General features: G+C 72.0%; 39 protein-coding genes, 1 other RNA gene and 1 pseudogene (1 of these 41 running past the window's edge). 25 read left to right on the top strand and 16 right to left on the bottom strand.

Going from position 1 to position 57,671, the window contains the following annotated elements; translation table 11 throughout:
- Positions 1-142, bottom strand: partial view of a DJ-1/PfpI family protein gene (locus ACGFW6_RS42075; protein WP_393522142.1) — the 5' portion only. It extends 425 nt beyond the left edge of the window; only the first 142 of its 567 coding nucleotides appear in the window; it begins with the start codon at positions 140-142; its stop codon lies off the left edge, out of view.
- A gap of 919 nt (positions 143-1,061) precedes the next feature.
- On the opposite strand from ACGFW6_RS42075, the gene ACGFW6_RS42070 reads away from it, so the two are divergent.
- Positions 1,062-5,993, top strand: coding sequence for an NAD-glutamate dehydrogenase (locus ACGFW6_RS42070; RefSeq protein ID WP_393522140.1), 4,932 nt, complete (start codon positions 1,062-1,064; stop codon positions 5,991-5,993).
- Positions 5,994-6,079: 86 nt separating this feature from the next.
- Here ACGFW6_RS42070 and ACGFW6_RS42065 read toward each other — a convergent pair whose 3' ends face one another.
- Positions 6,080-6,913, bottom strand: a complete 834-nt coding sequence (locus tag ACGFW6_RS42065) for an ABC transporter ATP-binding protein (RefSeq protein ID WP_393522138.1) — start codon at positions 6,911-6,913, stop codon at positions 6,080-6,082.
- A complete protein-coding gene (locus ACGFW6_RS42060; protein WP_393522136.1) occupies positions 6,906-7,826 on the bottom strand; it encodes an ABC transporter permease in 921 nt (306 codons plus the stop codon). Before ACGFW6_RS42060 ends, ACGFW6_RS42065 begins: the two co-directional genes overlap by 8 nt.
- Before the next feature lie 196 nt (positions 7,827-8,022).
- Here ACGFW6_RS42060 and ACGFW6_RS42055 point away from each other — a divergent pair, with 196 nt between their 5' ends.
- On the top strand, positions 8,023-8,661 hold the full coding sequence (locus ACGFW6_RS42055; protein ID WP_393522134.1) for a TetR/AcrR family transcriptional regulator: 639 nt from the start codon (positions 8,023-8,025) through the stop codon (positions 8,659-8,661).
- A 187-nt stretch (positions 8,662-8,848) separates the two neighbouring features.
- Here the strand turns inward: ACGFW6_RS42055 and galE are convergent, their stop codons facing one another.
- Together galE and ACGFW6_RS42045 are read right to left on the bottom strand one after the other, a co-directional pair.
- The gene (gene galE / locus ACGFW6_RS42050) at positions 8,849-9,829 is read right to left on the bottom strand and encodes a UDP-glucose 4-epimerase GalE (protein ID WP_393522132.1); all 981 of its coding nucleotides are present in this window, start codon (positions 9,827-9,829) and stop codon (positions 8,849-8,851) included.
- A gap of 17 nt (positions 9,830-9,846) precedes the next feature.
- Complete coding sequence (locus ACGFW6_RS42045) at positions 9,847-11,616, bottom strand: glycosyltransferase family 2 protein (RefSeq protein ID WP_393522130.1); 1,770 nt, start codon at positions 11,614-11,616, stop codon at positions 9,847-9,849.
- A gap of 226 nt (positions 11,617-11,842) precedes the next feature.
- Between ACGFW6_RS42045 and ACGFW6_RS42040 the strand changes: the two genes are divergently transcribed.
- Positions 11,843-12,364 carry a hypothetical protein gene (locus ACGFW6_RS42040; RefSeq protein WP_393522128.1) on the top strand — a complete coding sequence of 174 codons (522 nt, stop codon included), beginning with the start codon at positions 11,843-11,845 and terminating at the stop codon, positions 12,362-12,364.
- Here the strand turns inward: ACGFW6_RS42040 and ACGFW6_RS42035 are convergent.
- Positions 12,309-12,785, bottom strand: a complete 477-nt coding sequence (locus tag ACGFW6_RS42035; protein ID WP_393522126.1) for a MarR family winged helix-turn-helix transcriptional regulator — start codon at positions 12,783-12,785, stop codon at positions 12,309-12,311. The two genes, ACGFW6_RS42040 and ACGFW6_RS42035, sit on opposite strands and share 56 nt — an antisense overlap.
- 121 nt (positions 12,786-12,906) lie before the next feature.
- On the opposite strand from ACGFW6_RS42035, the gene ACGFW6_RS42030 reads away from it, so the two are divergent.
- Complete coding sequence (locus ACGFW6_RS42030; protein ID WP_380858530.1) at positions 12,907-13,320, top strand: organic hydroperoxide resistance protein; 414 nt, start codon at positions 12,907-12,909, stop codon at positions 13,318-13,320.
- Positions 13,321-13,347: 27 nt separating this feature from the next.
- Here the strand turns inward: ACGFW6_RS42030 and ACGFW6_RS42025 are convergent, their stop codons facing one another.
- From ACGFW6_RS42025 to ACGFW6_RS41990, 8 genes are all read right to left on the bottom strand, one after another.
- Entirely contained in the window at positions 13,348-14,943 is a 1,596-nt protein-coding gene (locus ACGFW6_RS42025) for a hypothetical protein (protein WP_393522123.1), read from the bottom strand.
- A gap of 71 nt (positions 14,944-15,014) precedes the next feature.
- Positions 15,015-17,255, bottom strand: a complete 2,241-nt coding sequence (locus ACGFW6_RS42020) for a CDP-glycerol glycerophosphotransferase family protein (RefSeq protein WP_393522121.1) — start codon at positions 17,253-17,255, stop codon at positions 15,015-15,017.
- 1 nt (position 17,256) lies between these two features.
- Positions 17,257-19,458 carry a bifunctional glycosyltransferase family 2 protein/CDP-glycerol:glycerophosphate glycerophosphotransferase gene (locus ACGFW6_RS42015; RefSeq protein WP_393522119.1) on the bottom strand — a complete coding sequence of 734 codons (2,202 nt, stop codon included), beginning with the start codon at positions 19,456-19,458 and terminating at the stop codon, positions 17,257-17,259.
- 240 nt (positions 19,459-19,698) lie between these two features.
- A complete protein-coding gene (locus ACGFW6_RS42010; RefSeq protein WP_393522117.1) occupies positions 19,699-21,963 on the bottom strand; it encodes a CDP-glycerol glycerophosphotransferase family protein in 2,265 nt (754 codons plus the stop codon).
- Between the two features lie 166 nt (positions 21,964-22,129).
- Positions 22,130-23,044: a carbohydrate ABC transporter permease gene (locus ACGFW6_RS42005; protein ID WP_393522115.1), complete on the bottom strand. Its 915-nt coding sequence runs from the start codon at positions 23,042-23,044 to the stop codon at positions 22,130-22,132.
- On the bottom strand, positions 23,041-24,387 hold the full coding sequence (locus ACGFW6_RS42000; RefSeq protein WP_393522113.1) for an ABC transporter permease subunit: 1,347 nt from the start codon (positions 24,385-24,387) through the stop codon (positions 23,041-23,043). The genes ACGFW6_RS42005 and ACGFW6_RS42000 overlap by 4 nt, the downstream gene beginning before the upstream one ends.
- A 4-nt stretch (positions 24,388-24,391) precedes the next feature.
- Complete coding sequence (locus ACGFW6_RS41995; RefSeq protein ID WP_393522111.1) at positions 24,392-25,771, bottom strand: ABC transporter substrate-binding protein; 1,380 nt, start codon at positions 25,769-25,771, stop codon at positions 24,392-24,394.
- 275 nt (positions 25,772-26,046) lie between these two features.
- Positions 26,047-29,880 carry an FHA domain-containing protein gene (locus ACGFW6_RS41990; protein WP_393522109.1) on the bottom strand — a complete coding sequence of 1,278 codons (3,834 nt, stop codon included), beginning with the start codon at positions 29,878-29,880 and terminating at the stop codon, positions 26,047-26,049.
- A gap of 514 nt (positions 29,881-30,394) precedes the next feature.
- Between ACGFW6_RS41990 and ACGFW6_RS41985 the strand changes: the two genes are divergently transcribed.
- From ACGFW6_RS41985 to ACGFW6_RS41970, 4 genes are all read left to right on the top strand, one after another.
- Positions 30,395-32,089: a serine/threonine-protein kinase gene (locus tag ACGFW6_RS41985; RefSeq protein ID WP_393522107.1), complete on the top strand. Its 1,695-nt coding sequence runs from the start codon at positions 30,395-30,397 to the stop codon at positions 32,087-32,089.
- Between the two features lie 191 nt (positions 32,090-32,280).
- Positions 32,281-33,522, top strand: coding sequence for a serine/threonine-protein kinase (locus ACGFW6_RS41980; protein ID WP_393522105.1), 1,242 nt, complete (start codon positions 32,281-32,283; stop codon positions 33,520-33,522).
- A 170-nt stretch (positions 33,523-33,692) separates the two neighbouring features.
- Positions 33,693-34,796 carry a peptide chain release factor 2 gene (gene prfB / locus ACGFW6_RS41975; RefSeq protein WP_030952750.1) on the top strand — a complete coding sequence of 368 codons (1,104 nt, stop codon included), beginning with the start codon at positions 33,693-33,695 and terminating at the stop codon, positions 34,794-34,796.
- Between the two features lie 294 nt (positions 34,797-35,090).
- A complete protein-coding gene (locus ACGFW6_RS41970) occupies positions 35,091-35,717 on the top strand; it encodes an LPXTG cell wall anchor domain-containing protein (protein WP_393522103.1) in 627 nt (208 codons plus the stop codon).
- 106 nt (positions 35,718-35,823) lie between these two features.
- Here the strand turns inward: ACGFW6_RS41970 and ACGFW6_RS41965 are convergent, their stop codons facing one another.
- The gene (locus ACGFW6_RS41965) at positions 35,824-36,015 is read right to left on the bottom strand and encodes a hypothetical protein (RefSeq protein ID WP_393522101.1); all 192 of its coding nucleotides are present in this window, start codon (positions 36,013-36,015) and stop codon (positions 35,824-35,826) included.
- Positions 36,016-36,319: 304 nt separating this feature from the next.
- On the opposite strand from ACGFW6_RS41965, the gene ftsE reads away from it, so the two are divergent.
- The 10 genes and pseudogenes from ftsE to ACGFW6_RS41915 all read left to right on the top strand — a co-directional run bounded on the left by ftsE (position 36,320) and on the right by ACGFW6_RS41915 (position 46,201).
- Complete coding sequence (gene ftsE / locus ACGFW6_RS41960; protein WP_030952755.1) at positions 36,320-37,009, top strand: cell division ATP-binding protein FtsE; 690 nt, start codon at positions 36,320-36,322, stop codon at positions 37,007-37,009.
- A 36-nt stretch (positions 37,010-37,045) separates the two neighbouring features.
- Entirely contained in the window at positions 37,046-37,963 is a 918-nt protein-coding gene (ftsX, locus tag ACGFW6_RS41955) for a permease-like cell division protein FtsX (RefSeq protein ID WP_393522099.1), read from the top strand.
- Positions 37,964-38,031: 68 nt separating this feature from the next.
- Complete coding sequence (locus ACGFW6_RS41950) at positions 38,032-39,198, top strand: S41 family peptidase (RefSeq protein ID WP_393522097.1); 1,167 nt, start codon at positions 38,032-38,034, stop codon at positions 39,196-39,198.
- Positions 39,199-39,257: 59 nt separating this feature from the next.
- Entirely contained in the window at positions 39,258-39,800 is a 543-nt protein-coding gene (gene smpB / locus ACGFW6_RS41945; protein WP_393522182.1) for an SsrA-binding protein SmpB, read from the top strand.
- Between the two features lie 111 nt (positions 39,801-39,911).
- Positions 39,912-40,280, top strand: a transfer-messenger RNA (tmRNA) gene (gene ssrA / locus ACGFW6_RS41940).
- A gap of 170 nt (positions 40,281-40,450) precedes the next feature.
- On the top strand, positions 40,451-41,467 hold the full coding sequence (locus ACGFW6_RS41935; protein WP_393522095.1) for a DUF4232 domain-containing protein: 1,017 nt from the start codon (positions 40,451-40,453) through the stop codon (positions 41,465-41,467).
- Positions 41,464-42,021, top strand: a complete 558-nt coding sequence (locus tag ACGFW6_RS41930; RefSeq protein ID WP_393522093.1) for a hypothetical protein — start codon at positions 41,464-41,466, stop codon at positions 42,019-42,021. The genes ACGFW6_RS41935 and ACGFW6_RS41930 overlap by 4 nt, the downstream gene beginning before the upstream one ends.
- A 77-nt stretch (positions 42,022-42,098) precedes the next feature.
- Positions 42,099-43,082 (top strand): alpha/beta hydrolase family esterase, encoded by a 984-nt coding sequence (locus ACGFW6_RS41925; protein WP_393522091.1) that lies wholly within the window; start codon positions 42,099-42,101, stop codon positions 43,080-43,082.
- Positions 43,083-43,131: 49 nt separating this feature from the next.
- Positions 43,132-44,728: pseudogene (gene dacB, locus ACGFW6_RS41920) on the top strand (D-alanyl-D-alanine carboxypeptidase/D-alanyl-D-alanine-endopeptidase).
- Between the two features lie 99 nt (positions 44,729-44,827).
- Positions 44,828-46,201, top strand: a complete 1,374-nt coding sequence (locus tag ACGFW6_RS41915) for a cytochrome P450 (RefSeq protein ID WP_393522089.1) — start codon at positions 44,828-44,830, stop codon at positions 46,199-46,201.
- A 134-nt stretch (positions 46,202-46,335) separates the two neighbouring features.
- Here ACGFW6_RS41915 and ACGFW6_RS41910 read toward each other — a convergent pair whose 3' ends face one another.
- A complete protein-coding gene (locus ACGFW6_RS41910) occupies positions 46,336-47,634 on the bottom strand; it encodes an MFS transporter (RefSeq protein ID WP_393522087.1) in 1,299 nt (432 codons plus the stop codon).
- An 82-nt stretch (positions 47,635-47,716) separates the two neighbouring features.
- Here ACGFW6_RS41910 and ACGFW6_RS41905 point away from each other — a divergent pair, with 82 nt between their 5' ends.
- From ACGFW6_RS41905 to ACGFW6_RS41875, 7 genes are all read left to right on the top strand, one after another.
- Complete coding sequence (locus tag ACGFW6_RS41905) at positions 47,717-48,688, top strand: LysR family transcriptional regulator (RefSeq protein WP_393522085.1); 972 nt, start codon at positions 47,717-47,719, stop codon at positions 48,686-48,688.
- A gap of 502 nt (positions 48,689-49,190) precedes the next feature.
- On the top strand, positions 49,191-50,171 hold the full coding sequence (locus ACGFW6_RS41900; RefSeq protein WP_393522083.1) for a hypothetical protein: 981 nt from the start codon (positions 49,191-49,193) through the stop codon (positions 50,169-50,171).
- On the top strand, positions 50,171-52,375 hold the full coding sequence (locus ACGFW6_RS41895; RefSeq protein ID WP_393522081.1) for a glycosyltransferase: 2,205 nt from the start codon (positions 50,171-50,173) through the stop codon (positions 52,373-52,375). Before ACGFW6_RS41900 ends, ACGFW6_RS41895 begins: the two co-directional genes overlap by 1 nt.
- The gene (locus tag ACGFW6_RS41890) at positions 52,372-53,688 is read left to right on the top strand and encodes an acyltransferase (protein ID WP_393522079.1); all 1,317 of its coding nucleotides are present in this window, start codon (positions 52,372-52,374) and stop codon (positions 53,686-53,688) included. The genes ACGFW6_RS41895 and ACGFW6_RS41890 overlap by 4 nt, the downstream gene beginning before the upstream one ends.
- 121 nt (positions 53,689-53,809) lie before the next feature.
- Positions 53,810-54,760, top strand: a complete 951-nt coding sequence (locus ACGFW6_RS41885; RefSeq protein WP_393522077.1) for a hypothetical protein — start codon at positions 53,810-53,812, stop codon at positions 54,758-54,760.
- 187 nt (positions 54,761-54,947) lie between these two features.
- A complete protein-coding gene (locus tag ACGFW6_RS41880) occupies positions 54,948-56,330 on the top strand; it encodes a nitrate/nitrite transporter (RefSeq protein WP_393522075.1) in 1,383 nt (460 codons plus the stop codon).
- Positions 56,331-56,484: 154 nt separating this feature from the next.
- Positions 56,485-57,636 (top strand): uroporphyrinogen-III synthase, encoded by a 1,152-nt coding sequence (locus tag ACGFW6_RS41875; protein WP_393522073.1) that lies wholly within the window; start codon positions 56,485-56,487, stop codon positions 57,634-57,636.
- Positions 57,637-57,671: the final 35 nt, after the last annotated feature.

Genomic DNA, 57,671 nt, shown 5'->3' with positions numbered 1-57,671 from the left:
CGTGGACGACGAACTGGAGCTTCTTGCGGGTGGGGGCGGCGATATGGACGTCGTAGCCCTCCTCGCGGAGGCGCTGGTAGGGGTACAGGACCTCCAGGGACTCCGCGGCGTCGCCGGTGACGATGAGGATCTTCGCTGTCATGTCGGGTGCGCTCCTCTTCTCGGCCGTCCTGCTTCTTGGGCAACGTGCCTCGGGGCAGCGGGCTTGCCAAGGGCTCGCGCGGCGCGGATTGCCGGTCCGCCGGGCGCGCGGTACGGATCGCGGGTCTGCCCACACCACGCGTCGCCGTGCCACCAGCCGGGCCGTGCCGTCAGCCGCCCGTGCCACCAGCCGGGCCGTCCCGCCACCTCGCGGCCCCGCCACCTCGCGCCCCGCTGCGCAACCGCGCCGACTCAGCCCGGCCGCACCGCACCGCACCGCACCGCCCGCCGCAGCCGCACCGGCGCCGGTCGTCCGACGGAGCAGGACCCGACCTCACCGTCTCCGAGTGACGTCTGTTTTCGGACACCGCTCCAGCCCGGATGGCGTGATTCCGGCCCGGTTCCCGGTCCGGGGCGCCGTCCCGGCCCTCCATCTCAGGCTCCCCCTTGCTGTCCGGCCCCGCCAGTTACGCCCACCCCGCCCCGTTTGCCCCTGTGCAGAACGTCAAAGTTCTCCCCATGGTTTTGTACACATACGGCTCATGACGGAGGCCCTGTAAGGAGCGATAGCCTTAGTGGCGTGATCAGCGCGATAGCTCGCGGGGGCACTGTTGCCCCTGCCCTGCGCCCGGTGAGCACGGATGACATCCGTGACCGGGCGGCAGTCGCTGGTCCTCGCGGGCGGGAGGGAGCCGTAGGGGCTCCCGGCAGGCCATGTACACCCCGGGTCAGGGCGTCGCAAAAAACAGCGTCACACCTCGGGTGCAGCTCAAGATTGGCTCATATACCCCCGCTCATCTCACCTTGCGGCATAGCGTCGAAGCAGACCGGACACCCCGCGTCGAGGCGTTACACCGGAGGGGAAGAGACCGTACTTCCTTCAACGTCACGCAACGGCGCGCGACAGGAGCCAGAGGACAATGCAGACCAAGCTGGACGAAGCCAAGGCCGAGCTGCTCGAGAGGGCCGCCCGGGTAGCTGAGAACAGCCCGGTCGGGGGGTACCTACCGACTGGGAACACGGACGCGAGCAGCTCCGGCACCCCGGACCACGACACCGTGCTCGCGTTCCTCCAGCGCTACTACCTGCACACCGCCCCCGAGGACCTCACCGACCGCGACCCGGTCGACATCTTCGGAGCCGCTTTCTCGCACTACCGGCTGGCCGAGAACCGCCCCCAGGGCACGGCCAACGTGCGGGTGCACACGCCCACCGTCGAAGAGAACGGCTGGATGTGCAGCCATTCCGTCGTCGAGGTCGTCACCGACGACATGCCCTTTCTCGTCGACTCCGTCACCAACGAGCTGACGCGGCAGGGGCGGGGGATCCATGTGGTCATCCACCCCCAGGTCTTCGTCCGCCGCGACGTCACCGGCAAGCTCATCGAGGTGCTCACCACGCCGCCCACCGGCGAGCTGCCGCACGACACCCACACCGAGTCCTGGATCCACGTAGAGATCGACCGGGAGACCGACCGCGGCGACCTGAAGCAGATCACCGCGGACCTGCTGCGCGTCCTGTCCGACGTCCGTGAGGCCGTCGAGGACTGGAGCAAGATGCGGGATTTGGCCCTGCGGATGGCCGACGAGCTGCCGCGGGAGCCCCACTCCGACCTCCGTGAGCAGGAGTTCGAGGAGGCCCGCGAGCTGCTGCGCTGGCTGGCCGACGACCACTTCACCTTCCTCGGCTTCCGCGAGTACGAACTGCGCGAGGACGACTCGCTGGCCGCCGTGCCGGGCACCGGCCTCGGCATCCTGCGCTCCGACCCGCACCACTCCGAGACCGACAGCCACCCGGTCAGCCCGTCCTTCGAGCGGCTGCCCGCCGACGCCCGCGCCAAGGCCCGCGAGCACAAGCTCCTCATCCTCACCAAGGCCAACAGCCGCGCCACCGTGCACCGGCCGTCGTACCTCGACTACGTCGGGGTGAAGAAGTTCAACGAGAAGGGCGAGGTCGTCGGCGAGCGCCGCTTCCTGGGCCTGTTCTCCTCGGCCGCCTACACCGAGTCCGTCCGCCGCGTCCCCGTGATCCGGCGCAAGGTGGACGAGGTGCTCCAGGTCGCCGGGTTCTCGCCCCACAGCCACGACGGCCGCGACCTGCTCCAGATCCTGGAGACGTACCCGCGCGACGAGCTCTTCCAGACCCCGGTCCCCGAGCTCCAGCGCATCGCGACCTCCGTCCTGTACCTGCAGGAGCGCCGCCGGCTGCGGCTGTACCTGCGCCAGGACGAGTACGGCCGCTACTACTCGGCCCTCGTCTACCTGCCCCGCGACCGCTACACCACCGGGGTGCGGCTGCGGATCATCGACATCCTGAAGGAGGAGCTCGACGGCACCAGCGTCGACTTCACCGCCTGGAACACCGAGTCGATCCTCTCCCGGCTGCACTTCGTCGTCCGGGTCCCGCAGGGCACCGAGCTGCCGCAGCTGTCCGACGCGGACAAGGAGCGCATCGAGGCCCGCCTGGTCGAGGCCGCCCGCTCCTGGGCCGACGGCTTCACCGACGCGCTCAACGCCGAACTCGGCGAGGAGCGCGCCGCCGAGCTGACGCGCCGCTACGCCAACGCCTTCCCCGAGGGCTACAAGGCCGACCACTCCCCGCGCGCGGCGGTCTCCGACCTCGTCCACATCGAGCAGCTCACCGAGGAGAACAACTTCTCGCTGAGCCTGTACGAGCCGGTCGGCGCCGCCCCCGAGGAGCGTCGCTTCAAGATCTACCGCAAGGGCGCGGCCGTCTCCCTGTCCGCCGTCCTGCCCGTCCTCAGCCGACTCGGCGTCGAGGTCGTCGACGAGCGGCCCTACGAGCTGCGCTGCTCCGACCGCAGTGTCGCCTGGATCTACGACTTCGGTCTGCGCATGGCCCCGCAGGCCGGCGGCGAGTACCTCGGCGACGACGCGCGCGAGCGGTTCTCGGAGGCGTTCGCCGCCACCTGGACCGGCAAGGCCGAGAACGACGGCTTCAACGCCCTCGTGCTGGGCGCCGGGCTCACCTGGCGGCAGGCGATGGTGCTGCGGGCGTACGCGAAGTACCTGCGTCAGGCCGGCTCCACCTTCAGCCAGGACTACATGGAGGACACCCTCCGCAACAACGTCCACACCACCCGGCTGCTCGTCTCCCTGTTCGAGGCGCGGATGTCGCCGGACCGCCAGCGCGCGGGCCACGAGATCGTCGACGCGCTGCTCGAAGAGGTCGACGCGGCGCTCGACCAGGTCGCGAGCCTCGACGAGGACCGGATCCTGCGGTCCTTCCTCACGGTGATCAAGGCGACGCTGCGGACGAACTTCTTCCAGGAGGCGGCGGGCGGACACCCGCACGACTACGTCTCCATGAAGTTCGACCCGCAGGCCATCCCCGACCTGCCGGCGCCCCGCCCGGCGTTCGAGATCTGGGTCTACTCGCCCCGCGTCGAGGGCGTGCACCTGCGCTTCGGCAAGGTCGCGCGCGGGGGCTTGCGCTGGTCCGACCGGCGTGAGGACTTCCGTACCGAGATCCTCGGCCTGGTCAAGGCGCAGATGGTGAAGAACACCGTCATCGTGCCGGTCGGCGCCAAGGGCGGCTTCGTCGCCAAGCAGCTGCCGGACCCGAGCGTGGACCGGGACGCGTGGCTCGCGGAGGGTGTGGCGTCGTACAAGACGTTCATCTCGGCGCTGCTCGACATCACCGACAACATGGTGGCCGGCGACGTCGTGCCGCCCGCCGACGTCGTCCGGCACGACGAGGACGACACCTACCTCGTCGTCGCCGCCGACAAGGGCACCGCGACCTTCTCCGACATCGCCAACGGGGTCGCCGAGCAGTACAACTTCTGGCTCGGTGACGCGTTCGCCTCCGGCGGCTCGGCCGGCTACGACCACAAGGGCATGGGCATCACCGCCCGTGGCGCCTGGGAGTCCGTCAAGCGGCACTTCCGGGAGCTGGGGGTGGACACCCAGAGCGAGGACTTCACGGTCGTCGGCATCGGCGACATGTCCGGTGACGTGTTCGGCAACGGCATGCTGCTCAGTGAGCACATCCGCCTGGTCGCCGCCTTCGACCACCGGCACATCTTCATCGACCCGAACCCGGACGCGGCCACCTCCTACGCCGAGCGCCGCCGTGTCTTCGAGCTGCCCCGCTCCAGCTGGGAGGACTACAACACCGAGCTGCTGTCGGCCGGCGGCGGGATCTTCCCGCGCAGCGCCAAGGCCATCCCCATCAACGCGCACATCCGCGAGGCGCTGGGCATCGAGGGCAAGGTCGCCAAGATGACCCCGGCCGACCTGATGAAGGCCATCCTGCAGTCGCCGGTGGACCTGCTGTGGAACGGCGGCATCGGTACGTACGTCAAGGCGAGCACCGAGACGCACGCCGACGTCGGCGACAAGGCCAACGACGCCATCCGCGTCGACGGCGCCGACCTGCGGGTCAAGGTCGTCGGCGAGGGCGGCAACCTGGGCCTGACCCAGCTCGGCCGGATCGAGTTCGCCCGGCACGGCGGCAAGATCAACACCGACGCCATCGACAACAGCGCCGGCGTGGACACCTCCGACCACGAGGTGAACATCAAGATCCTGCTCAACGGTCTGGTCTCCGACGGCGACATGACCCTCAAGCAGCGCAACAAGCTGCTCGCCGAGATGACCGACGAGGTCGGCCACCTCGTCCTGCGCAACAACTACGCGCAGAACACGGCGATCGCCAACGCCCTCGCCCAGTCCAGCGCCATGCTCCACGCCCAGCAGCGCTTCATGAAGCACCTGGTGCGCGAGGGGCACCTGGACCGGGCGCTGGAGTTCCTGCCCACCGACCGCCAGATCCGCGAACGTCTGGGCTCCGACCACGGCCTGACCGGCCCGGAGACGGCCGTCCTGATGGCGTACACGAAGATCACGGTCGCCGAGGAACTGCTGCACACCACGCTGCCGGACGACCCGTACCTGAGCACGCTGCTGCACGCGTACTTCCCGACCAAGCTGCGCGAGCAGTTCCCCGAGTACCTCGTCAGCCACCCGCTGCGCCGTGAGATCACCACGACCGTGCTGGTCAACGACACGGTCAACACGGGCGGTACGACGTATCTGCACCGGCTGCGCGAGGAGACCGGGGCCTCGCTGGAGGAGATCGTCCGGGCGCAGACCGTGGCCCGCGCGATCTTCCGCTCGGCGGAGGTGTGGGACGCGGTCGAGGCGCTCGACAACAAGGCGGAGGCCGCGGTCCAGACCCGGATCCGGCTGCACTCGCGCCGCCTCGTCGAGCGCGGTACGCGCTGGCTGCTCAACAACCGGCAGCAGCCGCTCCAGCTCGCCGAGACGGTCGACTTCTTCGCCGACCGGGTCGAGCAGGTGTGGTCGCAGCTGCCGAAGCTGCTGCGCGGCGCGGACCTGGAGTGGTACCAGCAGATCTACGACGAGCTGACCGCCGCCGGTGTCCCGGCCGAACTCGCCACGCGGGTCGCCGGGTTCTCGTCCGCCTTCCCGACGCTCGACATCGTCTCGGTGGCCGACCGCATGGGCAAGGACCCGATGGATGTCGCCGAGGTCTACTACGACCTCGCCGACCGGCTGAGCATCACCCAGCTGATGGACCGCATCATCGAGCTGCCCCGCTCGGACCGCTGGCAGTCCATGGCCCGCGCCTCCATCCGCGAGGACCTTTACGCCGCCCACGCGGCTCTGACCTCGGACGTCCTGGCGGCCGGCAACGGCACCGCGACCCCGGAGCAGCGCTTCACCGTGTGGGAGAAGAAGAACGGCGCGATCCTCGGCCGGGCCCGCACGACCCTGGAGGAGATCCGCGGGTCGGACGAGTTCGACCTGGCCAACCTGTCGGTGGCGATGCGGACGATGAGGACGCTGCTGCGGACGCACACCTGAGCGGTGTGACGCCGTAAGGCGTACGCGCGTGAGGGCGCCCCGGGCTGTCACAGCCCGGGGCGCCCTCATGTGTGGGGGAACGTCGTCTACGAGGGGACCGGCGCGGGCTTGGGCTTGGGCTTCGGCTTGGCCGCTTTGTCGCCGGTGAACGCCTCGTACTCCTTCAGCACGTCGTCCGTCGGCCCGTCCATGCGCAGCTCGCCGCGCTCCAGCCACAGGACACGGTCGCAGGTGTCCCGGATCGACTTGTTGTTGTGGCTGACCAGGAACACCGTGCCCGCGTGCTTGCGCAGCTCGCGGATCCGGGCCTCGGAGCGCTTCTGGAAGGAGCGGTCGCCGGTCGCCAGGGCCTCGTCGATGAGCAGGACGTCGTGGTCCTTGGCGGCGGCGATGGAGAAGCGCAGCCGGGCCGCCATGCCGGAGGAGTACGTGCGCATGGGCAGGGTGATGAAGTCGCCCTTCTCGTTGATGCCGGAGAAGTCGACGATCTCCTGGTAGCGCTGCTTGACCTGGTCACGGGACATGCCCATCGCGAGGCCGCCGAGGTGGACGTTGCGCTCGCCGGTGAGGTCGTTCATCAGGGCCGCGTTCACGCCGAGCAGGGAGGGCTGTCCGTCGGTGTAGATCTGGCCGTTCTCCACCGGCAGCAGACCCGCGACCGCCTTGAGCAGCGTCGACTTGCCGGAGCCGTTGGTGCCGATGAGGCCGATGGCCTCACCCCGGTACGCCACGAAGGAGACGTTCTTGACCGCGTGCACCTTGCGCACGCCCGCCGCCTTCTCGGCCTGCCCCCGGCGCAGGATGCGGTTGAGGGCGGCGGTGGCGGAACCGCGGCCGGCGCCGGTGCCGTTGACGCGGTAGACGATGTCGACGCCGTCGGCGATGACGGTGGGGATGGTGTCGCTCGGGTTCTCAGCCACGGCCGTACGTCTCCTCAGCCTTCCAGAAGTAGATGAAGCCACCGACGCCCGCCAGCAGGGCCCAGCCCGTCGCGATGGCCCACACGTGCGGCGGGAGCTGACTCGCGTGGAAGCTGTCGATGAGCGCGAAGCGCATCAGGTCGATGTAGACGGCGGCAGGGTTGACCTGAAGGAGCTCCGGCACCCAGGACGGCAGTCCCTTGTGGCTGCTGGTGACGTGGCTGATGCTGAACATCACGCCGGACGCGTACATCCAGGTGCGCAGCACGAACGGCATCAGCTGCGCGATGTCCGGGGTCCTGGCGCCCATGCGGGCCATGACCATCGCGACGCCCGCGTTGAAGGTGAACTGCAGGAACAGCGCCGGGAGCACCAGCACCCAGGACGCGGCGACCGGGATGCCGAAGCAGAGCAGGATGACGAACAGCGCGGCCATCGAGAACAGCAGTTGCTGGAGCTGTTGCAGGGCGAAGGAGATCGGCAGCGCGGCCCGCGGGAAGTGCAGGGCGCGCACCAGGCCCAGGTTCCCCGAGATCGCGCGGGTGCCCGCCATGATCGAGCTCTGCGTGAACGTCCAGACGAACACCCCGGTCACCAGGAACGGGATGTAGTCCTGCACGCCGTGGCTGGTGCCCAGGAGCATGCCGAAGATGAAGTAGTACACCGCCGCGTTCAGCAACGGCGTCATCACCTGCCAGACCTGGCCGAGCTTCGCCTGGCTGTACTGGGCGGTGAGCTTGGCGGTGGCGAAGGCGCCGATGAAGTGGCGGCGCGCCCACAGCTGGCGGATGTACTCGGGCAGGGAGGGGCGGGCACCGCTGACGGCGAGACCGTGCCGGGCGGCGAGGTCCGCGAGGCCGGGCCCCGCCGGGGCGGGTGTCGTCGGGGGCGGTGTGTCGAGGACCTGGCTCACATCCGCTGCTTTCGCTCGGGGGGAGGGGTGCGGCGACGTTCTCTTACGTGACTCTTCACGTTTTCTTACGTCGGGACGGGACCGTATCGTCGCAACGCGAGCGTAGGGCGAAGGAGCGTCGGAACGCAACCGTTTCGTCGTGGCGTGAGCGAGGTTACGGCAACGTGGGGACGGGACCGTATCGTCGTAACGCCCTATGCTGTTCGGCATGACGACCAACGCCGACCAGCCCCAGACGCCCCCGCGCCGCCGGGCCCCCGCCGGGGCGGCCGTCCTGCGGGAGGACGTGACGGAGGCCATCCGGGCGGCCGTCTTCGAGGAACTGGCGGCCGTCGGCTACGCGCGGATGTCGATCGAGGGCATCGCGCGCCGGGCGGGCGTCGGCAAGACGGCGGTCTACCGGCGCTGGCGTTCCAAGCTGCACCTGGTGCTGGACGTGGTCTCGGCCGTGGCCGTGATGGGCCTGCCCGTCCCGGACGCCGGCTCCCTGGAGGGCGATCTGCGGCTGCTGTACGAGGTGACCGCGCGCGCCCTGCGTCACCCCCTGGCCTCGCAGATCCTCCCGGACCTCCAGGCCGAGGCGGCCCGCAGCCCCGAGATCGCCGAGGCCGTGCAGAAGGCGCTGCGGGACGGGCAGGCGAGCGTGGCCAGCGGCATCGTGATGGCCGCGGAGAAGCGCGGCGAGGTGCGTCCCGGCATCGACGAGGAACTGGCCCTCGATCTGATCTCGGGCCCGCTGTACTGGCGTTCCGTCGTGATCCGCGGCCCCAAGGTGCCCAAGGGCTACCTGGACGCCCTGTCCCGTGCCACCGCGCAGGCGCTCAAGGCGCTCTGAGTCATCCGCGCGCGGGGGAGCGGCGTCACCGGACCCCGGTCGTCACCGAACGCGCCGTCCACCGGCACCTCGGCACCGTGTTCCCGAACCGGGCCCGCTCCGGCGCGGCAGGGGCGTCGCCGGGTGCTCGCGGGGCCGGCCTACCGGAACGCCTCGTGGCGCGGGCCCGCGCATCGGCGGGGCGGTGTCAGTCGCGGGCCGCGTCCGGGTGCTGCCGCACCCACCCCGCCCACGCCGACGCGATCATCTCCTGGACGTCGTGCTTGGCCTTCCAGCCCAGCTCGGTGGCGATGCGGTCGGCGGAGGCGACGACGCGAGCCGGGTCGCCGGGGCGGCGCGGGGTCACGGTCGGCGGGCGGTCGTAGCCGGTGACCGCGTTGATCCGGTCGATCATCTCGCGCACCGAAACGCCCTCGCCCCGGCCGATGTTGAGCGTGAGGTCGTGGCCCGGCGAGTCCTGCAGGGCGCGGGCGGCGGCGACATGGGCCTCCGCCAGGTCGACCACGTGGATGTAGTCGCGGATGCAGGTGCCGTCCGGCGTCGGGTAGTCGTCGCCGAAGATGCGCGGGGGCGCGTTCTCCGTCAGCTTCTCGAAGACCATGGGGACGAGGTTGAAGACGCCGGTGTCGGCGAGCTCGGGGGCGGCGGCGCCGGCCACGTTGAAGTAGCGGAGCGACGCCGTGGAGAGGCCCGTCGCGCGGCCGGTCGCCCGCACCAGCCACTCGCCCGCCAGCTTGGTCTCGCCGTACGGCGACATCGGGACGCACGGCGTCTCCTCCGTCACCAGGTCGACGTCCGGCATGCCGTACACCGCGGCCGAGGAGGAGAAGACGAAGGACCGCACGTCGGCCGCCGTCACGGCCTCCAGGAGAACCCGCAGGCCCTCGACGTTCTCCCGGTAGTAGTGCAGCGGCAGATCGACGGACTCGCCGACCTGCTTCTTCGCCGCGAGATGGACGACACCGGTGATGCGGTGGGCCGCGATGGCGCGGGCGACGCGCTCCCGGTCCAGCGTCGAGCCGACGACCAGCGGCACGCTGTCGGGCACGCGGTCGGCGATGCCGGTGGACAGGTCGTCGTAGACGACGGCGCGCTCGCCCGCCTCGGTCATCGCCCGTACGACGTGCGCTCCGATGTAACCGGCGCCGCCGGTGATCAGCCAGGACATGTGCGTGCGTCCCCTCGTCAGTGGGCCTGTGGTCGTGAGTGACAGTGAAGCAGGCGGCGGAGCCCGCCACGGACAACTGACATGACTCCCCCCAGAACGGGGGCCACGCGCAGGGCCAGTGTCCCGGAGTGTGCGGTGCAGGGCCGCACGAGTACGACGGCGTGCCGGGCGCGCACCACGGCGCACCGGCGCGACGGTACGGCGTCCGTGCGCAGCCGCGCCGTGACCTCGCGGTACGCGCCGCCCCGGAAACGCACCCGCAGCCACAGATCCCACGCGGACGCCGCGCCGGCGGGCCTCCGGCCGACCGCGAACGCGGCCCACCGCACCGGCACCTCCGCCGACCAGAGGCCGCCCCCGCCCTCGCCCCGGTCGGCCTCCGCGGCGAGCCCCACGGTCGTGCGCGGTCCCGCCGTCCGCCCCGTCGCCCGGCACCGCCACTCCACCTCCAGCGCCTCCGGCCCGGCCTGCGCCACCCTGCCGTACAGCTCGTGCAGACGCAGCCGCAGGAGGGCGCCGCGCGCGCGTGGCCGCAGTTCGGCGTCGACAGCCAGCGGGAGGAAGCGGACGGGGCGGGTCAGCAGGGGTTCGAGGGTGATCCGGGGAAGGTCGGCCGACCAGACGGGGGTGCCGTCGGGGGAGTGGGCGTAGGGAGGGAGCAGACGGGCCGGGCGGGAGGCCAGATCCCGGATGCGGGGCAGGTCGCGGGGCTCCGGGGAGGCCAGGACGACACGGCCGACGAGGCAGCCGGGCGCGGTGGGGCGGTACTCCCAGTCGGACGCGTCGTACTCCGCGAGATACGCCCGCGTGAGCGTCCACCACGTGCGCCGGTGGTGCGCGTCGTGCACCTCCAGCTCGCGGGCGTACATCCGCAGCTCGTGGTCGAGGAACCTGGCCCGCGCCTCGCGTGCGAGCTCCTTGCACCCGGCGCTCAGCAGGATCTCGTACGCCGCCCGGCTCGCTTCCGTGCGCGCCCGCCAGTCGGCGATGCCGGTCCGCTCCAGCGAGGTGGGAGGCCCGTCGGCCGAGCGGTGTACGTGCCGGACGTGCACGCGGTTCGGGACGAGGGCCACGCGCGGGCCGGCGGCCAGCACGCGCGCGCTGAAGACGAGGTTCTCGTGGGCGATCCGCCCTTCGGGGAAGCGGATGCCGTTCTCCCGCAGGAACGCGGTGCGGTAGAGCTTGTTGGCGCACAGCGTGTCGTGCACCAGACGCGGGCGCTGCGCAGGGCGCTCGTACACGGCGCGCGCGGCGTACAGCCCGGCCTCCCAGGGAACCTCGCGTCCCTCGGACACCTCGCGTCCCTCGGACACCTCGCGTCCCGCATGTCCCTCAAGCACTTCGCGCTCTGCACGCCCCCTACGCCCCGCGTGCCCCTCGGGCAGCTCCCGCCGCACACCCAGCCCGCCCGCCACCTCCGCGCCCGCGTCCCTCGCCGCCCTGAGCAGCGCGTCGACCGCGCCCGGCGGCAGCACTCCGTCGCTGTCGAGGAACATCACGTACGGCGAGGTCACCCGGTCGAGGCCGGTGTTGCGCGGGCTGCCGCGGCCGCCGCTGTGGACCCGGCGCCGGACCACCCGCACCCGGGGTTCGGTCGCGGCGAGCCGGGTGAGCAGTTCCGCGCTGCCGTCCGTCGAGCGGTCGTCGACGGCGACGACCTCGCCGACGACGGGCCCCTGGGCCAGCGCCGAGCGGACCGCCGACGTCACGTGCGGTGCGTCGTCGTGGCCGATGACCACGACGCCGACCTGCGGTGCGGGCGTGGTGTGCGGGGCGTGAGGGTCCATGGGGCCGCGTTCCGGATCGTAGGAAGGGTGGGGTGCCGCCCGCGGGGCCGGACGGGCGGCCCGAGCCGGAAGACGGCGGCGCCCGGGCCCCGGTTCACTCGCGTGCGACGGAGGTTCGGGCCGGAAGGGGTGCGTCATCGGGATCGTAGGCCGGGCGAATGCCGTATCCGTGGAGATACGCCGTCAACGCCAAAGAATCGTCGGCTCATCGCACAAAATGTGGCGCGTGGTGAACGCGGAACAGGAGCCGGAAGGGAGCGGCCGCCCGCGTGGCGCGGCCCCCGTCGTCGCCGTGTGTGTGCCCGTCGCCGTCATGTTCGGCCTCGGGGTGTGGGGGCGACCCGGTGCTGTACCTGCCCTCCATCGGGCGGCGCTCGCCTGTCCGAAGGGGTTCCGGCAGGCGTGGGACGTCGCGCGCGGGCAGCCCGGGCCGCGCTCGGGGACGCTGTACGGCCGTGAGCTCGGGGCCGAGGAGCTGCGGCGCGGGCTCGACTCGGTCGACCGGGTCCGGGTCGTCGCCGAGCTGTACGCGCTGAACTCGTCCTGCTACCCGCGCAATCCGACGGAGCGTCTCGAGCTCGACGTCGTGGGGGAGCGGTTCCGGCCCCTGTCCCCGCGGCGGCCCGAGGTCCCGCTACGGCTCTACGTCCGCCGCTCGGAGGTGGCGACGGCACCGGCCGGGGTCACACGGGTCACGCGTCCTGCCGCCGCGCCTCCTCCAGCGCGGCCGCGTCCAGGGCCTCGGTGAGCTGGTCCAGGCGCTCCCGGAGCTCGCCGATCGCGTCCGCGTCGAAGCCCGTCGCCGCGGCGATCCGGCGCGGCACCTGCAACGCCCGCTCGCGCAGCGCGACGCCCTCGTCGGTGAGCCGTACCTCCACCGAGCGCTCGTCACGGGCGCTGCGCTCCCGGCGCACCAGACCCGCCGCCTCCAGCCGCTTGAGCAGCGGCGACAGGGTGCCGGAGTCCAGGCGCAGATGCTCGCCCAGCGTCTTCACGGGCAGGTCGCCGTGCTCCCACAGCACCAGCATCACCAGGTACTGCGGGTACGTGAGCCCCAGGTCCTTCAGGACCACGCGGTAGACGCCGCCGAAGGCGCGTGAGGCGGCGTTCAGGGAGAAGCAGATCTGCTGGTCGAGGCGGAGCCAGTCCGCCGTGGGCGTGGTCGTCATGACTCCAGGGTAGCTCCTGCCCGTCATTCAGTTGTGTGCAATTGAATTGTGTGCTCTACTTGTCGTCGTCCGGAGGCCGCCAACGGAGCCGCCGGACCACGAATCGAGAGGGATGGTTCCCATGGACGCGCTCTACACCGCTGTCGCCACCGCCACCCACGGCCGTGACGGTCGCGCCGTCTCCAACGACGGCAGGATCGACCTCAAGCTGGCCCCGCCGGTGGAGCTGGGCGGCAACGGAGAGGGCACGAACCCGGAGCAGCTGTTCGCCGCCGGTTACGCCGCCTGCTTCGGCAGCGCGCTCGGCCTCGTCGGCCGTCAGGCCAAGGTCGACGTCACCGACGCCGCCGTCACCGCCGAGGTCGGCATAGGCAAGCAGGGCGAGGGCTTCGGCCTGAAGGTGACGCTGCGCGTGGAACTGCCCGACACCCTGGACGAGGAGACCGGCCGCAAGCTGGTCGAGCAGGCCCACCAGGTCTGCCCCTACTCCAACGCCACCCGCGGCAACATCGACGTCGACCTCGTCATCGAGTAGGACCCCGCCGGCCCGGCGCCGCCCAGGTCAGCCGATCCGCGCCAGCACCTCCCCCGTCTCCCGGCTCCACGCCACCACCACCGCCTCCCGAGGCACCCGCTTCCACCGCGTCAGCAGCAGCCAGCGCGCGTGATAGCGCCGGGCGACGGTGACGCGCTCGGCACGGGTCGAGGCGGGGGAGAGGTACGCACGCACATCGGCGAGCCGGCGCTCCTGGTCCCGCTCGTCCAGGGCGGGATCGGGCCAGATCGGCGCGGCGAGGTCGGGCCCGTACCCGGGGATCGACCGCGGGGCGTAGTGCCCGTCGGAGATCACCACCTCGCCCTTGCCGACATGCCGGGCCACCCACGCGTACGACGGCCAGCGCGACGGCTGCTCCAGGCCCACCGGGTCCAGCGCCCGCGGCACCACCGCTCCGCCCTGCACCGTCAGGAACCCGACGCAGGCCCCGGCCACCGCCGCCCCGCCCAGCACCCGGCGCGCCCTGCCCCAGGGCCCGGGCACCGCCAGCTCCACCGCCAGCGCGAACTGGAGCGGTACCAAGGTCAGCCCGAGGACCCTGCCGTAGGTGTAGTGGCCGGTGACCCAGCCGTACGCCACGAGCAGGCAGTCGAGCGCGAACAGCAGCACCAGCGGATCGCGCCGGGACGCCCGCCACCGCAGCCACAGCGCCGGCAGCCCGACCAGCGCCAGCCAGAACTGCCCCGTCAGCTGCTCGTACAGCCGCCGGTGCACGAAGTCCACGCTGTGGTCCGAGGCCAGCGCGAACACGTCGAAGTACGGCCAGGACCAGGCGAGGAGGACCGCCGTCCCCGTCAGGACACCCCATCGCACGCACACGGCGGCCCCCCACCCCCGCTGCCACCCGGCGACGAACGCCACCGCGCCCAGCACCGCGGCCGCCGCGGTGATCGGATGGACCAGCAGGATCAGCCCGTACAGCACGCCGAGCCCGGCGTACCCGGCGAACCCCGGCAGCCCGCTCGGCCCGACATAGCGCACCGGCCTCCGCCCCCGCCCCCGGGCCCGCGCGCCCGTCCAGGCCCAGGCCCAGAAGGTGAGCCCGATGGCGAACGCCGACGGGTAGCCGAGGTTGCCGGTCATCGACATCAGGCTGAGGTACCCGCTCCACCAGGCCCGCTCGGTCCCCCACAGCAGCGTCATCGCGCCCAGCGCGAGCACCGGCGCCCACGGCCGCGGCGTCAGCACCCGCACGAAACGCCCGAGGCCCGTCAGCAGCACCGCCAGGTTCAGCACCCCGGCCAGCCGCACCACCTCCCAGCCGCCCAGCCCGGTCAGCCGGGCGAAGGCGCCCTGCGCGAGGGCGTACGGCGAGTAGTAGGGGCTTCCCGCGCCCGGCAGGTCGGCCATCGGATGGCGCGGATGCAGCAGATCCGCCTTCATGCGCTCCACGACCGCCGCGTGCTGGCCCGCGTCGCAGCACAGCGGCACGGCCCAGTACGCCAGCAGCATCACGAGGAAGAACACAAAGCCGAAGACCTGGTACGGCGTCGGGCGCGGGCCGCGGCCGCCGCGCAACGCGGTGGCACCGCGCACCGTCCTCCGGACGAGAGAGCCGACGGCCGCCTTTCCGACGTGGGAGGTCGTATCGGTTCGGGGCATTTGCCGTATGTTCCCGTTGGGATCAACGGGGTCAACGGCATTGCCTCACTTCACCTCATCGAGTGAGCCCGTCAGCGGGCGTCCAGAAGCGACCGCGCGGTCGCCGGACCGGGCACCCGGTCCGCGCCGCCCACCGCCGGCCCCGCCATCCCCTCACCCAGCATCAGCGTCCGGACGACCCGCTCGGCGGCCAGCCCGTCGTCGAACTCGCAGAACCGCTCCCGGAATCCGCTCCTGAGCCGAGCCGACTCCCCGTCCCGCCAGGTCCCGGAGGCGAACAGCCACGCCAACTCCCGGTACGAGCGCGACACATGACCCGGCGCGTCGGCCGTGATGTCGAAGTAGGCGCCCCGGCTCGCCGTGTACGCCCCCCAGTCGTCGGCGTGGATCACGATCGGCCGGTCCAGGTTGGCGTAGTCGAACATCAGGGCGGAGTAATCGGTGACCAGGACATCGGCCGCGAGCATCACATCCTCGAGGTGCGGCTCGTCCGTCGCGTCGATCAGCACGCCCCGCCGGTGCAGATCGGCCAGGCCCATCCCGCGCGCGACGCCCTTCGCCAGCGCCGGGTGCAGCCGTACGACGAGCGTGTGGCCCGTGCCGAGGTCCCGGGCGAACCGGGCCAGGTCGATCCGGTCGACATGGCCGCCGCGGCGGTAGTCACGGCGGGTCGGCGCGTACAGCACGACGGTGTGCCCGGCCGGGACACCGAGCCGGCCACGGGCCGCCTCGGTGGCCTCGGCACCCGCGTTCACCAGCACGTCGTTGCGGGGGCTGCCCGTACGCGCCGATGCGAAGTGACACGGGTAGGCCCGCTCCCACACCAGCTCCGAGTGCCGGTTGGCCACCAGGCTGTGGTCCCAGCGGTCGGCCCGCCACAGCATCTTCGGCACGTCGAAGCCGTGCCGGGCACCGGGCCTGGTCAGCAGGTCGGCCGCCATGTACTTGAGCGGGGTGCCCTGATGGGTGTGGATGTGCACGCTGCCGGGCCGCTTGGCCAGGGTGCCCGGCCAGTTGACGTTGTTCACCCAGTACGTCGCCCGGGCCATCACCTCGTGATAGCGCCGCGAGCCCGGCACCACGAAGTCGATGCCGGGCGCCAGGGCGTCCACCGCGTCCTCCCGCACCACCCACACGCCCTTCATCTGCGGGGCGATCTCACCGGCCTTCGCGTGGATCGCCGCCGGATCGCCCAGCACACCCCGGTGCGAGAACGCCGAGTACACGGCGAGATGCGGATCGAGGGGCCGCCTCGACCGGGCCGCGTACAGGGTGCGCCCGGCCCACTGCCCGGCCACGCGCGTCACCCGTCGCCTGCCGCCCCCGACGAACCCGCGCACCTCACGCAGCACCCGGGCCGCCGCGAACGACTCGTACGACGCCGTGGCCAGCAGCCGCATCTCCTGCCCGCGCGTGCCACCGGGCGGGACGAAACCCTCGGGGACGTGCCGGAGGTAGAACGAGCGGATCGCCCGGTAGAAGTCCGGCCGGTGGCCGAGCCGCACCCGGTCCTCGCGGGCCAGCACGAACAGCATGTGGTCCAGGGCCCGTTCGAACAGCGGCGGGCACGCCCACGCCAGGTCCGGGCGCTGCCGCAGGAACGCGAACAGGGACTCGTACTGCGGGAAGATGTCGAAGTGCCGCCGCCCCGGCGTCCTGGTGATCGCGCCCTGCCGGCGCTGCCGGTACTCCACCCCGATCCGCTCCAGACAGGCGACCCGGTCGGCCAGCACCATCGCGCGGTAGGTGACGGGCGCGTCCTCGTACAGACCCGGCGCGTACGCCAGCTTGTGCTTCAGGAAGAAGTCACGCCGGTACGCCTTGTTCCAGGCCACCAGGAACAGATGCAGGTACTCCGGGTTCTCCCGCACGCTCACCGTGCCCGTGCCGGCCGCGGCCAGCAGGTCCGCCGACGAACTGCGGCCACCGCGCCCCCACCAGTGGGTACGCACATGGTCGAAGACCAGGATGTCCGGGTCGCGGGTCGCGTCCAGGCGCGCGGCGACCGCCTCCAGCAGGCCCGGCGTGTAGTGGTCGTCGCTGTCGAGGAACAGGACGTAGTCGCCGCTCGCCTCCGCGAGACCGGCGTTGCGGGCCCGGCCCAGGCCGACGTTCTCCGCCAGGTGCAGCACCCGCACCCGTGCGTCGCGCTCGGCGTAGCCGTCCAGGATGGCCGGGCAGCCGTCGGGGGAGCGGTCGTCGACCGCGATCACCTCGAAGTCGGTGTACGACTGCCCGAGCACCGAGTCCAGGCACTCCCGCAGGAAGCCCTGCACCTTGAAGACGGGGACGATGATGCTGAAGCGGGGCACGTCAGCTCCTCACGAGGGTCGTCGCGGCGGGGGCGGGGACACGGTCGGCGAGCGGGACCACCGGCGGCAGCGCCTCCGGCGGCTCGCCCAGCAGCACCCGGCGTACGACACGCTCGGCGGCGAACCCGTCGTCGAACTGGCAGAAGCGCTCCCGGAACACGGCCCGCAGGGCGTCCGCCTCCTCGTCCGCGTACGAGCCGTCCCGCAGCACCGCCGCCAGCTCGCCCGGCGTCCGCGCCACCCGGCCCGGCGGCGCCTCCATCAGGTCGAAGTAGACGCCCCGCAGCTCCCGGTAGACGTCCCAGTCGTCGGCGTACACGACGATCGGCCGGTCCAGGTTGGCGTAGTCGAACATGATCGACGAGTAGTCGGTGATCAGCGCGTCGGCGGCCAGGCACACGTCCTCGGCGGAGCGGTGCCCGGTGACGTCGATGACCCGGCCGGTGCCGCGCGCGGTGCCCTGGTCGTAGAAGTAGTGGGCGCGCAGCAGCACCACGTACTCGTCGCCGATCTCCTCGCACAGGGCGTGAAGGTCGAGGCCGGGCTCGAAGCCGGTGGCGTGGTCGCGGTGCGTGGGCGCGTAGAGCAGCGCCTTCTTGTCCTCGGGGACGCCCAGATCGCGGCGCACGCGCTCGACGTCGGCGGCGGTCGCCGTGCAGTAGACGTCGTTGCGCGGATAGCCGTACTCCAGGGTCTCGTGCGCGGCCGGGAAGGCCCGCTCCCACGTCTCGGTGGAGTGCCGGTTGGAGCTCAGGTTGAAGTCCCAGCGGTCCACGCGGGCCAGCAGCCTGGAAAAGCTGCCGGTCGCCGCGGCCACCACCGGGTACGTCGCCTGGTCGGCGCCCATCTTCTTCAGCGGAGTGCCGTGCTGGGTCGACAGATGGACGCTGCCCTTGCGCTTGACCACGGCGTCCGCGAAGTTGGCGTTGTTGATCAGGTACTTGGCGCGGGCCAGCACGTCCCAGTACGCGCGGCTGCCGATCACCGCGTACTCCACGTCCTCGGGAACGGTGTGCGCCTGGTCCGCCTCGACCAGGAACACCGAGCGGATGTGGGGCGCGAGTTCCCGCGCCTTGGCATGGATCGCGGCCGGGTTGCAGACATAGCCGCGGCCCCAGTACGCGCAGTACACGGCGAGGTTCGCGTCCAGCCGGGTGCGCAGCCGATGCCGGTACCGCAGCCGGGTGCGCAGTCCGCGCGGCCGCGGCACCGCCGAAACGGCCCTCGCCAGTGCCCGGTTGGCGCCGCGCAGCGCCCGGAACGCCAGGTACGCCCCGCTCGCCAGCAGCCGGTGCTGCACCCCGAGACTGCCGCCCGGCGTGCGGTACCCGGCGGGCCGGTACCGCCGGTACAGCCCGCTCGCCCGCTGGAAGAAGGCCCGGCGCCGGCGCGGGAGCCTGCGCGGATGGGCGGCCGTCTTCAGCACCGCCGCGAACAGCTGCTCGAACAGCGGCCCGCACCGCTCCGGGGGCAGCTCCAGCTCGGCGGCCCGCGCGAGCACCAGCTCGGCCTGCGCGAGCAGCTCGAAGTGATGCCCGCCCGGCAGACCCAGCCGATTGCCCTGCCGGCGCAGCAGATGCCGTACGACGACCTGCCGCAGCACGGCCATGCGCTCCGCGCTCAGCACGACCAGGCCGCCGAAGCCGATGTCGGTGAAACGGCCCTCGGGGAAGGTCAGCTGCCGTTCGGAGAGGAAGGCGCGCCGGTAGGCCGCGCTCCACGACGGCAGCTCCACCCCGGTGAGATACGGCGCCCGCTCGGGCGGGAAGACCCCGTCCGGCGTGCGCGCGAGCACGAGCGCGGCGGGGTTGGTCGGCTCGCCCACCCACCACGGGGTGCGCTCGTGCTCGAAGTACAGGACGTCCACGTCACCGGTCTCGCTCAGCCGGGCGTCGAGCGCCGCCAGCGCGCCCGGCACCAGCACGTCGTCGCCGTCCAGGAACAGCAGCCAGTCGCCGGTCGCCGACCGCAGCCCGGCATCGCGCGCCCCGGCCGCCCCGGCCGCCGGCGGCGAGTGGACGGGCGCCACCCGGCAGTCCCGCTCGGCGTACCCGGCGGCGACGCCCTGCGCCGGTGCGTCGGGGCCGTCCGTGACCGGGATCAGCTCGAAGTCGCCGAAGGACTGGCCCAGGACCGAGTCCAGCGCCTGGGACAGCCGGCCAGCGACCCCGTGGGACGGAACGATGATGCTGAAGCGGGGCATACTGCTCTTCCTGTCGGTGTTCTGAACGAGACCGGGGCGAAGTCAGCTGCGGTGCGCCGGTGCCCTGGGGGCGCGGGGAACCGCGCGACCAGCCACAGCCGGCCCGCACTCTCACTCCGGCCTTTCCCGCGGAGCGCTCCGCGGCCGGGCCGCCCCGCGGGACGCCAGGTGGGCGGCCGGCTCGGCGTGGGCCGTGACGGGCTGGAGGGCATGCGAACTCCTCTTCAGTGAGAACGCCGTTCAGCGGCTCTCGGTGACGGTCACGGGCCCCGCGGGATGCGGCACGGTCGCCGCCGGGGTGTGCGTGAGCGACGCGGCCGGCGCCGGCACGGGGTGGCGCTCGCCGAGCGGCACCACCGCCGACCGGTCCGGCTCGCCCAGCACCACATGGCGGACGACCCGCTCGGCGGCCCGTCCGTCGTCGTAGGGGCAGAAGCGCTCCCGGAACGCCGCCCTGAGCTGGGCGGAGCGCGAGCCGCGCCAGTGGCCGGTGGCGAAGATGTCGATCAGCTCGTCCTCGCCGCGCGAGAGCGCGCCCGGCGGGAAGGACCGCAGGTCGAAGTAGGTGCCGCGGGCCGCCTCGTACGCCTCCCGGTCGTCGGCGTGGATCACGATCGGCCGGTCCAGATTGGCGTAGTCGAACATGATCGACGAGTAGTCCGTGACGAGCGCGTCCGAAGCCAGACACAGCGACTCGACGCTCGGATGACCGCTGACGTCGAGGACCCGGCCGGACGGGTTCTCGACGAGCGGGCCGCCGTGGCGGTGGTGGGCGCGGGCCAGGATGACGTAGCGCGGGCCCAGGCGGCGTGCGACGCGGTGCAGGTCGAGGGCGACGGTCTGGGTGCGCCGGTAGTCCCGGTACGTGGGCGCGTAGAGGATCACCACCGCGCCCTCGGGGATGCCGAGCCGGTCGCGGATGCGGGTCACGTCCGCCGAAGTGGCCTGCTGGAAGACGTCGTTGCGGGGGCCGCCGTATTCGAGGGTGGTGTACTCGCCCGGGTACACGCGCTCCCAGACCAGGGTGGAGTGACGGTTGCCGGACAGGACGTAGTCCCACGTGTCGACGTCGTCGAGGAGCGCTTCGACGTCCCTCTCACCGGTCGCCGCCGGGCGTTCGCGCAGGTCCAGGCCCATGTGCTTGAGCGGAGTGCCCTGTTGGGTGCGCACCAGGACCTGGCCGGGGCGCTTGAGAAGGCCACGGTCGAAGGAGGCGTTGTGCACGAGGTACTTGGAGCGGGCCAGCGCCGTCCAGTAGGCGGCCGTGCCGGGGCGCACGGGGCGGGTACCGGTGGGGATCGAGCCCCGTTGCCCGGCGTCGGCGATCCAGGCCGTGCGGATGTGCGGGGCATGCGTACGGAACGCCTGCTCCAGGGCGCCCGGGTGGCAGCCGTGCCCCTGGACGCCGTGCGCGGCGAAGACGGCCCGGTCGGCGCGCACCGGCAGCAGCCGCTGGAGGCGGTAGTGCAGACGCAGGGCGCCGGCCCGCAGCCGCTTCAGCAGCCGGCCGGTGAGCTTGCCGGTGCGGCGCAGCAGGGCCGCCGTGAGCTGCAGGGCGTGATAGGTGCGGTGCGCGCCCAGGCGGACGAGCGTGTAGTGGAGGCGGGTGCGCGCCGGGAGGGGGACACCGGGGGCGTGGTAACGCCGGTAGTGGGCGCGGGCCCTGCGCAGGAACGCGGCCCGGCTGCGGCGCGGGAGCCGGTCGCGCCGGGCGAACACCACGACCAGGTGGTCCACCATCCGCCGGAACAGCAGCGGCCGCCAGCGGGCGAGTTCGGGCCGGGCGGCCACGTGGGCGAAGACCCGGTCGTACTGCTCGAAGATGTCGAAGTGCCGGGGGCTGACCGTGCCGAGGATGCCGCCCCGGCGGCGCTGCCGGTAGTGCACGCACACCCGGTCCAGGGTCGCGATCGACTCCGCCGTCATCAGGACCGGGTAGGTCCAGGGCGTGTCCTCGTAGAAGCCGGCCGGGAAGGCGAAGCCCTCCGCCTCGACGAACTCCCGCCGGTACGCCTTGTTCCAGGCGACCATCAGCAGCCGCAGCAGGCCCGGCCGGTCCGCCAGCCGGAACGGCGCAGGGCCCTCCTCGCGAAGGTGCCCGGCGGCCTGGTTGCGGACCGTCTCGCCGGTGCAGTAGGTGCGCGCGTAGTCGTAGACCAGGACGTCCGGCTCACCCGTCTCCTTCAGCCGGTCGGCGATCGCGAGCAGGCTGTCGGGAGTGAGGGTGTCGTCGCTGTCCAGGAAGATCAGGTAGTCGCCGGTCGCCGCGGCCATGCCGGCGTTGCGGGCGGGCCCGAGGCCCTGGTTCTCCGTGAGATGCACCGGGCGCACGCGCGGGTCGCGCGCCGCGAACTCGTCGACGATCGCTCCGCAGCCGTCCGGCGAGCAGTCGTCCACGGCGATCAGTTCCAGATCGGGGTACGACTGTGTGAGCACCGAATCCAGGCACTCGTGCAGGTACGCCTGCACCTTGTACACGGGGACAATGACACTGAACCTGGGCAAGGGACATCCATCGATCGGTGCGGGCGTTCGGCCCGGGAACGGCCAATGGAGTGACTTGGTTACGGGTCCTACGGCATACGGGGGACCGTGAGTGAACGACGAGGGGCGGGCCGGAGCCGGCCCGCCCCTCGCGTCGGTCGCCCGCGCAAGCGTCCCGTGTCCGCGGCTACTTGACCGCGCCCGCCATCACGCCGGACACGAACTGCCGCTGGAACGCGAAGAACACGACCAGCGGGATCACCATGGAGATGAACGCGCCGGGCGCCAGGACGTCGATGTTGCTGCCGAACTGGCGTACCTGGGTCTGCAGCGCGACCGTGATCGGCTGGCTGTCGGCGTCCGTGAAGATCAGCGCGACCAGCATGTCGTTCCACACCCACAGGAACTGGAAGATGCCGAGGGCGGCGATCGCCGGACCCCCGAGCGGCATCACGACACGGAAGAACAGGCGCAGTTCACCGGCGCCGTCCAGCCGCGCCGCCTCCAGCAGCTCCCGCGGGATCTCCGCGAAGAAGTTCCGCAGCAGGAACACCGCGAACGGCAGCCCGAAGCCGACATGGAAGAGGATCACGCCGACCAGGGACCCGAAGATGCCGATGTTGCCGAAGAGTTCGGCGATGGGGATCAGCGCCACCTGCACCGGCACGACCAACAGGCCGACCACGCCCAGGAACCACCAGTCGCGGCCCGGGAACTCCATCCACGCGAACGCGTATCCAGCGAGCGCGCCGATGATGACCACGAGGAGCGTCGCCGGGACCGTGATCAGCACCGTGTTGAGGATCGAGTCGGTGATGTCGCTGTTGCCCAGCAGCTTGTCGTAGCTGTCGAAGGTGAGTTGGGAGGGCTTGCTGAAGACCTCCCACCAGCCGCTCGCGGTCATCTCCTCCGGCGGCCGCAGCGACGACAGCAGCAGCCCGATCGTGGGGACCAGCCAGAACAGGCCCACCACGATCAGGAACACCCGCACCAGCCCGCCGCTGACGAAGGACGCGAGCCGGGCGCCGAGGGACTCCTTGCCCTTGACGGCGGTGAGCGGCTCGGGCGCCGCCTTCGTGAGCCTGCCGGCGTCCGCACTCATCGCCGCACCTCCCGTCGCAACCTACGGATGTTGAACCACATCACCGGGATCACCAGCAGCAGCAGGAACACCGAGATCGCGCTCGCGATCCCCGGCTGGTCCTCGGAGAAGCCCTTGCGGTACAGCTCCAGCGCGAGGACGTTCGCGTCGTCCTGGGAGGAGCCGGGGGCGATGATGAAGACCAGGTCGAAGATCTTCAGGACGTTGATCATCAGGGTGACGGTGACGACCGCGAGGACGGGCGCCAGCAACGGCACCGTGATCTTGCGGAACACCTGCCACTCGTTGGCGCCGTCGACCCGGGCCGCCTCCAGCAGATCGCGGGGGATGCCCGCGAGCCCCGCCGCGATCAGCACCATCGCGAAACCGGCCCACATCCAGATGTACGACCCGATGATGGACGGGGTGACCAGCGACGGGCCGAGCCAGTCCAGGCCGTTGTACGGCTCCTTGAAGTTGTCCGCCGGAAGCTTCAGCCGGGCTCCGTCGGCCGCGGCCGGCAGCGTGAACGTGCCGTCGTCGGCCGCCTTGGTGGAGGCCACGACCTTGCCGTCCTTGACGGCCTCGATCTTCATCCCGGGATAGCCCAGCTCGGCCGCGTCGACCCCGCCGAGCGTGCCGACGCCCTTGCCGCGCGTGAAGTCCTGCCAGGTGGTTCCGGTGACCTGGCCGGACTCCGCCTTCGCCTCGACGGCCCTGCCCGCGTCGTCCGGCATCCGGTCGGGCGCGACGCCGACCAGGGGAAGGGTGACGGGGGTTCCGGCGCTGACGGTGGCCTTGGTGATGAAACCGCCGCCCGGCGCCGCTTCGAGGGGCGACTCGCGGCCCGGGTGGGCCTTGGGGAACGCCGACGCCTGCGCGAAGGTGTCGTGGACGCCCACCCACACCGCGTTCGCCACGCCCTTGTCCGGGTCCTGGTCGTAGACGAGCCGGAAGATGATGCCCGCCGCCAGCATCGAGATCGCCATCGGCATGAAGACGACCAGCTTGAACGCCGTGCCCCAGCGCACCCGCTCGGTCAGCACCGCGAAGATCAGACCGAGCGCGGTCGCGACGGTCGGCGCGAACACCACCCAGACGATGTTGTTCTTCAGGGCGGTGCGGATGCCGTCGTCCGTGAACAGGGCCTCGTAGTTGTCGAATCCGGCGAAGCCGTCGCCGGACTGGTCGTAGAAGCTGCGGATCACCGAGTACCCGATCGGGTACACCACGAGCGCGCCGAGCAGCACCAGGGCGGGCAGCAGGAAGAGCACCGCCACCGTCCTGCGGGTGCCGGTCACGCTCTTGCGTGACTTGGGTGCGGCAGGGGGCGCGGTGCCCCCTGCCGCTTCCGCGGACGCCATGACGTCAGTTTCCGTACGCCGCGGCGGCGTCGGCTTCCAGCTTCTGCTGAGTGCCCGCGACGTTCGAGGGGTTCTTCAGGAAGTCCTGGAGGGCCTTCCACTCGCCCTTGCCGGGGGTGCCGCCGAAGGCCTGCGGGGCCTGGTCGGACATGTCGAAGCGGAAGTCGTCACCGGCGTCGATGAGCGCCTTCGCCGTCTTCCGCTGCACCTCGTTCGGGTACGCCGAGTTCTCCACGCTCTTGTTCGGCGAGAGGTAGCCGCCGAGCTTCGCCTGGATCGTCGCCGCGTCCGGGGAGGCCAGCCAGGTCGCCAGCGCCTGCGCCGCCTCGGAGTCCTGGAGGATGACGGCCGCGTCGCCGCCGGAGACGACCGGAGCGGTGTCACCGACGGTCGGGAACGGGAACACCTTCGCGTCCGTGCCGACTTCGGCCTTCGCCTGCGTGATGTTGACCTGCGCGAAGTCGCCCTCGTAGACCATGGCGGCCTTCGGCTGGTCGCCACCGGTGAAGACCTGGGTGACGGAGGCCGGGAAGTCCGTCTGGAGCGCGCCGTCGGCGCCGCCCGCCACGTAGTCCTTCTTGCCCCACACCTGGGCGAGCGTGGTGAGCGCGTCCTTCACGGACGCGTCGGTCCACTTGATCTCGTGCTTCGCGAGCTGGTCGTACTTCTCCGGGCCGGCCTGGGAGAGGTAGATGTTCTCGAACCAGTCCGTGAGGGTCCAGCCGTCCGCGCCGCCCACCGAGAACGGAGTGACACCGGAGTCGTAGACGGTCTGCGCGGTGGTGAGCAGTTCCTCCCACGTCTTGGGCTCGGCCGCCCCCGCGTTCTCGAAGACCTGTGCGTTGTACCAGATCAGGGACTTGTTGGCGGCCTTGTAGTAGACGCCGTACTGCTTGTCGTCGACCTTGCCGATGTCCTGCCAGCCCGGCGAGTAGTTCTGCTGCAACTCCTTGACCGCTTCGGCGCCCAGCGGCTTGGCCCACTTCTTGTCCACGGCCTGCTTGATGGCGCCGGGCTGCGGAAGCATCGCGACGTCCGGCGGCTGACCGCCCGCGACCTTCGAACCGAGGAAGTTGATGATCGGGTCCTGCGCGGGCACGAAGGTGACCTTGGCGCCGGTGCGCTTCTCGAACTCCGCGAGGACCTTCTTGAAGTTCTCCTGCTCGGCACCGGTCCACACCGCGGCGACTTCGAGGGACTCGCCGTCCAGCTTGGGAAGGGTGACGGTGCTCGCGGACTCCTCGCCGGAGCCGCCCTGTTCGTTGCCGCTGTCCTTGTCGTCCCCACCGCACGCGGTGAGGGAGAGTGCGAGGGCGCCCGCGAAGACGGCTGCCGCGGTCCTGGCGGCCCTGCGTGTCCGGTTCCTGCTGCTCGTGCTGCGCATGACTGCCCCGTTCTTCGTGCCTCGTCGAACGTTCGAGCGCTGTCCCGTGCGATCTGGTCTACGCCCTGCCATGGGGGGCGGCAAGACCGCGTCCGCTGTCAAGTGGGCGATCGTGACCGCCTCGTGACCAGGCCGTGTGTCTCCGACGGCCGAGCGGGAAGACCCGCGCCGACACGGTGGCCCGCGCCCCCCGCGGGCTGCGCGCTCTTACCCGGGCTGCCGGCCGGAACGGCCTCGTCCTCATTCGCCGGAAGGGCTGAGAGTGCCGGCCGGCGTCACAGGAGCGAGGGCACCTCGGTCGCCGAGACCTCCCGGGCCGCCCGCTCCACGGCACTGGCCAGCAACGCCAGATCCGTAGGGCCGTTCCCCAGCTCCCGCACCTGACGGCGGGCCGGCGGATCGCCCATCCGGTGCCACTCCAGCGGCACGACGGTCGGCCGCAGCGTCGCCGTCCGCGGAATGCGTCCGGTGACCCGGCCGCCCTGGAACGGCAACACCCGTCCGTCCGCCCAGGCCAGCCGGCCGCGTCCCGGCGCCGGTTCGTCCGGCCCGGCGGCGACCGCGTCCAGCGTCACCCGCAGGGTCGCCCGACGGGCCGTCTCCGACTCCGCCGTACGGCCGCCGACCGCGGCGGCGGCCACCAGGTGCACCCCGAGCCGCTCGCCCTCGCGCGCCACGGCCTCCAGCGCGCGCACCACCGAGCCGGCCGCCGGCCTGCCGGTGGAACCCAACGCGGGCGAGACCAGGGCGTCCAGGTCGTCCACCACGACCACGAGCCGGGGCAGCGGCGGCACCGCTTCGGCCTGCCGGCGCCCCGCTCCCGGCCGCAGCCGCATCGTGGAGCTGGGCGGGCTGTCCAGGTCCCCGGTGAGCTCGCCGGGCCCGGCGCCGGGGCCCGCTGCCGCCGCGCGCTGTGTGACCATGCGGCCCGACAGCGCCCGCCCGGTGTGCCACTCCGCGAAGTCGGACCGCCCGAGCAACTCGGCCCGCCGCTTCAGCTCGGCGCTCAGCGACTGGGCGAACTCCCGCATGCGGACGGGGTCGTTGGCGGTCAGGTGGGTGGTGACATGCGGTATGTCGGTGCACGCCCGCAGTCCGTCGCCGTGCCCGCTGCCGGCGCCGACGCCGTCCCGGCCGTCGATCAGCACGACGCCCAGCCGGTCCGGCCGCTCGGCCGCCGCGAGCGAGGCGACGACGGCCCGCAGCAGCTCCGTACGCCCGCTGCCGGGCGGTCCCTCGATCAGCAGATGCGGCCCGTCCACGCCGAGGTCCGCTCCGACCGGGCCGCGCGGTCCGGCCCCGAGCACGGCGCAGGCGCGCCCGCCGAGGGCCTGCGGGTCGTCGCTCGCGTCGGCCCACCGGGCCATCAGCGACGCGGGCGTGGCCCGTGCCAGCCCCAGCTCGTCCAGCAGCCGTGCCGCTTGGGGCAGCGGCACGGACACACGCGCGTGCCGCTCCCCGAGGCCGCCCTCCGTCCGCAACGGTGCCAGTGCCCGTGCGAACCGCTCCGCCCAGGCGGGCGAGACGGCGTCCACCGCGGCGACGGTGCCGTGCCCGACCGGGCCGTGGGCCTCGCCGTCCACCGTCTGGTCGCGGCCGGGGGCGCCCGGCTCGGCCGCTCCGCCGCGCGCCACCCGCATCAGCCGCAGCGCCGTCGCCACATCCCCGCTGAGCAGCGCGACCGCACCGCACCCCCGGAACGTCGGCGACACCGTGCACGCCGCCTCGTACGTCTCCGTCACCGGCGACGCGGGCGACGCCGAAGCCGTCTCCGCGAGGCACACGACGTGTATGCCGGCCCGCGGTCCCTCCAGCGCCAGCCGCGCCACCGCCTCGCGCACATCGGCGCCCCCGGGATCGCCGTCCACGACGACCACGGTGTACGGCCCCGCGAACCCGTCCGTCACATCGGCCGCGCCGTCGTCCCGCGCCCACGAGGGCCGGCGCACGGCCCGCTGACCGGGAATCCGGCCGTCGTGCGCGGCGGGGTTCGCGCCGCCTCCACTGTGCGGGGCGGGGCCCGCGGCGCTTCCACCGTGCGGGGTGGGGCCGGCAGCGACTCCGTCGCGCGTGGCGGGGGTTGGGGCACCGCCACTGTGCGGGGTGTGGCCCGCGGCGTTTTCACCGTGCGGGGTGGGGCCGGCGGTGGCGCCGTCGCGCGTGGCGGGGCCCGGGACGCTTCCACCGTGCGGGGTGCGGCCTCCGTCGTGGGCCGCGGGGCCCGGGGCGCCCCCGCCGTGCCCGGCAGAGCCTGCGGCGCCTCCACCGTGCGGGGTGGGGCCCGGGACGCTTCCACCGTGCGGGGTGCGGCCTCCGTCGTGGGCCGCGGGGCCCGGGGCGCCCCCGCCGTGCCCGGCAGAGCCTGCGGTGCCCCCGCTGCGCCCGGCAGGGCCTGCGGTTCCCCCGCCGTGCCTCGCCGGGTCCGCCGTCATGTCCTCCAGGCGGCGCAGCAGCTCCTCCGTGCGGGCCGTCGCCTGTTCGCGGTCGTAGGCCAGCAGCAGACGGCAGTCCTGGCCGTGGCCGGGGCGGACGTGCGGGAGCCAGCCCAGCCAGGCCCACTCGGCGGTGCGCTCCTCCAGGGGGCGGGCGCGGTCCACGCTGAGCAGGACGACTTCCAGGGCGTCCGGCGAGTGCAGCGCGGCGAGCTGGGCGAGCACCGCGCGGGCCAGCCCCGCGAGCCGCTCGCGCGGACCGGCCAGGCCCAGCGCCCCGACCTCCCGCAGATCGGCGGTCACCGGGACTGCGGGCAGCAGCCCCGAGCCGTCGGGTGCCGTCCGGTCGGCCGTGCCGAGCCGCACCGTGAGCGCCTCCGCGTGACCGGGTGCGCGCTCCCACAGCCGGGGGCCGGGGCCCAGGGCCGTCAGCAGCAGCGAGGCCGGGTCCGGCCAGGTCTCCGGCTGCCGGGGACCGTCGGCCGCCGCGGGCCGGCCGGACTCCTCCATCGGCTCGTCATCGTCGTACGCCCCGTCCCGCTCCGCCCCCGGCTCCGCGCGCCCGCCGGCCAGCCGCCGCGCCCACGCCGTGAGCCCGCCCCGCCTGCGTACGCCCTGCGGTACGTCGGTGCCGCGCAGCGGGGTGCCCTTGCGGGTACCGCCGGGCGCCGCGTCCTCGGCGGTGGCGGCAGCCGCGGGACTGCCGGGTTCACCGGCGGCCGCGCCGCTGAACGTGCCCACGCCGAAGCCGGTGCCGTGGGTGTCGCCGTCGCGCGGACCCGGGAGCCGCCCCGTGGCCGGGTCGTGCCGCTCGATGTGTGGTGCGCCGCCCTGGACCGGCACGATCGGCGGCTCGACGGGATGGTGCTCCTGGGCGGCCGACCGGTCCGCCGAGGGCGCGGCCGCATCGCCGCCGTCCGCCACGCGCGTGTGACGCACGGCCGACTCCGCGGGCACCGGCGGACGGGCGCCGGCCTCGCGGTCGCCCCCGGCGGGGACGCGCACATGCCCCTCCCCGTCCGGTTCCGTCCGGACCCGCGCGCCCGGACCGCCTGCCGGGGTCAGCCGCAGGGCCGACTCGCCGATCCGCAGCAGGGCGCCCGGCGCGAACCGCACCGGGCGGGTGGTCAGCCGGGCGCCGTCCAGCGTGGTGCCGTTCGTCGAGCCGAGGTCGGCGACCGAGACGCGGCCGTCGGCGGCGACCGTCACCGCGCAGTGCAGCCGGGAGACGTCCGGGTCGTCGAGCGGGACGTCGGCGTCGGCGGAGCGGCCGATGCGGATCTCACCGCCGTGCAGCAGATGGACGCCGCCCGCGTCCGGACCCGCCACCACATGGAGCTGCGTCGGGGCGTCGTCCAGCTCGGGGTGGGGTTCGGGGGCCGCCGGGGCGCCCAGGGACAGCACCGCGCCGTCCGTCAGCGGGGGCTCGCCGAGGGTGCTGCGCCGGTCGTCGAGCCGCTCGGCGCCCGCGTACAGCACGATCGGACCGCCGCCGCGCTCGGCCTCTCCCGTCCGGGAGCCGGCCCCGTCGCCGGCCACCGCCGACGCGAGCGCCGACGCCACCGCGGCCAGGGCCGTGCCGGCCGGTGCCGTGACCAGCACGTCGCAGCTCGCGGCGCGGCCACGCACCGGGGCGGGCGGGGCCATCGGGTCTACGACGGTCAGCCGGATCTGCATCGGCGTCAGCGGTCCCTTCTACGCGGGCGCGGACCAGGGCCCGGCCGATGGATCCCCGTGGCGTCGCGCCGCCCGGCACGCACTCGCGCCGCACCGCGCCGAGGCCCGAGCGGCTCCGCCGCGAGGGCCTGCGTGCCGTATGCCGGGGGCACGCACCGAGCGCCGCCCCTCTTCCCGCGGAGATCCATCGGACGGGCCCTCCCCACCCCACACGAGCACATCGGCCAGTACGTCAGGCATCCTCGCACCTGCCACTGACAACGCGCCCCCCGCCCGAAGGCAAGTGATCTTGATTGGTCGGCTCTGCCCGTAAAAGTGCCTGACAGTTGACTTGCGGGCGACCGCTTGAGATCAGTCACGCCCGCTTGCGGCAACCACGGGACTGAGCCGAGCGTCTTTCCTTCGAACATGTACGGGAAGCCGTACGTAAGACGGACAGAATGACGACACCCCGGTGCCCGGGGGCACGGCACTACAGTGGGTCGGAACGTAGACAAGCAGCAGGGAGCGCGACGTGCGGCCGGTAGGCAGCAAGTACTTCCTCGAGGAGCCGCTGGGCCGCGGCGCCACGGGGACCGTCTGGCGAGCCCGTCAGCGGGAGACCGCGGGCGCCGAGGCGGCCGTCCCGGGGCAGCCCGGCGAGACGGTCGCGATCAAGGTGCTCAAGGAAGAGCTCGCCAGTGACGCGGACATCGTCATGCGGTTCCTGCGTGAGCGGTCCGTCCTGCTCAGGCTGACCCACCCCAACATCGTCCGGGTGCGTGACCTGGTCGTCGAGGGCGAGCTGCTGGCCCTGGTCATGGACCTCGTCGAGGGCCCCGACCTGCACCGCTACCTGCGCGAGAACGGCCCCTTCACCCCCGTCGCCGCGTCCCTGCTCACGGCGCAGATCGCCGACGCGCTGGCCGCGAGCCACGCCGACGGCGTCGTCCACCGCGACCTGAAGCCCGCCAACGTCCTGCTCCAGCAGAACGGCGGCCAGATGCACCCCCTGCTGACCGACTTCGGCATCGCCCGCCTGGCCGACTCCCCGGGCCTGACCCGCACCCACGAGTTCGTCGGCACGCCCGCGTACGTCGCTCCCGAGTCCGCCGAGGGCCGCCCGCAGACGTCCGCCGTCGACATCTACGGCGCCGGCATCCTCATGTACGAGCTGGTCACCGGACGCCCGCCGTTCGGCGGCGGCTCCGCCCTGGAGGTGCTGCACCAGCACCTGAGCGCCGAGCCGCGCCGCCCCTCCACGGTCCCCGACCCGCTGTGGACCGTCATCGAACGCTGCCTGCGCAAGAACCCGGACGAACGGCCCAGCGCCGAGAACCTCGCCCGCGGCCTGCGCGTCGTCGCCGAGGGCATCGGCGTGCACGCGAACTCCGCGCAGATCGCCGCCGCCGAGGGCGTCGCCGCGCTGCTCGCCCCGGACCCGGCGCCGGCCACCGTCCCCGGCTCTGCCGACCCCACACAGGTGATGCGGCACGGTGCCGGCTCCTTCGATCCGAACGCCGCGACCAACGTCCTGCCGCACACCGGCGCCCCCGGCCCGGCGGGCGCTGCCGACCCCACCGCCGTCCTGCCGCACACCGGCGGCCCCGGCGCCGCGGACCCGACGGCCGTCATGCCGCCGGTGCCGCCGGGGCAGCCCGGCGGACCCGGCCCCGAGGACCCGCACCCCTGGCAGAACCAGCTGCGCGCCGCCCGGGACCGCAACGAACAGACGCAGGTCCAGTACCTCGACCCCAACCAGGACCCGCTGCGCCGCCGCCCCCAGCGCCAGGTGGCGCGCCCGCAGCAGCCCCAGCAGCGCCCGCCGCAGCGCGGACAGCAGGGCGGTTACGGCCACCCGCAGCAGCATCAGCCGCAGCAGCACCAGCCGCAGCCGTACGCCCCGCCGCGCCAGCCGCAGCAGCAGCCCCAGCGGTACGCCCCGCCGCCTCCGCCGGAGCCGCAGCGTCCGCAGCGCGAGCCGCGCCAGCCGCGTCAGCGCAGCGCCAACCCGATGCGGATCCCCGGCCTGGGCTGCCTCAAGGGCTGTCTGTTCACGATCGTCATCCTGTTCGTCGCGGGCTGGCTGGTCTGGGAGCTGAGCCCGCTGCAGGAGTGGATCGGCACCGGCAAGGGCTACTGGGACCAGCTCTCCGACTGGTTCAGCACCGTGACCGGCTGGATCGGCGACCTCGGCGGCAGCTCCGGCGGAGGCTCCGGCACCAACTGACCGAGCCCCACGGCGTCGGCCGGTTTGGTTACTTGTCGACATCTGGCGGGTGATTTCCGCCTCCGCGGTGAAGGTTGGCCTGTCGTGCGCGTAGTTTTGTCGACCGGGGTTCCCGGGATTGTCGGCTGGGAGTCCGGGGGCCGTCCCCCGGAATGACGCAGCAGCGACACAACGCGTCGGTAGGAGCAGTCTTGGCACGGAAGATCGGCAGCCGGTACACCGCCAACCAGATCCTGGGGCGGGGCAGCGCCGGCACGGTGTGGCTGGGCGAGGGACCCGAGGGGCCCGTCGCCGTCAAGCTGCTGCGCGAGGATCTCGCGTCCGACCAGGAACTCGTCGGACGCTTCGTGCAGGAGCGCACTGCGCTGCTCGGCCTGGAGCACCCGAACGTGGTCTCCGTGCGCGACCTGGTGGTCGACGGCAACGACCTGGCGCTCGTCATGGACCTGGTCCGCGGCACCGACCTGCGCACCCGGCTCGACCGGGACCGGCGGCTCGCGCCCGAGGCGGCGGTGGCGATCGTCGCGGACGTCGCGGACGGGCTGGCGGCGGCACACGCGGCCGGCGTCGTGCACCGGGACGTCAAGCCGGAGAACGTCCTGCTGGACATGCAGGGTCCGCTCGGCCCGGGCGGCTCCCACCCCGCTCTGCTGACCGACTTCGGTGTGGCGAAACTCATCGACTCGCCCCGCCGCACCCGCGCGACGAAGATCATCGGCACGCCGGACTACCTGGCACCGGAGATCGTCGAGGGCCTCCCGCCCCGCGCCGCCGTCGACATCTACGCACTCGCCACCGTCCTGTACGAGCTGCTGGCGGGCTTCACGCCGTTCGGCGGCGGCCACCCGGGCGCCGTGCTGCGCCGCCATGTCACCGAGACGGTGGCGCCGCTGCCCGGCATCCCCGACGAGCTGTGGCAGTTGATTGTGCAGTGCCTCGCGAAGGCGCCGGCCTCCCGGCTGCGGGCCTCGGAGCTCGCCACGCGGCTGCGGGAGCTGCTGCCGCTGGTCGCCGGGATGCCGCCGCTGGACGTGGACGAGCCCGACGCGGAACCGGACGAGGACGAGGCGCCGGCCGCCGAGGAGGCCGCCCCGCAGAGCGAGCGGGTCCGGCGGCGGGGCGCGGTGCCGCTGGTGCCGGGCGCGAAGCCCGCGGACTCCAACCGGGACACGCACACGTCGATGAGGGTGCCGGCGCCCGACGAGCTGGCCGGCGGCGCGCGCGGCACGGCCCGGGTGCCGAGGGCGGCGGGCGCCCCGCGTCCGGGTTCGGCCCGTCACCGGGTGGCGGCGCGGCGGCGCCGGGTGGCCCTGGGGGCGGCCGCGGTGGTGCTGGCCGCGGCGGCCGGTGTCGGTGCCTGGCTGGCCACCTCGGAGGACGACGCCGGCGCGACTCCCCAGGACACGAACAACACGGCCCCGGCGACGCCCTAGCCTTCGTCGGCGGCCCCGTTTCAGCCCGTCCGGCGTTTGAGGACAAGGCCCTTCGGGGCCGGCCGGGGTCCAGGGGGCGGAGCCCCCTGGTACGTGTGCCGGGACCCCGGGTGACCTCGTGCCGACAGCACTCGGACCTCGCCGCTTGGCGGAGCCGTTACGCTGGAGGCGTGGCAGTCGTCGATGTATCCGAAGAGCTCAAGTCCCTCTCCTCGACCATGGAGTCGATCGAGGCCGTTCTGGACCTCGACAAGCTGAGGGCAGACATCGCCGTGCTCGAGGAGCAGGCGGCCGCGCCGTCCCTGTGGGACAACCCGGACGAGGCGCAGAAGATCACCAGCAAGCTGAGCCACCTCCAGGCCGAGGTCAGGAAGGCCGAGGCACTGCGGGGGCGGATCGACGATCTCGCCGTGCTCTTCGAGATGGCCGAGGAGGAGGACGACCCGGACACCCGTGCCGAGGCCGAGTCCGAGCTCACGGCCGTCCGCAAGGCGCTGGACGAGATGGAGGTCCGCACGCTGCTCAGCGGTGAGTACGACGCCCGTGAGGCGCTCGTCAACATCCGCGCCGAGGCGGGCGGCGTCGACGCCGCCGACTTCGCCGAGAAGCTGCAGCGGATGTACCTGCGCTGGGCGGAGCAGAAGGGCTACAAGACCGAGGTCTACGAGACGTCGTACGCCGAAGAGGCCGGCATCAAGTCGACCACCTTCGCCGTGCAGGTGCCGTACGCCTACGGCACCCTCTCGGTCGAGCAGGGCACCCACCGCCTCGTGCGCATCTCGCCCTTCGACAACCAGGGCCGCCGCCAGACCTCCTTCGCCGGCGTAGAGATCCTTCCCGTGGTCGAGCAGACCGACCACATCGAGATCGACGAGTCCGAGCTGCGCGTGGACGTGTACCGGTCGTCCGGGCCCGGCGGCCAGGGCGTCAACACCACCGACTCCGCGGTGCGGCTGACCCACCTTCCGACCGGCATCGTCGTCTCCTGCCAGAACGAGCGGTCGCAGATCCAGAACAAGGCGACCGCCATGAACGTCCTCCAGGCGAAGCTGCTGGAGCGGCAGCGCCAGGAGGAGCGGGCCAAGATGGACGCCCTCAAGGACGGCGGCAGCTCCTGGGGCAACCAGATGCGTTCGTACGTCCTGCACCCGTACCAGATGGTCAAGGATCTGCGCACGGAGTTCGAAGTCGGTAACCCCGAGGCTGTTTTCAACGGTGAGATCGACGGATTCCTGGAAGCCGGAATTCGCTGGCGCAAGCAGCAGGAGAAGTAAGTTTGTCGACAAGGCAACTACCGCTGGGACGGCGGTAGTTGCCTTTTCTGTTCCTGCATGTCTGGGTTTTACATCACACTCACAGGTTCCAACCCCTGGCAAAGAGCCCGTACTTGGACATCGCGCGCGCAACGGCCTTGACGAAGACTTGAAAAATGGGAAGGGTAAAGCGTGGCATGCGTATCTCTGGGGCGCATGTGAACCGGGGGGCTCTTGTTCTGCTACCTCCGTCGATCACGGCCGGCCCCTGAGCGCTGTCTCACTGACGATTCAGCTACTGGGGGTAGCAACCAGATGACGAAGAAGACGCGGATCCGTATCGCGCGCCTCGCTGCCGGTGCCGTGATCGCGGCCGGCGCCTCGCTGACCGCTGCGGGTGCCGCTTCCGCCGCGGAGGCTGAGGACTGCATCCTCGGCCTCTGCATCGGCGACGACGACCCGACCGACCCGCCCACCGAGGAACCGACCGACATCCCGACGGACATTCCTACGGACATCCCGACCGAGGAGCCCACGGACCCGACGGAGCCCACCGAGGAGCCGACGGAGCCGCAGGAGCCCACCGAGGACCCGACCACGGAGCCGTCCGACCCGGGCAACGGGAACGGCAATGGGAACGGCAACGGTAACGGGAACGGCAACGGCAACGAGAACGGCAACAACGGCGGGGGCAACAACACCGACCCCGACGGTGGAGCCTCCACCCAGGAGGAGGGTTCCTCCTCCCTGACCGAGACCGGCACCGACAGCACCGGCACCGGCGCCAGCACCTCCGCCCAGGGCGGCGGCGACGAGCTCGCCGAGACGGGTGCCGCGCAGACCACGTTCCTGCTGGTCGGCGCCGCCACCATGATCGCCGGTGGCATCGGCTTCCGTGTGCTGCCGCGTCTGGCCGGCGGCCGTGGCGGTGCGGCTGCCTGACGGTAGCCGAACGTCTGCGCCGTGTGACGGACGTCGTACGGCCGAGGGGCCCGGAGCGTGTTTCGCTCCGGGCCCCTCGTCATGTCCGCGTACGGTGCGTGCGGCCCTATGCGGTCTGGTGCGCCAGCAGGGCCACCGCGGCGATCAGTACCGCCAGCAGGGCGATCAGCGTCATCGGGTTCAGGCCCGCCAACGGGTTCTGCTGCTGAAGCCGCTCGCGATTCGCCCTGCACACGGGGCAGCGGCCCTCACTCACGGGCGCGGCACAGTTCGCGCACACCAGCCGGTCGTACGTCATGCGCCACCCTCCTTGCGAGTCCCTCCGGGGGGTTCAACGGGTTCAGCCCCGAGAACGTTCCCCCTTCCACCATGCCAGGTTCCCCTGCAAAGGGCGCGGGCGCCCTCGGAGGGGTGGTTGTCATTGTCTCGCGGCTGCGGGCGCCATGTGGCGGGTCGCGCAGTTCCCCGCGCCCCTTTCAGGGCATCACCTGATCCGGCATAAATGGGCACAACCCTTACGCAACCCCTTCCGGCGACTGCGCCCCCACCCCCGGTTCGCGTATGGTCACGCTCATCTACCCCCGGCTACCCGTGGTGCATCCGTGATCCGATTCGACAACGTCTCCAAGGTCTACCCCAAGCAGACCCGCCCCGCACTCAGGGATGTGTCCCTGGAAGTGGAGAAGGGCGAGTTCGTGTTCCTCGTGGGGTCCTCCGGCTCCGGAAAGTCCACCTTCCTGCGGCTGATCCTCCGCGAGGAGCGGGCCAGCCATGGACAGGTGCACATCCTGGGCAAGGACCTCGCGCGCCTCTCCAACTGGAAGGTGCCGCAGATGCGCCGCCAGCTGGGGACGGTGTTCCAGGACTTCCGGCTCCTTCCGAACAAGACGGTCGGCGAGAACGTCGCCTTCGCCCAGGAGGTCATCGGCAAGTCGCGCGGCGAGATCCGCAAGTCCGTACCGCAGGTGCTCGACCTCGTCGGGCTCGGCGGCAAGGAGGACCGGATGCCCGGCGAGCTGTCGGGTGGTGAGCAGCAGCGCGTGGCCATCGCCCGTGCCTTCGTCAACCGGCCCAAGCTGCTCATCTGCGACGAGCCCACCGGCAACCTCGACCCGCAGACCTCCGTCGGCATCATGAAGCTGCTCGACCGGATCAACCGGACGGGTACGACGGTCGTGATGGCCACGCACGATCAGAACATCGTGGACCAGATGCGCAAGCGCGTCATCGAGCTGGAGAAGGGCCGCCTCGTCCGCGACCAGGCACGCGGCGTCTACGGCTACCAGCACTGACCCGACCCGTCCACGGAAAGGCCTGAAAGAGACGCCATGCGCGCCCAGTTCGTACTGTCCGAGATCGGTGTCGGTCTCCGCCGCAATCTGACGATGACCTTCGCCGTCATCGTCTCCGTAGCCCTGTCGCTCGCCCTGTTCGGCGGGTCGCTCCTGATGAGCGACCAGGTCAACACGATGAAGGGCTACTGGTACGACAAGGTCAACGTCTCGGTGTTCCTCTGCAACAAGAGCGACGCCGAGTCCGACCCCAACTGCGCCAAGGGCGCGGTCACCGAGGACCAGAAGAAGGAGATCCTCGCCGACCTGGACAAGATGACGGTCGTCGAGAAGGTGACGTACGAGTCGCAGGACCAGGCCTACAAGCACTACAAGGAGCAGTTCGGCGACTCGCCGCTGGCCGCCTCGCTGACGCCGGACCAGATGCAGGAGTCGTACCGGATCAAGCTGAAGGACCCGGAGAAGTACACGGTCATCGCGACCGCCTTCGACGGGCGCGACGGCGTGCAGTCCGTGCAGGACCAGAAGGGCATCCTGGACAACCTCTTCGGGCTGCTGAACGGCATGAACTGGGCCGCGCGGGCGGTGATGGCGCTGATGCTCGTGGTCGCGCTGATGCTGATCGTGAACACCGTGCGGGTCTCGGCCTTCAGCCGGCGGCGCGAGACCGGCATCATGCGCCTGGTCGGCGCCTCGGGCTTCTACATCCAGGCGCCGTTCATCATGGAGGCCGCCGTCGCCGGGCTCATCGGCGGCACGGTCGCCTGTGGCTTCCTGGTGGTCGCCCGGTACTTCATCATCGACCACGGCCTGGCTCTGTCCGAGAAGCTGAACCTGATCAACTTCATCGGCTGGGACGCGGTGTTGACGAAGCTGCCGCTCATCCTCGCGACGAGCCTGCTGATGCCGGCGTTGGCGGCGTTCTTCGCGCTGCGCAAGTACCTGAAGGTGTGACCAACGCCAAGGGGGCCGTACGGGCAAGGCGCCGTACGGCCCCTTCGCGTTGTCCTAGACTCACCGGCATGTCAGGTCGTGACCTGTTCTGTCAGCCCCGCCGCTTCGGCCGCGGGGCCGCCCTGACATTGGTCTTCGCGAGCGTGCTCGCCGCCGGTGCCGCGACCGGCTCGCTGCCCGGCCCTGACCGGAAATCCCCGGCCGGTGCCTCCCGTTCGGCCGCCTCCGCGGACCGCCACGAGGACGTCACCGAGGCGGCCGCCAGGGCCATGGCCGCCGGCAAGTCCCCCATGGAGGCCGCCGAACGCGCGGTGAGCCGCAGCGGGGACCGCTGGGGCGCCGTCTACTCCCAGGGGGAGTACGAGGAGTTCGAGGAGGCCCTCGACGGCGCGTACACCGGCGTCGGGCTGTGGGCGCGGCGCGAGCGCGACGGCCGTATCGAGGTGACGAAGGTGCGGGCGGGCTCGCCCGCCGCCACCGCCGGGATCCGCGTGGGCGACCTGCTGCGCAGCGTCGACGGGGCGAAGGTCGACGGGCGTCCGGTCACCGAGGTCGTCTCTTTACTCCGGGGTGACGCCACCGACGCGCCCGCCGGCACGCCGGTGAAGGTGGGCATGGAGCGCGGCACACGCGCGTGGGACCTCACGCTGCGACGCGCCCGGCTGTCCGTCGACCCGGTCACCGCCCGGCAACTCCCCGGCGGCATCACCGTCATCCGGATCGCCTCCTTCACCAAGGGCGCCGGCGCCGCGGTCCGAGAGGCCGTACGCCGCGTCCCGGCCTCCTCCGGCATCGTCCTGGACCTGCGGGGCAACTCCGGCGGCCTGGTCACCGAGGCCGTCACCGCCGCCTCCGCCTTCCTCGACGGCGGCCTCGTCGCCACCTACGACGTCGACGGCGACCAGCGCGCCCTGCACGCGGAGCCCGGTGGCGACACCGGCCGGCCGCTGGTGGCGCTCGTCGACGGCGGCACCATGAGCGCCGCCGAGCTGCTCACCGGAGCCCTGCAGGACCGCGGCCGCGCGGTCGTCGTGGGCAGCCGTACCTTCGGCAAGGGATCGGTCCAGATGCCGAGCCGGCTGCCCGACGGCTCCGTCGCCGAGCTGACCGTCGGCCACTACCGCACCCCTTCCGGGCGGGCCGTCGACGGACGGGGCATCACTCCCGACCTGGAGGCGGACCGCGGTGTCCTGGAGCGGGCCCAGACGGTCCTCAGCGGTCTCGGAGAGTCGTAAATCGGCTTTCCCCGCACCCCCTGCGTAGTGCGAAAATGGACGGCACTATGAGCAAGGGAATGTACGTACCCAAGGAGTCCCAGCCCAAGCAGGGCGGCGCCGCCACGAAGGGCCGGGACGGCGAGAAGGGCGGCAAGCGCAAGATCGTCGCCCAGAACAAGAAGGCCCGGCACGACTACGCGATCATCGACACGTACGAGGCGGGCCTGGTGCTGATGGGCACCGAGGTCAAGTCGCTGCGCGAGGGCCGGACGTCGCTGACCGACGGCTTCGTCCAGATCGACGGGGGCGAGGCGTGGCTGCACAACGCCCACATCCCGGAGTACCACCAGGGCAGCTGGACCAACCACTCCGCGCGCCGCAAGCGCAAGCTCCTGCTGCACCGCGAGGAGATCGACAAGCTGGAGGCGAAGTCCCAGGAGACGGGTCACACGATCGTGCCCCTCGCCCTGTACTTCAAGGACGGCAGGGCCAAGGCCGAGATCGCTCTCGCGCGAGGCAAGAAGGAGTACGACAAGCGCCAGACCCTGCGTGAGAAGCAGGACCGGCGGGAGTCGGACCGCGCGATCGCGGCGGCGAAGCGCAGGCAGCGGGGCCAGTAGGCGGTCGCCGGGAATGCGCTGGCATCGTGCTGCGTTGGTCACGTACGATGGCACTGCACCTCACAGAGGGTGCGCGCCCCTCCGGTCTCCGGAGGATTGAAAAAACAACATGGGGATGATCGGTTTCGACAGCGGCTGTCGAAGCAGGGGAAGCGTGTCGAGGAAGCGGCAATGATCTCGTAAACCATATGTCGCAAAAAATAATCGCCAATACCAAGCGCGATTCCTTCGCCCTCGCTGCCTAAGTAGCGACTTGCGAAGTGTCAGCCCGGGGCTGTTCCCGACCCGGATCCTGGCATCAGCTAGGGAACTAAACCTTGATCCCGGTCACGGGGTGAAGAGGGAAACCAAACAGTGACTGGGCCCGTCGGCGACTTGTTCGCGTGATCGCCGGGGCCGAGAAAATCGCAGCGAACTGCACACGGAGAAGCCCTGATTCTGCACCGTTGGACGCGGGTTCGATTCCCGCCATCTCCACGATCGGGAGGTTTCCGGACCTCCTCACCCATGTGGGCAAAGGCCCCGTCGCTTTCGAGCGGCGGGGCCTTTGCCATGCGACCTGAGGGGCCGGAGTGATCTGTGACACTGCTGTGACCGGAGGTGTGGGTTCCGCCACAGCCGTGGGAGCGGTCCCTTGGTGAGGTGGGCGGATGCCGAGAGCCTTACAGAGCGTTCCCGCCGCCGTCGCCGGACTCCTGCTGCTCGCCGCGTGCGGCTCGCAGAGCGCCTCGCAGGAGGACGCGGGGGCGCGGGCCGGCGATGCCGGAGGCGTCAGGTCCGAGGCGCTGTGCCCGTCGGACGTCCAGCAGTACGGCAGCCCACCGCCGCCCGCCGACCCGCCCTCCGGCACACCTTCCCCGCTGCCCCTGCCGTCGCCCGCCGCCACGGGTGAGTCCGGCGTCCGGGTCACCGGGCTGTACGCCTGGGGGGAGGGCAGCGGCTGCGCGGCCGACTACAGCGCCGAGTTCGAGGTCACCAACCAGGGGACGGAGGCCGTCACTTACACGGTCACCGTCGGGTTCCTCTCGGCGTCCGGCGGCGCGGTCGACAACGTCGAGAGGACGGTCGAGTCGGTCGGGCCCGGACGGACCGTCAAGGCGGCCGTGGCCCTGCGGGAACCGGCCGTACAGGCACCCGACGTGACGGGCGTCGACGTGATCGAGGTGCGCAGCGTTCCGGCCGCCGAGACGTCCTCCGACGCGGGGCCCTGCCCGGCCTCCGGTGTGCGGGTGTACGCCGACCGCGGGGACGCGGCGATGGGGCTGCGTGCCGTCGGACTGCATCTCGTCAACTGCGGAACCCGGCCCTACCGGGTCGACGGCTACCCGGAGCTGGAACTGCTCGACGAGGACCACGACCCCGTCGACGGGGTACGGATCCTCCACGGGACCGACCGGATCAGCACCGGCCTGCGGGGCGGTGACAGCCCGCGACCCGTCGTACTGCGTCCCGGTGAGGCCGCGGTGGCCTCGCTCGCGTGGCGCAACACCACCGGCTTCGGCGCCGCGGTGAACGCGCCGTACGCGCGCGTGCGGGCGAAGCCCGGCGCGGACCCGGTGACGGTCGTCCCGGAATTCGACCTCGGCACGACGGGCAAGCTGGGCGTCGGGCCGTGGGAGCGGGACGAGACGTACCGGGATGCCGCCACCGGCACCCCGCGACCGTGACCGGGTTCCTCGTCGTCCTGGGATGCGCGGCAGCGCTGTATCTGCTCGCCCTGCCCCGCATCCCGGCCGGGATCAAGGTCGTCGTCCTGACCGCGCCCCCGGTGGTGGGGGTGATGTGGCTCCTGGACGTGGTGTTCGACCGGGCCGCCGTCGCGGTCGTGGTCGGCGTGGTGTTCCTCGTCGTCCTCGTGGCGCTGAACGGGCTCCTGGCCCATCCCCGGCTGCCGCTCTGGGCGAGGCTGACGGTGTTCGGGACGGTCCCGGCGGCGGCGCTGGCATGGCTGCTGGTCGTCACCGCGGACGACACCCTGAAGGACCCCGGCGAGGACCCGTGCTCCATGTACCACGGCGGCGTCGGTGTCTCCGAGGCGTTTCCCCCGCAGGCGTACTGCCGTTACGAGAGCGGCGGCACCCATGACCTGGCGACGGGCGCCCAGTTCGTCTTCTGGGTCTGCTTCGTCGTCAGCCTGGTGCTGCTCACCGTCGGACTGTGGCAGATCGCGCGGGATCCGAAGGCGCTGGTCCGGCAGTTCCGCAGACCGAGCACAGGCTGAACAACCATGGCGGGCCCGCCCGTTGTGGTGCCCCACGCCATATCGAAGGGTCGTTCACGCTTCTACGGTCCCTGCGCATGACACCGACCAGAGCCGCAAGCCGTCATGTCCCCCTCCTGGCGACCCTGCTCGTCGCCCTGCTCGCCGCCTTCCTCACCCCGGGCCGCGCCTCGGCCGCCTCCCTCCAGGAGGTGACCGGGTTCGGGACCAACCCCGGTGCCCTGCGCATGTTCCGGTACGTCCCCGACGGGCTGCCCGCCGGCCGCCCCGTGGTCGTCGCGCTGCACGGCTGCACGCAGAACGCCGCCGGCTACGGCACCGGCAGCGGATGGCTCCAGCTCGCCGACCGCTGGGGCTTCTCCGTCGTCCTGCCGCAGCAGCAGACCGCCAACAACGCCTCGTCCTGCTTCAACTGGTTCCAGAGCGGCGACATCGCGCGCGGCCAGGGCGAGGCAGCGTCCGTCGCCCAGATGGTCGACCGGCAGCTCGCCGACACCTCCGGCGACACCTCCCGCGTGTATGTCACCGGGCTGTCCGCCGGGGGCGCGATGACCGCCGTGATGATGGCGGCGTACCCGGAGAAGTTCGCGTCCGGCGGGATCGCGGCGGGGCTGCCCTACGGGTGCGCGCAGGCCGCCGGGTCGCCGTACGTGTGCATGTACGTCGGCGCGACGCAGACCGCGAAGCAGTGGGGCGACCGGGTGCGCGCCGCCCGGCCCGGTCACAGCGGGCCCTGGCCCACGCTGGTCGCCTTCCAGGGCACGGCCGACTACACCGTGAAGCCGGTCAACATGACCGACCTGATGCGGCAGTGGACCGATGTGCACGGCACCGACCAGACCGCCGACGTGAGCGACACGGTCGCCGGATATCCGCACCAGGTCTTCCGGGACGCGGCCGGCCGCGCGGTCGTGGAGACGTACAGCATCACCGGGATGGGGCACGGCCAGCCCGTCGATCCGGGCAGCGGGAGCGAGCAGTGCGGAACCGCCGGGGCGTACGTCCTCGACGTGAATCTGTGCGGCGCGTACCGGATGGGGCGGGCCTGGGGGCTGGGCTGAGCCGAGGTGCTCTGTCGCCGCGGACGGTTCTCCGGGATGCTGCTGAGGCATGAGCAGACCCGTGAGCGAATCCGGGAGACGCCTTGACTCCCGTAGCAGACTGTGGACCTGGCCTCTCGCCGTGGCGCTCGCCGCCGCCGTCCTGGGGCCGGGCGCGCAGGCCGGTGCGGACTCCGACCGGACCGGCCTGCCCGAGGCCGTCGACACGATCCTCGGCGACCCGCGGATGGAGGGCGGCGTGGCGAGCGTCGTGATCGCCGACGCGCGCAGCGGTGAACTCCTCTACCAGCACCTGCCGTCCACCCGGCTGATGCCGGCCTCCAACACCAAGCTCGCCACCTCGGCCGCCGCGATGGAGATCCTCGGACCCGACCACCGGTTCGGCACGGACGTCCTCGCCACCGGGCGGCAGCACGGCTCCCGCCTCAAGGGCGATCTCTATCTGCGCGGCACCGGGGACCCCACCCTGCTCGCCGGTGACTACGACACGCTCGCCGAGCGGATCGCGGCGGCCGGGATCACCCGGGTCGAGGGGCGGCTGGTCGCCGACGACACCCGCTTCGACGACCGGCGGCTGGGCCGTTCCTGGGCCGCCGACGACGAGTCCTCCTACTACTCCGCGCAGATCAGCGCCCTGGGCGTGGCGCCGGACACCGACTACGACACCGGCACCGTGATCGTGACGGTCCGGCCGGGGGCGGCGGCCGGGGACGCGCCCGTCGTCACCGTCACGCCCGACACCGACTACGTCGACATCGAGGTGGACGCCACCACCGTCGCCGCCGGCGGGCCCGACGACCTGACCGTCGAGCGGGAGCACGGAACGAACACCGTCGTCGTCAGCGGTACGACACCCGTGGGCGGCGCCGGCGCCAAGGAATGGGTGACCGTGTGGGAGCCCACCGGATACGCCGCCGCCGTCTTCCGGGACGCGCTCGCGGAGCACGGCGTCAAGGTCACCGGGCCCACCCGGACCGGACTCGCGACGCCCGCGACCGCGCGGCGGCTGGCCACGCACGACTCCATGCCGCTGAAGGACCTGCTCGTCCCCTTCATGAAGCTGTCCAACAACATGCACGCCGAGATCCTCACCAAGGCCATGGGCCACCAGGTCTCGGGGGAGGGGAGCTGGGACGCCGGACTCGCGGCGATCGGCGGCTACCTCAAGGGCGTCGGCGTCGACAGCGGCAAGCTGCGCCAGGTCGACGGCTCCGGGCTCTCCCGGATGGACAACTTCACGGCCGGACAGCTCGTGCGGCTGCTCCTCGCCGTGCGCTCCGAGCCCTGGTACGCCGACTGGCACCGCTCCCTGCCCGTCGCCTGCGCCCCGGACCGGTTCGTCGGGGGCACCCTGCTCACGGATGTGCGGCACCCCCGCCGCGCTCAACGCCCGTGCGAAGACCGGTTCGCTGACGGGCGCTTCGGCCCTGTCCGGGTACGTCACCGACGCCGGAGGACGCGAACTCGTCTACGGCATCGTCCTCAACAACTACCTGGCCTCGTCCGTGAAGCCGCTGGAGGACGCGATCGTGGTGACGCTGGCCCGGTCGACGGCGCAGGCGTCCCAGCCGGAGCCGGCGCCGGCACGTGAGGGCGGGGCGGACACCGACGTCGAGTGCAGCTGGCGCAAGCCGGACATGTGCTGATCTCACCGTGAAGAGCGGTCCCCCCGGGCGTGCTTGCGCGGGCGAAAGTATGTACGACCCGGGGGTGAACCGAGGGGACGACACGGGAAGGGGGGAGGCATGACGATGACGACGACGGCCGCCCAGGCGCCGATCGTGACGGGGAGTCCCCTGCTCGGCTCGATGAGCGACCCCTTGAACGACCCCCTCACCGCCTATCTGCGGGCCCGCCGCGACCACGGCGACGTGGTGCGCTTCCGGGCCGGCCCGCCCGGACTGCGCTCCGACCTCTACGCGGTGTTCTCGGCCGAGGGAGCCCAGCAGGTGCTGGGGACGCAGGCGGCCAACTTCCGCAAGGACAACGTCTTCTACGAGGAACTGCGCCGGTCGGTCGGCAACGGCCTGCTCACCAGCCAGGACGACGTCTACCTCCGCCAACGACGGCTGGTGCAGCCGCTGTTCACCCGGCGCCGCGTCAACGGCTACGGGCAGCAGGTCGCCGAGGAGGCCGCCGCGCTGGCCGACGTCTGGCGCGCGGCACCCGGCGGGAGGGTCGAACTCGTCGGTGAGATGCACCGTTTCGCCCTGCACGTCGTGGGACGGATCCTGTTCGGCACGGAGGTGAAGCAGGCCTTCGAGACGATCGAGCGCACCCTGCCGCCGCTCCAGGAGTACTCCCTCAAGCGCGGATTCTCCCCGTTCAAGGCGCCCCGCACCTGGCCCACCCCCGCCAACCGCCGTGCCGTACGGCTGCAGTCGGAGCTCTTCGGGCTCTGCGACGGGATCATCGCCGGCCGCCGGGAGCGGGAGGGGGACGACGACCTGGTCACCCTCCTCGTGCACGCCGAGAACGCCGAGGACGGCAGCCTGGACGCCCGCGAGCTGCGCGAACAGGTACTGATCTTCCTTCTCGCCGGTCACGAGACCACCGCCACCGCGCTCGCCTTCGGCCTGCACCTCCTCGCCCGGCACCCGCAGGAGCAGGGGCGGGTCCGCGAGGAGGTGGACCGGGTGCTCGGCGGCCCCGGCGGACGGCCGCCGACGGCCGCGGACATGGAGGAGCTGCCGTATCTGACCATGGTGCTGAAGGAGGCCATGCGGCTCTATCCGTCCGCGCCCGTGATCGGCCGCCGCTCGGTCGCCGCCGCGGAGATCGACGGCATACGGATACCCGCCGGCGCGGACATCCTGGTCAGCCCCTGGGTCACCCACCGCCACCCCGACTACTGGCCGGACCCCGAGCGCTTCGACCCGGCCCGCTTCACGCCCGCGGCCGAGGCGGGACGTCCTCGCTATGCCTGGTTCCCCTTCGGCGGCGGTCCGCGGGCCTGCATCGGTCAGCATCTGTCGATGCTGGAGTCGGTGCTGGGACTGGCCGTGCTGCTGCGGGAGTTCGAGTTCGCCGACGGGGAGGAGGGCGAGGTGCCGCTGGGAGCGGGCATCACGCTGATGGCCAAGGGCCCCGCGCGGGTGCGGGTCACGGCACGGTCCTGACCCCGGCACGGGCATGGCCCACGTGGCCGGTCCGACGCCCGACCCCCGGCAGAGGCAGGGGCAGGGTTCACGTGGCCGGTCCGACGCCCGACGCCCGGCAGAGGCAGGGGCAGGGGCAGGGGCAGGGGCAGGGTTCACGTGGCCGGTCCGACGCCCGGCCTCGTCAGGGCGACGAGCAGGGCCAGGGCCGCCGCCGTGACCGGTACGCCGTAGCCGGCCGTCGGTGCGAGGTGCTCCACCACCCAGCCGCCGGCCGCGCTGCCGCACGCGATGCCGCCGAGCAGGGCGGTCACCGCGAGGGTCATGCCCTCGTTGAGGCGGTCGTCCGGAGTGCGGCGCTGGACCAGCGTCATGTTGGTGATCATGGTCGGTGCCGTGGCCATCCCGGCGATCAGCAGGGCGGCGGACAGCAACAGGAGCGAACCGGTGAGGGACGCGGCGAGCAGCGGGAGGACCAGCAGCGCGGTCATCGCGGCCACGCACCACGGGTACCGGTCCTCGGCGGGACCGGCGAACCGCAGCCTGCCGTACAGCAGCCCCGCCGCACAGGACCCGGCCGCCTGGAGCGCGAGCACGACACCCGCCGCCGTGCGGTGACCCTGTACGTCGGCGAAGGCGATGGTGACGACCTCCATCGACCCGAACACGGCCCCCAGGGCGAGACAGACGGCGAGGAGCGGGGGCATGCCGGGGGAGCGCAGGGGCGACGGTGATGGCGCGGGTGCCCCGGCTGCCGTACGGCCCGGCGGCGGCGGTTCGGTCGACCGCTGGGCCGCGAAGGCCAGGACGCCCGTCACGAGGAGCACCACGCCCACCAGCGTCCCCGCCTCCGGGAAGAACGTCCCGCACAGAAGGGCCGCGAGTACCGGCCCGAGCATGAAGCACAGCTCGTCGGCGGACTGCTCGAAGGAGTTCGCGGTGTGCAGGGAGTCGGGGTCGCCCTTCAGCAGATGGGACCAGCGGGCCCGGGACATGCCGCCGGTGTTGGGAGTGGTCGCGGTGGCGGCGTACGCGGCGAAGAGGGTCCAGGCCGGTGCGCCGTAGCGCACGCACAGCAGGAGTGCGAGGCTCCCCAGCGCCGCGACCAGCGTGGCGGGGACGGCCACCCGGGCCTGGCCGTACCGGTCGACGAGCCGCGCGATCCAGGGCGCGACCAGCGCGGTCGCGGCGAGGCCGGTCGCGGTGACGGCGCCGGCGAGGGCGTACGACCCCCTCGTCCCGGCGATCATCACGACCGCGCTCACGCTGAACATGCCCATGGGGAGCCGGGCGAGCAGGTTGGCGAGGGTGAAGGCACGGGTGCCGGGCCGGGCGAAGAGCCGGCCGTACGGGCCGGGCGGGCGGCGCTTCGTGCGGGGGCCGAAGTCGACGGCGACCAGGGTGTCGGCGGTGACGGTGAACAGGCGGGTTCCTCGGGCGGGCTGGTGCGGCATAGGTCCACCGTCGCCGGGAGCCGATCAAGGGTCCAACACCTGTTCGATGCGGATTCACGCATCTGCGTTGTAAGTTCGGCGCATGCCCGCCGCCGCTCACCTCGACCCGCGCCTGCTGCGCGCCTTCCTCGCCGTGGCCGAGGAGCTGCACTTCACCCGCGCCGCGGCCCGCCTGTACGTCGCCCAGCAGGCGCTCAGCCGGGATGTGCGGCGGCTGGAGCGGGAGTTGGGCGCCGAGCTGTTCGTGCGGACGACCCGGCAGGTCACGCTGACCGGCGACGGCGAGCGCCTGGTGCCGTACGCGCGCCGCGCCCTCCAGGCACAGGACGATCTGCTCGCGGCCTTCGGGCAGGCCCGCCCCCTGCTGGTGGACCTGAACTCGCCCGGCCTGGTCACCGCCCGCCGGGTGCTGCACCGGGCCCGTGCGCTCGCCCCCGAGCTGGAGCTCATGGCCCGCTACGAGAGCGGTCTGACGGGCGCCGCCGCCGAGATGGTGGCGGGCCGGCTGGACTGCTCGTTCGGACGGTTCGCCGGACTGGACCCGGCGCTGCGGGCGGGCCTGGACCACCAACCCGTACGTTTCGAGCCGATGGCGATCCTGCTGCCCGAGGACCACCCGCTGGCCGAAAACCCGCTGGTGCCGCTGTCCGCGCTGGCCGGCGAGACCGTGTACGCGGGCGCCGGGAATCCCCGTACACCGGAGTGGACAGACCTCGCGCGCCGGCTGTTCGAGGGGCGCGGCATCGAGTTGGCCGCCCCCGCGCCGCTCGCGGTCGGTGACGAGGAGTTCCAGCGGATCATGGCCAAGACCCGGAACCCGATCCTCGCCGTGGTGGACTTTCCGGCCATGCCGTCGACCGTGCGGCGCCCGCTGATCGATCCCGTGCCGCTGTCACCGGTGTCCCTGGTGTGGCGGAAGGGGCTGGTGCACCCCGCGTTCGACGCTCTTCGACGGGCGGCGGCCGAGGTCTCGGCGGAGGAGGGATGGCTCCGCAGACCCGCCGATGGATGGATTCCGGCCATGGATTCGGCCAGTATGAGAGTGCACAATTGACACGCTGGAACCACAAAACCTCCGCGTGCGCTACATTCGTGGCCTGAGCACGTTGTGGTAAAGGGGGGCGCTCGGCCGGGTGGGGGCTCGGTACGGCGGCGTGTGCTCAGTGTCGTACGCGCGCCCAGAACGGTCCCGTGGGGGGATGTGCGTGCGCGTGAAGAAGTGGCGAGAAGACGCCCAACCGGAGTGGCCCGATGTCGCATCGGGGTCTGGTTCCGGCGGCGGTTCTTCCGTGGGGGGTACGAGGGGTGACACCCAGGCCTTTCCGGCTACCGGCGAGACAGCCGTGGCCGGATCGTCCGGTCGCAGCCATCGCTCCCGATCCGAAGCAAGGGAGACGGAGATACTCCACGGTGGCGGGCGTGCCTACTCGGACGCCGATGAGACACAGGTCCTGCGAGGCGGCCCCGGCGCGCCCGCGACCGACGCCGACCGGACCGCGGTGCTACCGCCGGTCGGTACGGCGGACACACGCATATCCGGCGGCGACGGGACGGACGTGGCCCGGCCCGACTCCGGCCGCGCGGACGGCTGGTCCGCCTTCGAGCGCTCCTCCGCGCACCGGGCCGACGCCGCGGAGCGCTCCTCCGCGCACCGGGCCGACGCCGCGGAGCGCTCTTCCGCGCACCGGGCCGACGCCGCCCCGGCGGCCGGTGGGACGCGCCCCGCGCCCGCCGTGCGCGACCCGTGGGCCGACGAGCCGGAGGAGACCCAGCGGCCGCGGCGGTCCGCGCGGACCGACGGCCCCGGCGCGACCCACGACCCGCACGAGGTCACCGTCCAACTCGACGGCGTGGGCCTGCACCTCGACAACATGCTGCGCGCGGCCAAGGACGCCCCGCGCGGCGGCGAGAGCTCCGACGGACCGGTGTTCGTCGACGAGTCGGGCCGCCGCAGCCGCCGCTTCCGCCGCATCGGCATGGCCGTCGGGCTCGCCTGCGCGGTCTACGCCGTGGTCATCGTCGCCACCCTGCTCTCCGGCAACTCCGACGCGCCGTGGCTGCCCGTCGAGAACCCCAAGGAGCAGCCGGCCGGCCAGGTCGACACCCCGCCGCTGCCCGCGGAGTCGGCACCGCAGCCCTCCGCCACCGGCAGCGTCTCGCCCGGCACTTCGCCGACGGCGAGCACGGACACGACCGCGTCCCCGGACGCCGACGCGAGCGCGCCCGGCGCCTCGGCCACCGCCGAGAACCCCGGCACCTCCGCCGACCCGAAGCCGACCGCCACGAAGAGCACCACCAACCCGGGCACCGGTTCCACCCCGGACCCGGACCCGCCGACCCAGCCCACCACCAGCGACCCCGACCCGAGCCCGACGGACGGCGGCGGCCCCACCGAGGAGCCGACCGATCCCGCGACCACCGACGAACCCGCAACCGGGACGGTCGCGAACGGCCCGAGCGACCCCTCTCCCCTCGCGCAGGAGCCCGGCCCCAACGCCTCCGCGCCCGCCGACCCGTCCCCGGAGAACACCTTCTGATGGCATCCCGCACCCGCCGTCACGGGCCCCCGACCGGAGCCCCCGACGGCTCCCGGCGCCGCCGTGTGCCCATGCGCCTGCTGCTCCCCTCGCTCGTCCTCGTCGCGCTGATGGCGATGCTGATGCTGCGGGGGTACGTGCACAGCGAGATCCTGGCCGACCATCGCGTCCGTCCGCCCGCCTCCTCCGACCAGGTGCCGGAGAAGATCCTCGGCGGCGGTCCGGTCATCGACACCCGCAGCGGCCGCACCGAGAGCCTCAGCCTCCCGGACCACCGGCTCGTCCTCACCTTCGACGACGGCCCGGACCCGGAGTGGACCCCCAAGGTGCTGGACGTGCTCAAGAAGCACGACGCGCACGCGGTCTTCTTCGTCACCGGGACCATGGCCTCGCGCTACCCGGACCTGGTCCGGCGCATGGTCGAGGAGGGCCACGAGGTCGGTCTGCACACCTTCAACCACCCCGACCTGTCCTTCCAGTCGAAGAAGCGCATCGACTGGGAGCTGTCCCAGAACCAGCTGGCGCTCAGCGGCGCGGCCGGTATCCGCACCTCCCTGTTCCGCCCGCCGTACTCCTCCTTCGCCGACGCCATGGACAACAAGTCCTGGCCGGTGACCGAGTACATCGGCAAGCGCGGCTACATCACGGTCGTCAACAACACCGACAGTGAGGACTGGCGCAAGCCCGGCGTCGGCGAGATCATCCGCCGCGCCACGCCCAAGGGCGGCAAGGGCGCGATCGTCCTGATGCACGACTCCGGCGGCGACCGGCACCAGACCGTCCAGGCCCTGGACACCTTCCTGCCCGACATGAAGGCCGACGGCTACGAGTTCGACAACCTCACCGAGGCACTCGGCGCCCCCAGCGCGCACACCAAGGTCGCCGGCCTCGACCTGTGGAAGGGCAAGGCCTGGATCTTCCTGGTCACGGCGTCGGACAACATCACCGCTGTGCTGGTGGTCGGCCTGGCGGTGATCGGGTTCCTGGTCATCAGCCGGTTCCTGCTGATGCTGCTGCTCTCGGGCATCCACGCACGCAGGGTGCGACGCCGGGGCTTCCGCTGGGGCCCGACGGTCACCGAACCGGTGTCGGTGCTGGTCCCCGCGTACAACGAGGCCAAGTGCATCGAGAACACCGTCCGGTCGCTGATGGCGAGCGAGCACCCCATCGAGGTGATCGTCATCGACGACGGTTCGAGCGACGGCACGGCCCGGATCGTCGAGGCGATGGGCCTGCCGAACGTCCGCGTCGTGCGTCAGATGAACGCGGGCAAGCCCGCCGCCCTCAACCGCGGTCTGGCGAACGCCCGCCACGACATCATCGTGATGATGGACGGCGACACCGTCTTCGAACCGGCGACGGTACGGGAACTGGTGCAGCCCTTCGGCGACCCCAAGGTGGGTGCCGTCGCCGGCAACGCCAAGGTCGGCAACCGCGACTCACTGATCGGCGCCTGGCAGCACATCGAGTACGTGATGGGCTTCAACCTCGACCGCCGGATGTACGACATGCTGCGCTGCATGCCGACCATCCCGGGCGCGGTCGGCGCGTTCCGTCGCACGGCGCTGGAGCGGGTCGGCGGCATGAGCGACGACACGCTCGCCGAGGACACCGACATCACCATGGCGATGCACCGCGACGGCTGGCGTGTCGTCTACGCCGAGAACGCGCGGGCGTGGACCGAGGCACCGGAGTCGGTCCAGCAGCTGTGGTCGCAGCGCTACCGGTGGTCGTACGGCACCATGCAGGCGATCTGGAAGCACCGCAAGGCGCTGGTGGAGAAGGGTCCCTCGGGCCGCTTCGGCAGGGTCGGACTGCCCCTGGTCTCCCTCTTCATGGTCCTGGCCCCGCTGCTGGCCCCGTTGATCGACGTCTTCCTCCTCTACGGCCTGATCTTCGGGCCGACGCAGAAGACCATCGGCGCCTGGCTGGGCGTCCTGGCCATCCAGGTGGTGTGCGCCGCGTACGCCTTCCGCCTGGACAAGGAACGCATGACCCACCTCATCTCCCTGCCGCTCCAGCAGATCCTCTACCGCCAGCTCATGTACGTCGTGCTGCTCCAGTCCTGGATCACGGCCCTCACCGGCGGCCGCCTGCGCTGGCAGAAGCTGCGCCGCACCGGCGTGGTCGAGGCACCCGGCGGACCCGTGCCGCGGCAGCGCTCCGCGGGGACGCGTGAGGGCGATCGGAGGCCGGTCGGATGACGCACGGATACCAGCCGACGGACACCGGCGCACAGGCCGGACCGTCGGATCCCGCCTGGCCGGCGGCGCCGTACGGCGTCCCGCACCAACGCGTGACGGAGCCGGAATCCGAGCCGGTCGCCGAACCGCCCGCGCCCGCTCCCGCGCCCAAGAAGCCGGGCCGGGACCGCTACCTGGACCTGCTGCGTTCCATAGCCCTGGTCCGCGTCGTCGCCTACCACCTCTTCGGCTGGGCCTGGCTCACGGTGCTGTTCCCGTCCATGGGCGTGATGTTCGCGCTGGCAGGCTCGCTGATGGCGCGTTCCCTGAACCGCCCGGCATGGGGGGTGATCAGAGGCCGTGTCCGGCGTCTGCTGCCTCCGCTGTGGGTGTTCAGCGCGGTGGTCCTCGCGATGATGTTCGCGGGCGGCTGGAACCCGGTGAAGGACCCCGACCACGGCGGCACCTGGGCCCTGGTCGACCTGATCAACTACATCGTCCCCATCGGCGCACCGCCGTTCCCCTGGCACATCGGCTCCCAGTCGGGCCTGCTGGAGGACACGTGGGCGGTGCAGGCGGCGGGTGTGCTCTGGTACCTGCGTGCCTACCTGTGGTTCGTCGTGGCGTCGCCGCTGCTGCTGTGGGCGTTCCGCCGGGCGCCGTGGCCGACGCTGCTCGCCCCGCTCGGTCTGACGGCCGTCGTGGGTACGGGCATCGTGACGATCCCCGGTGAGACGGGCAACGCGGTCACCGACTTCGCCGTCTACGGCAGTTGCTGGGTCCTGGGCATGGCCCACCACGACGGGTTCCTGGCGAAGATCCCGCGCTATGTAGCGGTGTCCTGCGCGGCCCTCGTGATGGCCTTCGGCCTGTGGTGGGCCTCGGGCCACCTGGGTCCGGACGGCTGGGACCTCAACGACATCCCGCTGGCCCAGGCGACCTGGTCCTTCGGATTCGTGGTGATCCTGCTTCAGTACTCGCCGTCCTGGCAGGAACTCCCGGGCAGACTCGCCAAGTGGGACAAGCTGGTGACCCTCTCCAACAACCGAGCGGTCACCATCTACCTCTGGCACAACCTCCTGATCATGGCCACCGTCCCGATCCTCGACCAGCTGTACGAACTCCCCTTCATGCAGGACGAACGCGCCACGGCGGCCCTCGACTCGACCTACATGATCTGGATGTTCTTCCTCGTCTGGCCCTTGATCGGCCTGGCGATCGTGGCCGTGGGCTGGGTGGAGGACATCGCGGCGAAGCGCAGCCCGAGGCTCTGGCCGAACGGCTCGAAGAGCAGGCGAAGGAGCTCGTCCCGAGCGGGCCATCGCGCGAAGTAGCGGTGCCGACGCCGGGCCGACCGGCGTTCCCGCCGGTGGAACCCCGTGGAAGACTGGGCGGGTTGCGGACGTGAACGGGGTGGCCCCCGAGGGGTTGGGGGCCGGTGGGGAGCTGGTGTCGGTGAGTAAGCGGCAGGTGCAGAAGATGCTGCGGTTGATCGCGACCGGGGAGCCCGTCGAGCTCACCAGTCCGATGGCCTCCGTGAAGAAGCTCGCCAAGCTCGCCTTCATCGCCCAGCAGTTCGGCTACGAGTACATGGACGTACGGCAGAGCGGGGGCCGCAACAACGCGCTCGTGATGCTGATCGTGCCCGACCCCAGCCCGCAGGCCCGTGCCCGTGCCGCGCAGAACTGGGCGCAGTACCCGAACGCCGGTGACGGCGTCTCCGTGCCGCCCCTCGTGCCCGACGCGCACGAACTCCTCAAGGCCCGCATCAACTTCGACCTCACCGGCAAGCACGCCGAGAAGAAGATGTACTGGGCTGCGGTCGGTATCACCTTCGGGTTCGTCGTCGCCTTCGCGCAGGCCGGTGGGGACGGCGATGCCGTCCTCTTCGCCGGTCTCGGGTGGGCCGGGCTGATGGCTCTGCTCGGGGTCGGAATCGTCGTCACGCGGAAGCGGAACGCCAAGTTCGCAGCCCGGCTCCAGGCCGCCGGCTTCATGCCGGTCACCGATGAGGGCGGGCGGGTGCGGTACCTGCCGCCGGGCGGGCAGCTGCCGGGGCACGGGAATCCGTTCGGCGGCACTCCCGCCGGTCCGTACGGTCATCAGCAGCCCGCCTCGGGTCCGTACGGCCATCAGCAGCCCGCTCCGGGTCCGTACGGTCATCAGCAGCCTGCCCCGGGTCCGTACGGCCATCAGCCGGCTCCGGGTGCCCATGGTCATCAGCCCGCTCCGGCCGCCCCCTATGGCGCCCAGCCCCCGGCCGGTCCCTACGGCACCCAGCAGCCCGCCGCCCCCGGCCACTACCCGCCGCCGCAGCAGCAGCCGTACGGCTACCCCCAGCAGGGCGCCCCGCAGCCGCCGTACCCCCAGCAGAACCCCCACTGGCAGCCGCCGCAGCAGCACTGACGCACTCCTACAGGGGTCCGTGCGCGGGGGCGCGGGCAGGGAACCTCTCATCCCACCTCTCCACCCGGTGAGAGCAAAGTTCCTTTCCGGTCACTCGGGGCCACAGGCAGGAAACGCGTCCTCCCTACCTTCGGGATCAGCCACTCGTAGGCGTGGTGCCACCGAGCCCGAAGACCGTGGAGGCGACATGACAGCCCCTAGCCCAGCCCCCGTCGCGAGCAGGGGAGGCCACTGGATCGAGAACTGGGACCCCGAGGACGAGACCTTCTGGAACGAGACCGGGGAGAAGATCGCCCGGCGGAACCTGTTCTTCTCCGTGCTCTCCGAGCACATCGGGTTCTCGATCTGGACCCTGTGGTCCGTGATGGTGCTGTTCATGGGGCCGGAGTACGGGCTCACCCCCGCCGACAAGTTCGTGATCGTCTCGATGGCCACGCTCGTCGGCGCCGTCGTCCGGGTGCCCTACACCTTCGCCGTAGCCATCTTCGGTGGCCGGATGTGGACGGTCATCTCGGCGAGCCTGCTGCTCGCGCCCACCGTCGCCGCGTTCGTGGTGATGGAGCCGGGGACATCGTTCGGCACCTTCCTGGTGTGCGCGATGCTGGCCGGCGTCGGCGGCGGGAACTTCGCCTCCAGCATGACCAACATCAACGCCTTCTTCCCGCTGCGGAAGAAGGGCTGGGCGCTCGGACTCAACGCGGGCGGCGGCAACATCGGTGTGCCCGTCGTGCAGCTCGTCGGGCTCGCGGTGATCGGTGCCGGGGGCGGTCCGCGGCTGCTGCTCGGGATCTACATCCCGTTCATCGTGCTCGCCGCCACCCTCGCCTGGCTGAAGATGGACAGCATCTCGTCCGTGAGGAACGACACCGGCGCCGCCAAGGACGCCGCGAGGGACCCCCACACCTGGATCATGTCCTTCCTCTACATCGGCACCTTCGGATCGTTCATCGGCTATTCCTTCGCCTTCGGGCTCGTCCTTCAGACCCAGTTCGGCCGTACGCCGCTCCAGGCCGCCTACGTCACCTTCATCGGCCCGCTGCTCGGCTCCCTGATCCGGCCCGTCGGCGGCGCCCTCGCCGACCGGTTCGGCGGCGCGAAGATCACGCTGTGGAACTACGTCGCCATGGCCGCCGCGACCGCGGTCGTCGTCGTGGCCTCGATGCAGAAGTCGCTGCCGCTGTTCACCACCGCCTTCATCGCCCTGTTCGTACTGAGCGGGCTCGGCAACGGCTCGACGTTCAAGATGATCCCCGGCATCTTCCACGCCAAGGCCCTCGCGAAGGGCTTGGAGGGCGAGGAGGCCGCCGCCTACGGCCGCCGGCTCTCCGGGGCCTCCATGGGACTCATCGGCGCGGTGGGCGCCCTCGGCGGGCTCGGCATCAACCTCGCCTTCCGCCAGTCCTTCCTCACTGTCGGCTCGGGCACCGGCGCCTTCGTCGCCTTCCTCGCCTTCTACGGGGCCTGCTTCCTGGTCACCTGGGCCGTATACCTTCGCCGCCCGGCCGCCGCCGAGACCCACGCCACATCGACGACCGAGGCAAAGCCGCAGCTCAGCTACGCCGAGGTGTGACGTAACACCGCCGACATGAAGCCGAACCGAGCCTGTCACGCACCGTTGACAGGCTCGCTCGGCATGCAGGTGTCACCACCATGGGCGCGATCAGGAACACCGACGGTGTGATCACCTGGGGCGAGCAACACGACTCGAGTGCGGGACGAGAGTTATGAACGACGAACAGCAGCAACCCGAACACGGGCCCCTCGCGGGCTTCACCGTGGGCGTGACCGCGGCGCGCCGTGCCGACGAGCTCGGGGCCTTGCTCCAGCGGCGCGGCGCCGTCGTCGTGCACGCCCCCGCCCTGCGGATCGTGCCGCTCGCCGACGACAGTGAACTGCTGGCGGCCACCAAGGAGATCATTCAGAGGACGCCGGACGTCGTGGTCGCCACGACCGCGATCGGGTTCCGGGGGTGGATCGAGGCCGCCGACGGGTGGGGGCTCGGCGAGGACCTGCTGGAGCGGCTGCGGGGCGTCGAGCTGCTGGCACGCGGGCCCAAGGTCAAGGGCGCGGTGCGGGCCGCCGGGCTGACCGAGGAGTGGTCGCCGTCCAGCGAGTCCATGGCCGAGGTGCTGGACCGGCTGCTGGAGGAGGGCGTCGAGGGGCGCCGTATCGCCATACAGCTGCACGGTGAGCCGCTGCCCGGGTTCGTGGAGTCGCTGCGGGCCGGGGGAGCGGAGGTGCTGGGGGTGCCGGTGTACCGGTGGCTGCCGCCGGAGGACATCGGGCCGGTCGACCGGTTGCTGGACGCCGCGGTCTCCCGTGGCCTCGACGCCGTCACCTTCACCAGTGCGCCGGCTGCCGCGTCCTTGCTCTCCCGGGCGGAGGAGCGGGGGCTGCTGCCCGAGCTGCTCGCCGCCTTCGCGCACGATGTCGTGCCCGCCTGCGTCGGGCCGGTGACCGCGCTGCCGTTGCAGGCGCTCGGTGTCGACACCGTGCAGCCCGAGCGGTTCCGGCTCGGGCCGCTGGTGCAGTTGCTGTGCCAGGAACTGCCCGGCCGGGCCCGGTCGTTGCCGATCGCCGGGCACCGGGTGGAGATCCGCGGGCACGCGGTCCTGGTGGACGGTGCGCTGCGGCCGGTGCCGCCTGCGGGGATGTCGTTGCTGCGGGCGCTGTCTCGGCGGCCGGGGTGGGTGGTGGCGCGGGCCGAGTTGCTGCGGGCGTTGCCGGGGGCCGGGCGGGACGAGCATGCGGTGGAGACGGCGATGGCGCGGCTGCGGACGGCTCTCGGGGCGCCGAAGTTGATCCAGACGGTGGTGAAGCGGGGGTATCGGCTGGCGTTGGATCCGGCGGCCGATGCGAAGTACGCGGACGCGTGAGCCGAGTGGTGGGCGCCGGCGGTGACGTGGCACCC

Source organism: Streptomyces sp. Y7, assembly GCF_043195415.1.
In the GTDB taxonomy this organism is placed as follows: domain Bacteria; phylum Actinomycetota; class Actinomycetes; order Streptomycetales; family Streptomycetaceae; genus Streptomyces.
Note: the sequence above shows the minus strand (reverse complement) of the source record. Positions and strands in the feature narration are given on the sequence as shown.

Bases quoted from the DNA above. Each gene is read 5' to 3' on its own strand.
- ACGFW6_RS42015 (WP_393522119.1), bottom strand. From the start codon at position 19,458: ATGCCCCGCTTCAGCATCATCGTTCCGTCCCACGGGGTCGCTGGCCGG.
- ACGFW6_RS42000 (WP_393522113.1), bottom strand. From the start codon at position 24,387: ATGGCGTCCGCGGAAGCGGCAGGGGGCACCGCGCCCCCTGCCGCACCC.
- ACGFW6_RS42025 (WP_393522123.1), bottom strand. From the start codon at position 14,943: ATGCCCCGAACCGATACGACCTCCCACGTCGGAAAGGCGGCCGTCGGC.
- ACGFW6_RS41895 (WP_393522081.1), top strand. From the start codon at position 50,171: ATGGCATCCCGCACCCGCCGTCACGGGCCCCCGACCGGAGCCCCCGAC.
- ACGFW6_RS41905 (WP_393522085.1), top strand. From the start codon at position 47,717: ATGCCCGCCGCCGCTCACCTCGACCCGCGCCTGCTGCGCGCCTTCCTC.
- ACGFW6_RS41995 (WP_393522111.1), bottom strand. From the start codon at position 25,771: ATGCGCAGCACGAGCAGCAGGAACCGGACACGCAGGGCCGCCAGGACC.
- ACGFW6_RS42035 (WP_393522126.1), bottom strand. From the start codon at position 12,785: ATGACGACCACGCCCACGGCGGACTGGCTCCGCCTCGACCAGCAGATC.
- ACGFW6_RS42070 (WP_393522140.1), top strand. From the start codon at position 1,062: ATGCAGACCAAGCTGGACGAAGCCAAGGCCGAGCTGCTCGAGAGGGCC.
- ACGFW6_RS42045 (WP_393522130.1), bottom strand. From the start codon at position 11,616: ATGGACCCTCACGCCCCGCACACCACGCCCGCACCGCAGGTCGGCGTC.
- ACGFW6_RS41890 (WP_393522079.1), top strand. From the start codon at position 52,372: ATGACGCACGGATACCAGCCGACGGACACCGGCGCACAGGCCGGACCG.
- galE (WP_393522132.1), bottom strand. From the start codon at position 9,829: ATGTCCTGGCTGATCACCGGCGGCGCCGGTTACATCGGAGCGCACGTC.
- ACGFW6_RS41935 (WP_393522095.1), top strand. From the start codon at position 40,451: ATGCCGAGAGCCTTACAGAGCGTTCCCGCCGCCGTCGCCGGACTCCTG.
- smpB (WP_393522182.1), top strand. From the start codon at position 39,258: ATGTACGTACCCAAGGAGTCCCAGCCCAAGCAGGGCGGCGCCGCCACG.
- ACGFW6_RS42055 (WP_393522134.1), top strand. From the start codon at position 8,023: ATGCTGTTCGGCATGACGACCAACGCCGACCAGCCCCAGACGCCCCCG.
- ACGFW6_RS41965 (WP_393522101.1), bottom strand. From the start codon at position 36,015: ATGACGTACGACCGGCTGGTGTGCGCGAACTGTGCCGCGCCCGTGAGT.
- ACGFW6_RS41950 (WP_393522097.1), top strand. From the start codon at position 38,032: ATGTCAGGTCGTGACCTGTTCTGTCAGCCCCGCCGCTTCGGCCGCGGG.
- ACGFW6_RS41925 (WP_393522091.1), top strand. From the start codon at position 42,099: ATGACACCGACCAGAGCCGCAAGCCGTCATGTCCCCCTCCTGGCGACC.
- ACGFW6_RS41910 (WP_393522087.1), bottom strand. From the start codon at position 47,634: ATGCCGCACCAGCCCGCCCGAGGAACCCGCCTGTTCACCGTCACCGCC.
- ACGFW6_RS42030 (WP_380858530.1), top strand. From the start codon at position 12,907: ATGGACGCGCTCTACACCGCTGTCGCCACCGCCACCCACGGCCGTGAC.
- ACGFW6_RS41915 (WP_393522089.1), top strand. From the start codon at position 44,828: ATGACGATGACGACGACGGCCGCCCAGGCGCCGATCGTGACGGGGAGT.
- ACGFW6_RS41970 (WP_393522103.1), top strand. From the start codon at position 35,091: ATGACGAAGAAGACGCGGATCCGTATCGCGCGCCTCGCTGCCGGTGCC.
- ACGFW6_RS41990 (WP_393522109.1), bottom strand. From the start codon at position 29,880: ATGCAGATCCGGCTGACCGTCGTAGACCCGATGGCCCCGCCCGCCCCG.
- ACGFW6_RS42005 (WP_393522115.1), bottom strand. From the start codon at position 23,044: ATGAGTGCGGACGCCGGCAGGCTCACGAAGGCGGCGCCCGAGCCGCTC.
- ACGFW6_RS41875 (WP_393522073.1), top strand. From the start codon at position 56,485: ATGAACGACGAACAGCAGCAACCCGAACACGGGCCCCTCGCGGGCTTC.
- ftsX (WP_393522099.1), top strand. From the start codon at position 37,046: ATGCGCGCCCAGTTCGTACTGTCCGAGATCGGTGTCGGTCTCCGCCGC.
- ACGFW6_RS41880 (WP_393522075.1), top strand. From the start codon at position 54,948: ATGACAGCCCCTAGCCCAGCCCCCGTCGCGAGCAGGGGAGGCCACTGG.